This window comes from Clostridium sp. AM33-3 (assembly GCF_003480315.1).
In the GTDB taxonomy this organism is placed as follows: domain Bacteria; phylum Bacillota; class Clostridia; order Lachnospirales; family Lachnospiraceae; genus Brotaphodocola.
Genome location: NZ_QUIV01000029.1, coordinates 1 through 40,740, shown reverse-complemented (window position 1 = coordinate 40,740; position 40,740 = coordinate 1). Strand labels below are relative to the sequence as shown.

Here is a 40,740-nt window from a genome sequence, read left to right as displayed (position 1 = left end):
TTATTCTGTATGGTCTGACCGAACCTTCGGACTCTATTAGTTATTCTTTAAATTTTTATTTCCTGCATGGAAACAGCTTTTCTGTCGGTATCTGCACCAGCAGCACCGCTGCGAATACCAGTGCGCATCCAAAGAGCTCTCTTCCGGAAAGCTTCTGTCCCAGGATCACCCATCCGGCCAGAACAGAGAACACGGATTCCAGACTTAACAGAAGGGAGGCTATAGTCGGATCCACACCATTCTGGGCTACGACCTGCAGGGTATAGCCGACACCGCAGGACATCACGCCTGCATAAAGGATCGGTGCTGCTGCCGCAATGACTGCAGACATAGATGGATGCTCAAATAGCAGCATCAGCACGCAGGCAAGTACGCCTGCGGTGAAAAACTGCACACAGGAAATCACCACGCCATCTGCTTTTGGAGAAAAGTAATCGATCACCAGAATGTGCACGGAAAATACCACGGAACACATCAGCACCAGCCGGTCTCCCGCTCCGATGGAGAAGGATTCCGTAATGCACAGAAAATACATCCCCACAGCCGCGATCACTGCACTGATCCAGATATTAATGCCGGCCTTTTTCTTTAAAAACAGGCCCATAAACGGCACGATGATGATATACAGAGTCGTGATAAATCCGGCCTTTCCCACCGTAGTCTGCCCAATACCAAACTGCTGCAGACAGCTTGCCAGGCAAAGCACACAGCCACAGCAGATGCCGCCGATGATGCCCATACGGGTCTGCTCTTTCTTTTCTTTTTCAGACAATGTCTGCCATATACTGTCTTTTCTTCCATGCATGAAAAAAATACACGGGATCAGTACTGCTCCGCCAAGAAGAAACCGGCAGGTATTAAAGGTAAAGGTTTCTACATAATTCAGTCCCTCACTTTGGGCTACAAAGGCAATCCCCCAGACCAGGGCCGCAAGGAGCAGCATTGCGCTGTGTCCTGCTGTTTTTCTTGTTTTTGCTTCCATATTTTATTGTCCTCGACTTTTCATTCCCTCATGTATGTTTTCTGTATTTCCGAAGCATCACTGACTCACATAAGCACCAAAGCCACTGCTCTCCATCTCCGTTCCATCCGGAAACACCCACAGTGCCTCCACACCATCCTGCGCCTCGATAAATGCCCTTCCTTCCTCCGGGTCCATGTTAAAAACTGCCGTGGAAAGCGCATCTGCCAGTGCGCTGTCCCCGCAGAGAATACTCACAGAATCATACTTGTTCCATGGCATCAGCGTATCCGGATTGATGATGTGATGATACCGCACACCGTCTACCTCATAATAACGCTGATAAGTCCCGCTGGTCACCAGGCAGCTGTCATTCAGATTCACAACCTTCAGATATGACTGTGCTGCGCTGGTATCCGGATTCTGAACCCCAACGCGCCATGGCTTTCCATCCGCCTTGGTCCCGATGGTTTCCACATTGCCGCCAAGGCTTAACAGCGCAGACGTCACCCCTGCTTCCTCAAGTGTCTCTGCCAGTCGTTTTGTGGCATATCCCTTTGCGATGGCTCCCACATCCAGGCTCATTTCCTGATCCGGCAGATACACCGTTGAGGCCTGCGGATCAATCTGTACCTGTTCCAGATCTGTATGCTGTGCCGCCTGCTGAAGCTTCTGCATATCCGGGATCTGTGCCCGGGAAGGGTCTTTCAGGCCTGCTTCCCGGTATTCGTGCCAGATGGAAAGCACACTTCCCATTGCCACATTGACCCTTCCGCCGGTTTTCTCATACTCCTGTCTGGAAAATTCCAGCAGACTGATAAGCTCTGGATCTACCGTAACCGGCGCGATCCCCGCGTTGTCATTGATGGTTTTGATATTGCTGACACCATCATAATTATCATAAATATCAAACAGCTCATGATACTTTTTCATGGTGTCTTCTGCCAGGCTTTTATATTGTTCAAACTCTGCTTCATTCTTTGCGTAGATCGTGATGCTGGTTACCGTATCAAAATAATCCAGATACTGGGCATCGTACGCTGTCATCTGCTGGCCGCTGCCTGAACAGCCGGACAGAACAACTGCCGAAGCCAATGCAAGAAGAAACGTTTTTTTTCCGTGATTCATGTTTTCTGACCTTTCTTATTTTTTTGAACAGACCAGTTCATCATAGCACAAAAAAAGAATGTTGGAAACCCAGCATTCTTTTTTCAGTATCTATTTTATGTTGTTACAGCTTCTCCATCAGTTCTTTCAGGTGCGCTGTCAGCTTTGTGTTTTCCGCATAATCCACCGGGCAGTCAATGATAACCGGAACATTCTGCTCGAATGCCTTTTCAAGGGTTGGCACCAGCTCTTCTGCTTTTGTGATGCGGTAACCAATTGCCCCCATACTTTCCGCAAACTTCACAAAATCCGGATTCGTAAAATCTACACAGCAGCTCTTTCCGTACTGGTCCATCTGTTTCCATTTGATGAGGCCATAGCTGGAATCGTTGAAGATCAGGGTGACAAAGGGTGCCTTTACCCGCAAGGCCGTCTCAAATTCCTGGCAGTTCATCATGAATCCTCCGTCCCCGCACACAGCCAGAATTTTTTTCTCCGGATATACCAGCTTTGCCCCGATCGCGCCTGGCACGGAAATTCCCATAGTCGCGAAACCATTGGAAATAATACAGGTATTCGGCTCGTAGCAGTTGTAATGACGGGCAATCCACATCTTGTGGGCACCTACATCTGAGATTACGATATCCTCACGACCCATGACCCTGCGTACATCACTTAAGATCCTCTGCGGTTTCATCGGGAAAGAATCATCAGAAGCATAAGATTCATGCTCCTCTACCATCATCTGCTTGATTTCCAGGGCACGCTCCGGTTCCTGACGTCTGGAGGTTCTTCTTCCAATCTGTACCAGGGCATCTGCAATATCCCCTACCACTTCCACCTCCGGCTGATACAGCTTATTGATATGAGCCGGGCGCATATCAACGTGAACAATATCAATCTTTCCTTCCGGATTCCACTTGGCCGGCGCGTATTCTACGATATCATAGCCCACAGCGATAACCAGGTCTGCTTCTTCCATGATCTTGTTCTGATAATCCTTCTGGGGGATGCCTATGGTCCACATGGAATACGGATTGTCAAACGGGATCACGCCCTTTGCCATCATGGTATTGATGACTGGAATCTTCAGCTTTGTGGCAAACTCTGTCAGTTCCTTTGATGCATGTCCTCTTACTACGCCGCTTCCAGCCAGGATCACCGGATTCTTTGCCTGGAAGATCATACCTGCCGCATCCTGCACGGTATCCAGCTCCGCGTATTCCTTCGGTGCGGTCTTTTTGTGAAGTGGCTTTTCGCCTTCCGGAACCGGCATTTTCGCTACATTCACTGGCAAATCAATGTGGGTTGCTCCCGGCTTTTCACTCTCTGCGTATTTGAACGCCAGACGTACTATCTCGCCCACGGTATCCGGGCGTACCACCATCTTGGTACGCTTGGTGATCGGTTCAAACATCTTTGTCAGATCCAGGAACTGATGTCCGGTAATGTGCATGCGCTCCGTTCCCACCTGTCCGGTAATAGCCACTAATGGCGCTCCATCACCGTCTGCATCTGCCACACCGGTTACCAGGTTGGTTGCGCCAGGTCCCAGCGTAGCCAGACAAACCCCCGCCTTACCAGTCAGTCTTCCATATACATCTGCCATAAACGCAGCCCCCTGCTCATGGCGTGTGGTAATAAACCGGATCGGGGACTGATCGATCGCATTCATCACTGCCAGGTTCTCTTCGCCTGGGATTCCGAATATGTATTCCACACCTTCCTCCTGCAGACATTCCACAAGTAAATCTGCCGCATTTCTCTGATGTTTTTCTTTCTGCTGAAGCACATTTTCGCTCTGCTGTTTTTCCATGATGACATCCTCCCTTGTGCAGCTTTTATGATTTTGTAATATAGCGCGTGTTTTTCACAATTACAATCACCATTTTCATTGCCTGTTTCACAATCATTTTCTTGTGGTTACCGGTTTTCATTATTTTCGAAAGCATATTTTGAACAAAATAAAGTGACGGTTCTCTGTCAGACAAACATTCCGACAGAAGAACCGTCATATTGAAAGAATTATAAATACTTATATTTTTTCATTTTTTTGGAATCCGACCGTGGCCAGGAACCGTCCAAATGCCTCGCGGCCCTCCGGCGTGCACTTGTAGACACCGGCATCCTCCAGAACCCGGGCAAATATCTTTCCGACTTCTTCTTTTAAGATATCGTCCACATTTTCTCTCGTAATGGACGCGTAATGAGGCTTAAACTCGTCCACCCAGTCTGCATGCTTTGCCAGCATCTCATCGGCACGGATATCACTGCCCTCTATGATCGCATCGGCCAGCCTCGCCAGCTCATCCTTTAAGCGGGACGGAAGCACCGCAAGTCCCATCACCTCGATCAGACCAATATTTTCCTTCTTGATGTGATGCAGCTCCTGGTGCGGATGGTAGACGCCCAGCGGGAATTCTTCCGTTGTGATGTTATTGCGCAGCACCAGATCCAGCTCGTAGCAGTTTCCGTTTTTGCGCGCAATTGGAGTAATGGTGTTGTGCGGCTCTCCGTTTGTCTCTGCATAGACAAACGCTGCCTCATCAGTGTAACCGCGCCATGCTGTCAGCACCTTTTCGCCCAGATCGATCAGGCGGTCCGGATTCTCACCGCTAAGACGAAGAACAGACATCGGCCAGTGCACGATTCCTGCCTCCACATCCTCAAAGCCCGGCATGGTAAACTTCTGTTCCATGCCGGCCCGCGCCATGGCAAAGGTATAATGACCTCCCTGAAAATGATCATGACTCAGAATGGAGCCGCCAACGATCGGCAGGTCGGCATTGGATCCCAGGAAATAATGCGGGAATTGTTTTACAAAATCAAACAGCTTCACAAACGCAGAGCGGTCAATCTTCATCGGGGTATGCTGCCCGTTAAAGACAATACAATGCTCATTATAATATACATATGGGGAATACTGAAATCCCCAGCGGCTCTCATTCACCGTGATGCGGATAATACGGTGATTGTTTCTGGCCGGATGGTTCAGACGACCTGCGTAGCCCTCATTCTCCATGCAAAGCAGACATTTCGGGTAGCCGCTCTGCTTTGCCAGCTTGGCAGCCGCGATAGCCTTCGGATCTTTCTCCGGCTTTGATAAATTAATGGTGATATCCAGATCTCCATACGGTGTGCTGGTCACCCATTTCTGATCCTTGCAGACCCGGTATCTGCGGATATAGTCAGAATCCTGACTGAGTTTATAAAAATAATTGGTAGCCGCCTCCGGACCGCCCTCCTGATAGCGGTTCCAGAAAATCTGTTCCACCTCGGACGGACGCGGCATCAGACAGTTCATCAGCTTCGCGTCAAACAGATCACGATAGGCAATGCTGTCTTCGATCAGACCCTGCTCACAGGCATAGTCCAGAAGTTCTCTCAGGATTTCCTCCAGGCTTCCTGTTTCTACCGGATCTTCCGGTTCCTCATAGGCTTCCAGTTTTAATGCCTCCAAAAGCTGATTTGTTGCATAAATACGGTCTGTTTCTGTGATCAGACCGGTCTCCAGACCATACTGCACCAGTTTCTTGATTGCTGTGTAAACCATATATAACCTCCCCATTCCCCATGTTTTTATATATTTCTTTCAGTATAATCCGTTTTTGTCTGCAGTTCCATAGAATAATCTTTGTCCTGTCTACAATTTTTTATGCCGACGCTGCAGATTTACTGGCGCATGCGCTGAATGACCGGCGCAATACGTTCTGTCACCAGGCCGCCAAGCAGGCCAATGACTCCTCCCGTGATGACACCGGTCACCAGAAGCACCGGCAGATATGTAAATACCCCCGCTGTCCCTGTGATCCAGGCTGCCATGGAAAGCTGTCCAATATTATGAAACACACCGCCAAGAATGCTGACTCCGGTTTTCTCAAACCAATCCATTTTTTTTGCAAGCGCCATAACCGCAAGACTTAGGATGCCGCCCGCAAGTGCATACAGCATACTGCCCGGATTACTGAACGTAAAGCCCACCATCACAATACGAAGGAGCCCGACCACCAGGGTTCCTGCGGCCCCCACTGTATATAGCCCCACTACATTCACCAGGTTTGCAAGGCCCAGCTTGATACCGGGCACCGGAACCGGAAGCGGGATCAGCGCCTCCACATAGCTGAATATAAAAGCCAGGGCAATAAGCAGGCCATATAAGGCGGCTTTATCCGCATGGCCCCGTATTCTGCGCTTCTGACCAGGTTTTCTGTTTTCCAATTTGACATCTCCCTGCTTCTATGCTATAGTTCAAACACGAAAAAGCTCTGACTTCTGTCCGGATTATCCAGTTCAGAATCTTTAACCATTATATCATTATCCTATCATTTTAGAAAGAGAGATCCCATGACAAAAAAAAAGCGGGAAATCATTCTGGTCCTGATCCTTCTTGCGGCTGCCTCCGCCGGATTTCTGATTAATCAGGCCATGCACAGGCAGCCGGCCGCCCGGGTCGAAATCACCGTAGACGGCCACCTTGTCCAGACACTGGACTTAAATCAGGATGCTGATCTCATCATAGACGGCGCAAACGGCGGCACCAACCATCTGATCATCCAGAATGGTGCTGCATGGGTCAGTGAAGCTTCCTGTCCCGACAAGGTGTGCGTGCATCAGGGCAAAGTCTCCATGAACGGAGAACTGATCGTCTGTTTGCCAAATCGTATGATTGCCAAGATCGTAGCTCCGGAATCATAAAAAATCAAAAACAGGCAAGGACCGGAAAATCCGCCGCAGCGGACTTCCGGTCCTTTCTATTGTCGTATATTTTCTATTACAGATATGCCTTCAGAACATCCACCTTGTCCAGTTTCTCCCACGGAAGATCCAGATCCGTACGACCGAAGTGGCCATATGCTGCGGTCTGCTTGTAGATCGGACGGCGCAGATCAAGCATCTTGATGATACCGGCCGGTCTTAAATCAAAGTTTGCGCGGATGATCTCAACCAGCTTCTCATTTGAGAGCTTACCGGTTCCAAAGGTGTCTGCCATGATGGAAGTCGGATGGGCCACGCCGATTGCGTAGGAAAGCTGGATCTCACACTTATCAGCCAGTCCTGCCGCAACAATGTTCTTTGCAACATAACGTGCTGCATACGCTGCGGAACGGTCTACCTTGGTGCAGTCCTTACCGGAAAATGCGCCGCCGCCGTGACGTGCGTAGCCGCCATAGGTGTCTACGATGATCTTACGTCCGGTCAGGCCGCTGTCTCCGTGCGGTCCGCCGATCACGAAACGTCCGGTCGGATTGATGAAAAACTTGGTCTCAGCGTCTACCATCTCTGCCGGAAGGATCTCATCAAATACATATTTCTTAATGTCTGCATGAATCTGTTCCTGGGTTACTTCCTCATCATGCTGGGTAGAAAGAACTACTGCATCCAGACGCTTTGCCTTGCCGTTCTCATCGTACTCTACGGTAACCTGGGTCTTTCCATCCGGGCGAAGGTAACGGAGAGTTCCATCCTTGCGGACCTTGGTCAGCTGACGTGACAGCTTGTGTGCCAGGGCAATCGGATACGGCATGTACTCCTCGGTCTCATTGGTTGCGAAACCGAACATCATACCCTGGTCACCTGCACCGATGGCATCCAGTGCGTCATCGTCCATGGTGTTCTCTTTTTTCTCCAGTGCGGTATCCACACCCAGTGCAATATCCTTGGACTGCTCATCCAGCGCTACGATCACGCCGCAGGTATCGCAGTCAAATCCATATTTCGCGCGGTCATAACCAATTTCACGTACGGTCTCGCGCACGATCTTCTGAATGTCAACATACGCGTTGGTGGTAATCTCACCCATGACCATAACCAGGCCGGTGGTGGTGCAGGTCTCACATGCAACACGGCTCATCGGGTCTTTTTCCATCAGCGCATCCAGAATTGCATCAGAAATTGCATCGCACATTTTATCCGGATGTCCCTCGGTAACAGACTCGGAAGTAAACAGTAACTTTTCCATGAAAATCCTCCTTAGAATAATAATAAATAAACAAAAGAAAAGTCCGTAGCAACGCTGCGGACTTGATTTCTGATTCGATCAAATCCTCTTATTGCTCGATTTCTCGCTCAGGTTGGCACCTTCCGCACGCTCCTGCCAGTAGCATTTCGTATGGGGTTGCCGTGACTTCACAGATCCTTTGTATCTCCATCACTCTGAATAAGGGATTACGCACTTTTCAATTTATCAGCGGACGCGCCAGAGGCGCTTCCCCGATCTGAATGGTAACAAAAACACGCAGCTATAGATCACAGCTGCGTGTCATATCTTAACAGATTCCCTGTCCACTGTCAAGGACTTTCCTGCTTTTTGATCTTTTTTATCTGGTCTTGCCCTTTACCCATATACCAGAGGCATTGACATAGTAGCCATCCGGAGTCCAGGTATTGGTCAGCATGTTGCCGTTGGTCAGGTCGCAGTAGTAGTAATTTCCGTCTCCTGCCTGGATCCAGCCTGTACGCATATAGCCCACACTGTCAAAGCAGTACCACTGGCCGTTGATCTGCAGCCAGCCGTTTGTCGGGTAAGTGCCGTCAGCAAAGCGATACCACCAGCCTACGCTGTCCTTGACCCAGGCTGCCTGCTGGGTGCTTCCGCCCGGAGTATTGGCCGTACTGCCGGAAGAGGTATTGCCGGTTGTATAGTTGCCGGCCTTGATGTTTGCAAGCATCTCCTCATCCACATAGATGTAATCAGATTCGTACCAGTCTCCTTTTTTGCTGTTGCTGTTTACTGCGCGAACCTTGAAGTAATACTCACCCTCTCTGGTAATACTGGAAGCAAAGTTGTAATACTCGCTGCTGGTAGTGACTGCACTGCCTACCGAGCTGCTGCCGCGGTATAAACGCACCTGATAGCTGACTGCTCCTGAGGTAGTTTCCCAGGTTGCAATCGGAGAATTGTCATTTTCCCAGGATACATTATCAATCTCCATGGTTCCTTCCAGATCATCCAGCTTCACAGTGATGATCAGGGTAGAGCTGGAATCTTCTCTTCTGGAAGAAACATAGGTTGCCTTATCTCCCTTTAAAGAAACCTTGGATTTCGCCATGGAAGCAAAATAATAATCGCTGTCTGCTTCCAGAGTAATCTCAACTCTCGGAACATCTCCGTCGACCCACTCGCCATCGTCATTTACAATGTCAACATCGGTTACATCATAATTGCTGCCGTTTGCGGTAGCAGTAACACTTCCGCCGCTGTCTCCTACTGCGATGTCAGAATCAATGGTAATGCTGACACTGGTAATTTTGGTCCTGCTCTCTGCTGCCAGGGCAGTTCCTGCAGCAAGTGCTGTAAGCAGCGCTGCGCCGATCAGACCGGCTAAACTTTTTTTCCATAACTTCATACTGATATCATCCTCCTTTTGCATCCTTCGGATTTACTGATCCATATATCACGATTTCTTATCTGATTACTTACAGGTTACCAGAAAAACGTGTACAGTTTGTGTCCGGAACCTAACAATTTCCCTACAGAATTTAACGATTTGCTTACAATTCTTACCAAATTGCTCCAGATCGATCCGTATAGAGCAAAACAGGCTGTCCGTTCATCCTATCCTGATAAAACAGACAGCCTGCAGCAATTATCCAATCTTTAAGCGGAACTTCTGTGCTTCTTTCTCAGAATCCACCATCTCGATGGCTGCACCAAGTCCCTGAAGCTTCTCCTCAAATTTTTCATATCCGCGCTGGATGTAGCCAATCTCATCCACCACGGTATATCCTTCTGCCGAGAGACCTGCGAGTACCAGTGCCGCTCCGGCGCGAAGATCCGGAGACTCCACGCGTGCCCCGGTAAAGCCCCTTACGCCATCAATGACAGCTACATTGCCCTCTACCTTGATGTTTCCGCCCATACGTGCCAGTTCATCCACATATTTGAAGCGGTTCTCAAAAATGCTCTCAGTGATCATGCTGGTTCCCTCTGCCAAAGCCAGCGTCACAGCCATCTGAGGCTGCATATCGGTCGGGAAGCCCGGATATGGCAGTGTCTTGATATTGGTTGAGCACTGCTTCGGCCGTCCGACCACGCGTACCTCGTCATCTCCCTCGATCACCTCACAGCCGATCTCGATCAGCTTTGCGGAAATTGCTTCAAGATGCTTCGGAATCACGTTTTTTACGGTAATATCACCCCGGGTCACAGCTGCCGCACACATAAACGTGCCGGCCTCGATCTGATCCGGAATGATAGAATAATCGGTCCCGTGCAGAGTTCTGACACCGCGGATACGGATGACATCCGTACCGGCTCCCTTGATATTGGCTCCCATGCTGTTTAAGAAGTTCGCCACGTCTACGACATGAGGCTCTTTTGCCGCATTTTCAAGGATGGTCATGCCCTCTGCCATGGCTGCTGCCATCATGATGTTGATGGTCGCGCCCACAGAAACCATATCCAGATAAATATGGGCACCTACCAAATCAATCGCATGTGCATGAACAGCTCCACGTTCAATCTCGATTCTGGCTCCCAATGCCCGAAAGCCCTTCAAATGCTGGTCGATCGGTCTGCTGCCGATATCACAGCCTCCCGGAAGCGGTACCTGGGCACTCTTGTACTTGCCGAGAAGCGCACCGATAAAATAATAGGAAGCACGGATGCGGCGGATGTATTCGTCATCTACCGATACCTCATGGATGGTAGATCCGTTGATCTTTACGGTATGACGATCGATACGGTCAACCTGCGCTCCAATCTCCTGGATTGCCTCCAGAAGCACATTGATATCACGTACATCCGGAAGATTTTCGATGACAACCTCCTCATCTGTCATAATGGAAGCTGCCAGAATACCAAGCGCGGCATTCTTTGCTCCGCTGATCACAACATCTCCTACCAGCGGATTGCCGCCTTTCATAATATACTGATTCATTACACACCTCTATAGGAAAAGTAAAACTTTACATTTTTATTAAATCTTAATGATTATACCACAGATTCCCGTTTTGTAAAGGAAAAACGCATTACCGGAGGTTCACCGCGCAGATGAAATCATTTCCCCTCACGCGGAAGTACTCGGTACTGTCATTCAATCCTGCTTTGTAAAGTTCCCCGCTCTGCGGATCAAACACGGTTACATTGTACTGGTCAAAACCGCAGAGGATCAGATACTGTCCTTCCCCCATATAACCGGCCACCGGAATTCCCTGATCGATAAAATACAGCATCTGTGCCAGGCTGCTTCCGCGGGCATTCAGGACCACCAGGTTTTCATTCTCATAAACCTGACTCTCCGTGAAGGTATCCAGATGACGTGCCAGCGGAGCAAAGGCAGACTGCGGGTCACGGATATTCCGGATATTACCGCGCTTGACACGGTTCCACAGTATATTGCGGTCCTTATCTGTGACAACCCCCATCTGATCATATGCCAGCTGCAGTGCCTCGGAAAAATCGGATGTCACCTTTAACAGATGGCCGCTTCCGTATGCGTAAAACTCCATATCGGAAAGCTGGGCATTGGACTTTAACTCAAGACGGTCAGACTGCTCGAAGCTTACCCGTTTCGGAGCCTGGAAACGGATACTGCGCCCACCCTTCAGCTCCTGCGCCAGTTCCACAAAGTAAACACGTTCTTTTTCCGGTGATGCATACCATCCAATTCCTTCCAGTTTTCCATGTCCAAGGTCCACATTGCAGACGATGGTATCCTCCGGACTGTCTGCATAGGTGTGCGGTCCGGTTTTCGTGACACGTTTTAAATGAATACGGCTTTCATCTACCGTAACCTCAGAAATGTAGGTTCCGGATTTACCGTAGCTGGTTTCCTCCTCCATCTGGTCATTGATGATGCGGACACTGTACATAGGAAGGTTCTCAGTCCGGCCATTCACCAGCCAGATGTCATCCTCCCTGGATGTGCCATACACCAGATCCCGTCCTACAAAGCCAAGAGTACGGACATATTCTCCATCTGAAGCGCGAACCTCACGGTTTTCACCTGTCTCTAAATCCATCAGATGCAAAATACGGGACTCATAGAGCGTTCCCTCCTGCCATGCGATCCGCTTCTTATCCGTACTGACAGCAAAGGTTCCATCCGTGAGTGAATCTGCAACGACCATATTCTCCCGGCTGTTCATGTCGATCCCGTAAATGGCATGATCCACATACAGATACAGCATGCCGCCGGCGGTCTGAGTAGCCAGACAGTCAAGATCTGCCGCCAGCTGCTCATAGGATCCGGAATACGGAATAAAATATCGTTCTTCCAGTGCATTACCGGCTGCCGTATAATGGTATCCGGCAATCCCATTCTCACCCTCATGATTTCCACGGTTCATATAACCATATACCAGAAAATCTACATCGCCGTCATCTTCCACGGAAAGGATCCTGACATCATGATGGTCGTAGTTGCTCCGCACATCTGTGCTGTCATCATCGCGGAAGGAAAAAATCCTCACGGCACGACGGTCTTCCGGCTCAAAGCTCCAGAGATCCCGGTTCACCCGGTACGCCAGGGTCTTTCCGCCGGCGCTCTTTACCAGCTCTACGCGGTCATCCTGCGTGATGCCAAGAAGGATACGCTTTCCGGAATACTCACTGCGATCACCTGCAAAAATCTGATTTACTGTCCGGTCATACTGCATCATGTAAATGCGAAGCTCATTCCATTTCAGGGTAAAATCTTCCTCGACCTCATACGTTTCCTCTGCGCCATCTCCCTGCCGCTTTGCCTGATAGGAAAGCTGTACGCCGCACATCACGCCATCCAGTTCTTTTAAGCGGATCTCCACATTGCCTTCCGGCTGCATATTCAGCTTTCCCCAGGTCAGCTGGGAAAAGCTGGAATGAATGGAGGTATGTCCAAAGGTACTGTTATCCTCCGACGGACTGGTCTCAAGATATGTGGTCAGGCTTTTGGCCTGCTCATAATCAAAGGTCTTGATGGAAAAATCTGCTGCCAGATCAACCATATCCCTGGCATGCTGCGCAGAATCTGTCCAGAGGATCCTGGTGTAGTAATACACAGAGCCATAATTTTCTGTATCAAGCTGAATTATCAGCTGGTATTCCCGTTCCTTTGTGAGAAGATTCTGAATCGGCAGAGTAGCTGCAATTCCCTGCTGGGTCTGCTGCCAGTCCGACACCTCTGTGCGCTCCACCAGGCGTGCGCGGTCCATGCTGCGGACCTCGTAGCTGATCCCGGTAACTCCACCGCCGGTAATATCCACCGTCAGTGCACGATCCTCAGGAAGGATCGTCAGATTCTCTCCGGCAGCCGTTGTGTTCATCTCCTGACGGTATCCATACAGCCGGTTCATATCACGGCCAAGCATCTGCACGGTGATGCTGGGAAGCGATGCCGCTTCCATATCCATATATACGGCCTGGTCCTGGCCGCTGTTCCATCGGTTATTCGCCAAAAAAAAGACGCAGAGCGCCGCAGCAAATACACCGGTTAAAATTCCGATTCGTTTTACAATATGATTCATATTCTGATAATTCCTTACTTTTTTCATGGCCATGCACAATGGCCGGAACACTCTCTGACATTCCATCAAATATTGTACCCTGTTTTCCACTTCCCCACAAGGAAATGTTTTCTTAAATTTCGCTTGCTATCACGCAGGGTATCCCTTATAATGAAACTACCATTTCCATAATTTCATGATAAATTTCTGTTTTTCCAAACATTCTTTATCATCTGTTTTATTTCCATTTTTGTTACATATTATCTATATTTATATTTCTGCAGTTTTTTTGTGTACCCGTTCGGGAAACCTGCAGAAACAGTCAACGGAGGTATTCTATGGTATACGAAACTTTTCTTGAAACAGTGACCAGTCAGCTTCAGGAGGCTCTGGGTGATTCCTATCAGTTCATGCTCCGGCCTCTCCCTAAAAATAACGGTGTTACCCTGGACGGTCTGACGATCCAGAGTCCTGACTGTTCCGTTGCCCCCACGATCTATCTGAATCCCTATTATGAACAGTATCAGCGCGGCACGGATATTCACGAGATTGTCCACGACATTTTACGTCTCTACCGCGCTACTCCTACTCCATCGTTTCTCCAGACAGATGCTCTGGACCATTTCTCCAAGCTCCGCTCCCGGATCATGTTCCGGCTCATTCACACCGCATCCAATCAGGTGCTCTTAAAGGATCTGCCTCATCTTCCCTATCTTGACCTTTCCATCGTATTTTTTATTTCCCTGGAACGCAATGAGGCCGGTCAGATGACCGCCCTCATTCATCAGGAACATATGAAACGCTGGAATATTTCCGTAAACGATTTATGGGAAGCTGCAAGCCACAACACACCGTTGGAATACCCCGCCGAGATCCAGAGCATGTCAGATCTGCTGCGGGAGATCGCGCGCAAAAACATGGGAGAACATTATGATCCGGAGCTGATCAATAAACTCCTCGAATCTGAAGATGCTGCTCCACTGTATGTGCTCAGCAACAGCAACGGTCTGTACGGCGCCAGCTGTCTCGTCTACCAGAACGTACTGAAGGACTTCGCAGACCACCTTCAGGCAGACTTAATCCTGCTGCCATCCAGTGTCCACGAAGTCCTTCTGACTCCGAATCTTCCGGACACTTCTTATGAAGCGCTCAGTTCCATGGTCACTTCCATCAACCGGCAGGAGGTATCCCCGGAGGAACAGCTTTCCAACCAGGTCTATCTTTTTTCCCGCAAGGACGGAAGCCTGAAAATTGTATCCAACGCACCGGAGCTGGTGGGAACCGCTGTCCTCTCTTAAAGGATATGGCTTCCGATCTGAAAGATCAGAACGGCAAATCCCCAGGCCAGCGCAAGCTGGAACAGAACCATCTGCATCGTGAATCTTAATGACCCGGTTTCACGCCGGATCGTTCCCACTGCAGCCACACACGGGGAATACAGCAGGCAGAACACCAGCAGCGCATAGGCATTTGCCATTCCAAATCCGGCAATTCCCAGTACCCTGGAAAGCTCAGCCATTCCCATCGCAGAGTTGATGTTGCTGATGCCATAGAGCACGGAAAAGCTGGACACCACCACCTCTTTCGCAGACAGGCCGGAAATCAAAGCTACTGCGATCTGCCATGTACCAAGACCTGCAGGCCTCAGGATCGGAACCAGGAGTCGTCCCAGGGCCGCCGCAAAGCTCCTGGTCACATCCGTTTCATAACCATGAATGCCAAAGTTTAAGACAAACCAGAGCACAATGGATGCCACAAAAATGGTGGTTCCGGCTTTGGTCAGATAATCTTTCACCTTGTCCCATACATAGATGGTCACGGTTCTTGCATTCGGTGTCTTGTATTCCGGAAGCTCGATCAGCAGCGTGTCCTCGTCCTTATTCTTTTCTCGTTTATGCAGGATAAACGCAATGGTAATCGCTACAAAAAGTCCGATCACATACAAGGAATAAGCCGCCATCATAGCATGCTCTTTAAAAAACATCTCCGAAAAAAGTACATAAATCGGAAGTCTTGCCGAGCAGGACATGAACGGTGTAATGAGAATGGTGCGGCGGCGGTCCCGCTCGGTTGCCAGCGCACGGGATGCCATGACGGCCGGAACCGTACAGCCAAAGCCCAGAAGCATCGGCAGAAAAGCCTTTCCGGAGAGCCCCACACGGCCCATGATCTCATTCATAACATAGGCAACTCTGGCCATGTATCCGCTGTCTTCCAGGAACGCCAGAGCCAGAAACAGGATAAAGATGTTCGGCAGGAAGGTTAAAATGCCGCCTACACCTGCTACGATTCCGTCTACTACCAGGGAAATCAGCCAGTCAGATGCCTGCACATGCTGCATAGCCGCAAGCACCGCTCCGGAAAGCCATTCCAGGCCGGTTTCAAAGTATCCCTTCAGAAAATCTCCCACCGTGAACGTCAGGAAAAAGACCAGCGCCATAATTCCGAGAAAGATCGGTACACCAAACACCGGATGGGTAAGCCAGGAATCGATGCGGTCTGTGGATGCTGATTTTTCCTCGCGTCCCATCATGCATTCGTCCATGACTTCCTCTATATAATTATACTTCTCATTGATGATATCTTTTTCGTAGTTTTTTTCCGCAATATGACTGATATCCACCGGATGGTCTTTCATCACTTCCGGGTCCTGCTCCAGAAGCTTAACCGCATGCCAGCGCATATTTTCCATTTCGCCGTATTTTGCCCTCAGGATCACCTCGATCTGGCTGATCTTTTCTTCCAGTGCATCATCATAACGCACCACAACGCCCTGCGGTCCCTCCTCGTAATGATGGACCACCGCGTGCATCAGCACATCCAGTCCGGTACGCTTTCTTGCGGAAACCGGGACCACCGGAATACCTCCCAGCATTTCCGGCAGACGGTGCAGGTCAATCTCCATTCCCCGCTCTTCTACAATATCCATCATATTCAGTGCCAGGATGACCGGTTTTTTCAGCTCCAGCAGCTGCAGGGTCAGATACAGATTTCGTTCCAGGGAAGATGCATCAACTACGTTAATGATCACATCCACCTCACCGTCCTCAATGCAGCGCCTTGTCACGATTTCCTCGATGGTATAGGAAGTCAGGCTGTAGATGCCCGGAAGGTCAATCACCTTGATGGAACGGCCTTTATAGCTGGTATGCCCCTCCACACGTTCCACCGTAACCCCGGGCCAGTTTGCGACTTTTAAATTGGCTCCGGTAAATGCATTGAACAGGGTTGTTTTTCCGCAGTTCGGGTTACCGACAAAGCCAACCCGTATTTCACGAAGATTCTGTCCGGTCTGCTTCTTTTCCGTCTTCAGTCCGGCCGGTCTTTGCTTCTGCTCCGTCTGTATTCTGTCCTCAGCCATGGTTCTCCACCTCCATCTCTGAAATTTCAATGCCGTCACTGATGCGTTTGCCCACAGCCAGTCTGGTTCCGCGTACCTTAAAGATCACAGAACCGCTTCCTTTTTTATTTAAAAGAGTTACCGGAGTCATGCTGTTGACTCCAAGAGCCTCCAGACGTCTGGTAATAGTCTCGTTTACGGCCACGCCTTCCACACGATAGGTGTGACCTATGATGCCCTCATTTAATTTCATAAATATTCTCCTTCTGCTTAGCAGTTCGTAGCTTATGTAAAAAAAATATACCCTTATTGATAATTTTTGTCAATAAGGGTACATTTTTATCGGAATATTTTTCAAAAACTGCAGACATTGCCTGTAAACGGTAAACTCAGGCTTCCAGATCCAGCAATGCCTTCTTCACCTCCAGCATCCGGTCACGCAGCACGGCTGCCTCCTCGAAATTTAACTCCGCAGCTGCCTGATGCATCTTCTTCTGGATTTCCTTTACCAGCTTGTTCAGTTCCTTTGCGCTCATGGATTCCAGATCTTTTTCATCTGCGGAAGGTGCTTTCTCTGCCGCCCTGGAAATTGCGATCAGGTCACGCACGGCCTTTTTAATGGTAGTCGGCGTGATGCCATGTTCCTCATTGTAGGCCTGCTGGAGCTGGCGGCGTCGGCTAGTCTCATCAATGGCCGCCCGCATGGAATCGGTGACGGTGTCTGCATACATGATCACATGACCCTCAGCATTTCGTGCTGCACGGCCAATCGTCTGGATCAGGGAAGTTTCCGAACGAAGGAAACCTTCCTTATCTGCATCCAGAATGGCTACCAGCGTGATCTCCGGAATATCCAGACCTTCTCGCAGAAGGTTGATACCCACCAGAACATCAAATACATCCAGCCGCATGTCGCGAATAATTTCCGCCCGCTCCAGCGTATCAATATCAGAATGCAGGTACTTAACCCGGATGCCAAGCTCCTTCATATAGTCTGTCAGATCCTCAGCCATCCGCTTGGTCAGGGTAGTGATCAGCACTTTATGATGAGCTGCTGTTTCTTTATTGACCTCGCTCACCAGATCATCAATCTGACCCTCTACCGGCCGAACAAAAATCTCCGGATCCAGAAGTCCTGTCGGGCGGATGATCTGTTCTGTCCGCATAAGCTCATGCTCTGCCTCATAAGGGCCAGGCGTTGCGGATACAAACATCATCTGATCGATCTTACTCTCAAATTCCGTAAAGTTTAACGGCCGGTTATCCAGCGCAGAAGGAAGCCGGAAGCCGTAATCCACCAGCGTGGTCTTGCGGGAGCGGTCACCCGCATACATGCCGCGTACCTGCGGCAGCGTGATATGGGACTCATCCACGATGATCAGAAAATCATCCGGGAAATAGTCGATCAGCGTCCACGGCGGCTCTCCGGGCTTTCCGAAGTTTAAGTGGCGGGAATAGTTCTCAATGCCGGAACAAAAGCCAGTCTCCCGCATCATCTCCACATCAAAGTTGGTACGCTCGGAAATACGCTGCGCCTCCAGCAGCTTATCTTCACTCTTAAAAAAAGTCACCCGCTCCTTTAGCTCTTCCAGAATATTTTCTGTGGCAAGCTGCATCTTCTCCTTCGGCACGACATAATGAGAAGCCGGAAAAATAGCAATGTGATTCAACTGCAGCTTTGCCTCGCCGGTCAGCGTGTCAATCTCCATTATGCGGTCAATCTCGTCTCCGAAAAACTCCACCCGGTAGGCCACACTGTCAGAATAGGCCGGAAAGATCTCCAGGACATCTCCCCGCACCCGGAAGGTACCGCGGTGAAAGTCCATGTCATTGCGGGCATACTGAATATCGATCAGCTTGTGAATCACCTCATCCCGGTCTTTCTCCATGCCCGGACGAAGAGAAATGACCATCTCCTGATAGTCGATCGGAGAGCCCAGACCATAAATGCAGGAAACCGAAGCCACTATGATCACATCCTTCCGCTCGGAAAGAGCTGCCGTAGCGGAGTGGCGAAGCTTATCAATCTCGTCATTGATGGCGGAATCTTTCTCAATATAGGTGTCCGTGGAGGGCACATAGGCCTCCGGCTGGTAATAATCATAATAGCTGACAAAATATTCTACGGCATTTTCCGGAAAAAATTCCTTCATCTCCCCATAAAGCTGTGCCGCCAGCGTTTTGTTGTGGGCAATGATCAGAGTAGGCTTGTTCAATGCCTGAATGACATTGGCCATGGTAAAAGTCTTACCGGAACCGGTAACTCCAAGCAGCGTCTCAAACTGATTGCCCTCCCGGAAGCCCTCCACAAGTTCGGCAATGGCCTGGGGCTGGTCACCGGTTGGGGCGTATTCAGATACTAGTTTAAAATGGTCCATAATGATTCCTCCGAAATCATAGCTACAGGTAATAAATAGGACATTGACCGAAACGGCCTTCCTCAACCTACTATAGCACATGGGCAATAAAAAGTATAGCATTTGCGAACGCATGTTCTTCCTAATATTGTATATCTATTTTCAAAACACCATCTGTACCTCTTCATTTCTGTGACATTGTCTGGAAATACAAAACAATTTCCATTTTCCTTAATAATTTGATAAGATTTTTCATATTTTTTTATTTTTTAAACACAATTTGGTCACATTTTCCCTTTATAGTATGTGTTTGTTCGAGAGGAATCCCGGACAGAGGAGGAAAAAATTATGATGAAGAAAGTATTTAACAAATCCATGATCGCTGTTGTAGCTGCTGCTATGGTAGCTATGGGAATCACCGCTTGCGGCGGTACCAAAGAGGAGACCACTGCTGCAGAGACTACTGTAGCTGAGACCACTGCTGAAGAGACTACCGTTAAAGAGTCCACCGAGGCCGAGGAATCTTCCGAGGAGGCAAAAGACGAGTCTGTTGAGTCCGATGAAGCATCTGAGGCTGAGGAGTCTTCCGAGGAGGCTGAAGAGTCTTCTGACGAGGCTGAGTCCACTGAGGAAGCAGCTGAGGAGACTACTGCTGCAAACTAATCTGCAGACAGCATCATCTTTCACATAAGAAAATACCGAATGAACACAAAAACCGGCAGACCAGTTTTCGCGACTGACCTGCCGATTTTGTGTTTTATGCAGACATGACATTTTATCTGCTATATGCTGTTACTTCTTACCCCCACACTTCCTCTGCAATCTCTTTTACCAGTTTCAATTTTGCCCACTGCTCTTCCACGGTCAGCTTGTTGCCGATCTCGCAGGAAGCGAATCCGCACTGCGGGCTTAAGTACAGACGGTCTAACGGTACATACTTTGCCGCCTCATGGATGCGCGCGATCACAGCGTTCTTATCCTCCAGCTTCGGGGATTTTGTTGTGATCAGGCCCAGAACAACCTTTTTATCTTCGGAAGCATGCTTCAGGCACTCAAATCCGCCGGAACGCGCATCGTCAAACTCCAGATACAGGGCATTGACGTTTTCCTTTCCAAATACCAGCTCCGCAATCTTGTCATAAGCACCAGTGCAGGCCCAGGTAGAATGGAAGTTTCCGCGGCAGATGTGGGTGTTGATGACCAGATTCTCCGGCTGTCCCTCGATCACCAGATTGTTGATTTCCAGGAATTCCTTCTGCAGTTTTTCCAGTCCTGCATCATCGGTTCCAAAGAACATTCTTGCCTTCGGGTCCACAAAGCAGCCCCAGGTACAGTCATCCAGCTGGATGTTTCTGCAGCCTGCCGCATAGAGATCCGCGATGACTTTTCTATATCCGGCTACCAGATCTGCAATAAGTTCCTCATCATTCGGATAAATCTTTCTGGTATCCTCAATGTTCATCGGCATTACCAGCTGCTCGAAAAACTGGGCCGGTGCCGGGATGGTCTGCTTTGCTACGGTATTCTCATCCTCCAGTGCCTTCACAAATTTGTAATGCTCCACAAATGGATGATGTCCCACAGAAATCTTTCCGGTCAGAAAGGTATCATCAATCTTGGCTGCCTCATCGTGAAACGGCAGTCCTTCTTCAGTGGCGCTGTGACCCACACCGTTGAATCCCCACATGAAATCCAGGTGCCAGGTAGCGCGGCGGAACTCACCGTCGGTGATCACATGGTAACCAGCTTTCTTCTGCTTCTCCACCAGGTCGGTGATGGCTGCGTCTTCTGCCTTCTTTAATTCTTCTGCGGTGATGGTTCCTGTCTCATACTCAGCGCGTGCCTTCTTTAACTGCTCCGGTCTTAAAAAGCTTCCTACATAATCATAACGAAACGGGGTATTTTTGCTCATGTTGTTGTCTCCTTATCTGATGTTGTGCGCAGCCATTCCATGCTTCTCTGGCCGCCCCTGTCATATCTGCTATTCATGGCTCTTATGATACCCGCATTTTCATTCCCTGTAAAATATCGAAAAAAAGCGGTTTGCCATAGTTTTAGTCTATCGCGAACCGCTTCAGTGCTTCTATATAATGAGCAGCAAATTTCCCCGGCACCACCTGTTTATGCGTGATATATCCGATTTCCATATAATCATCTGCCTCCAGCGGCACCGCTACAATGTCCCTGCCATTCAGGGTTTCATTGATCACACCACTGCAGATGGTATAGCCATTCAGGCCGATCAGCAAGTTAAACAATGTTGCCCGGTCACAGACCCGGATGTCTTTCCGGCTCTCCAGCGTACTTAAAATCTCCTCGGAAAAATAGAACGCATTGTGATCTCCCTGCTCGTAGGAAAGCCTCGGATATGGCTCCAGATCCTGCAGGGTGATTTTTTCCCGCTTGGCCAGCGGATTTCCCGATCCGACAAACACATGAGGCTTTGCCCGAAACAGCCGTTCAAATTTCAGATTATGTTCCTTGAAGGTTTTTCGCAGAACATTCTCGTTGAACTGGTTTAAATAGAGCACCCCAATCTCACTTTTCAGCTTTGCCACATCCTCAATGATTTCATAGGTCTGGGTCTCCCGGATCCGGAAATCGTAAGTCTCACCTCCGTAAGTCTTCAGCAGCTCCACAAAGGCCTCCACCGCAAAGGAATAATGCTGGGTAGAGACACAAAACTGATGACGCACCGGGGCCACACCGGAATAACGTTCCTCCATAAGGCTTGTCTGGGTGATGACCTGTCTGGCATAACCGAGAAATTCCTCCCCCTCGGAAGTCAGCAGAATTCCCTTGTTGGTCCTCTGGAAGATGGTAATGCCAAACTCATGCTCCAGTTCCCGAATGGCCGCCGTCAGACTGGGCTGAGAAATATACAGCTTCTCCGCCGCCCTGCTGATGGTCCCGGCCTCTGCAGTCTCTACAATGTATTTTAATTGTGTCAGTGTCATATGTGCTTTCTCTTTCGTACGCTGTATGGTTTCATTACTTCGTCATCTTATCATGTCTGCGGATCAAAATCCATATGGATGGCCACCGCCCCGATCGGACAGATCTCATAACAGATCCCGCAGCCATCGCAAAAACGTAAATCGATCCGATAATGTCCCTGACGCGGCACCAGCGCATGAAGCGGGCATTTCTGAGCGCATCGCCCGCAGCGGGTACAGCTGTCCAGGATATAATATACTGCTTTTTCCTTGTGGGATTCCATTTCGTTTGTCATTTCTCCGCTCCTTCCTGCAATTTCTTTTCCGTATCCATCCATTCCTGCGCGGTATATTCTTCCACCGCTGTCGCTGTCACCCGTTTTATATGTTTTTCCTTCAGCCGCAGATACACAACTTCCCTGAAAACAGTATAACAAACGGATGCAAGCGGAATAAAGATGAGCATCCCCGCAATTCCCATAAGATTTCCGCCGATGGTAACTGCAGCAAGGACCCAGATGGACGGAAGTCCGACGGAACCTCCGACCACATGCGGATAGATCAGATTCCCTTCAATCTGCTGAAGCAGCAGAAATACAAGGATAAACAGCATTGCCTGTTTCGGACTTACCATAAAAATCAGGAAACAGCCCAATGCGCATCCGATAAACGCGCCAAAGATTGGGATCAATGCAGTAAAGGCGATCAGGGTTCCGATCAGCAGTGCATAGGGCATTTTCAAAATGCTTAACGTGACGGCAAACATGCTTCCGAGGATCACAGCCTCTAAGCACTGTCCTGTAAGGAAATTGGCAAATGTCCGATAAATCAGGGAACAGATTTTAAGGAGTGCATTTGCTTTCTGTTTGGAAAGAAACGCAAAACATACCTTTCTTATCTGTATGTGCAATTGTTCTTTCTGAAAAAGAATATAGCAGGCAAAGGAAAACGCAATGAAAAAGGTGGCAAGTCCGCTGACGATCGAGCTCACTGCTGACATGGTCGTACTCATCATATTTCCCGCTCCGCTGCCAAGAATGCTGATCCCCCACTGAATGGCCTGATCTGGCTGAAACTGGATCTGATTTACATAATTCATAATATCCTGGTTATTATGTGAAAAATCCCGAATCCAGCTTTGCATCTGCGGAATAAAATCAGCAATGCTCATCATCAGAGTTCCCATAGTACGAGTGAGCTGCGGGATCACGCCAAACATCACCAGTACCATGACACCGACAGCCAGTATCATAGTCAGAAGAAGGCTTACCGGTCTGGCAAGCTTTTTACTTTTTTTCTTTCCGGCTTTGATCTTCCCAAAGATCATCTTTTCCAGAAAGCTCATCGGCACGTTGATGACAAAAGCAATTGCGCCTCCCAGTGCAAAGGGGAATATGATTCCCCATATTGTTTTCAGCACATCGATCACAACTTCAAATTTCCACAACGCAGCTGCCAGCAGTGCTGTGAAAATGATCAGTTCCCGAATTTTTTTCATAGATAGCTTACTGAAATCCATTATCTTTCTCCACTTTTTCCTAATTTCGTACGAATCCACTTCAGCAATTGAATGATCGGAAGACTGGCAAAGGCATACAGATATACGCAGCCGAGCTGTCCCGGATTGAGAGTCTCCACCTGAAATATACGATGAAGGCCGGGAACGGTCAATACTGCGGTGATCAGTACTGCGCCGAGCATAAAGGCTCCCTGCAGCCATGGATTGTTAAAGAACCGTTTTGTAAAGATAACCGGATGATCCGACTTACAGTTAAATCCATGGAACAGGCGTGCTAGGCAAAGTGTTCCGAAAGCATACGTACTGCCAAGCAGTGCGCCATCCTGGTGATATCCTGTCAAAAATGCGATCATTGTCATCGCACCGATCACAAAGCCCTCCAGACCGATTTTGCCGAGGAAATCTTTTGTCAGTATTGATTCGTCCGCAGATCTTGGTTTCTCATTCATCACATCACTGTCAGAAGGCTCCACGCCAAGTGCGATGGCCGGAAGGCTATCCGTCAGAAGATTAATAAACAACAGGTGTACCGGTGCGAACGGAACCGGAAGTCCTGCGACTGATGCATACAGAACCGCTAAAATTGCTCCAAAATTTCCCGACAAAAGGAACTGGATCGCATACTGAATGTTTCGATATAAATTTCGTCCATTTTCTACTGCTTTTACAATGGTGGCAAAATTGTCATCGGTAAGCACCATGGCGGCAGCATCCTTTGCCACCTCGGTCCCGGTGATTCCCATTGCAACACCGATGTCCGCCTGCTTCAACGCCGGAGCATCATTCACACCGTCTCCGGTCATTGCAACGATCATTCCTTTTTCCTGCCATGCACGGACGATACGGATTTTATGCTCCGGGGAAACCCTTGCATACACAGATATATCCGGGACAAAATCCTTCAGCTCCTCATCACTCATTTTCTCGATATCCGCACCCTCGCAGGCTTCCGATAAATCATGCAGGATTCCAATTCTTTTTGCTATGGCCGCTGCCGTAATTTTATGATCTCCTGTGATCATGACCGGCCGGATTCCTGCTTTGATGCATTCTGCGACGGCGGCCTTTGATTCTTCTCTCGGCGGATCCATCATGGCAATGAGGCCAAGAAATACGAGATGAGCCTCATCCTTTGCTGTTAATACATGCTCCTTTGGAATTTCGCGATAGGTAAATGCCAGTACACGCAGGCCTTCCATTGAAAAATCACGGTTCTGCTGCTGTATGGTTTCTTTATCTGCTTCTGTGATTTCGCGGATTCCGTCTTTTGTCCAAATCCGTTCCGTCAGCTCCAGCAGACGGTCGACTGCTCCTTTTACGATCATCCGGTTTTCACCGTTTATCCTGTGAAGTGTTGACATCATCTTGCGGTCACTGTCAAACGGAAGCTCTCCTTCCCTCGGATAGCGGTTCCGTACGCTTGCGGCCTCGATTCCGCACCGGCTTCCCAAATTGATCAATGCGGTTTCTGTCGGATCCCCGATCTCCACTCCGTTTTCATTCGTCGAATCATTACATAAAATACTGCACTCCAGAAGATAATTCTGTGCCGGATCTGCTATGTCAATCTCTGCTGCCGGGATTCGTTTTCCTTCTACATAGTAATCCTCAACCGTCATTTTATTCTGTGTCAGTGTTCCTGTTTTATCCGAGCAGATAACGGAAACACTTCCAAGACCTTCCACTGCCTGCAGTTTTCGGATGATCGCATGCTCCTTTGCCATCTTCTGTGTTCCGAAAGAAAGGACAATGGTTACGATCGAGCTTAACGCTTCCGGAATTGCCGCAACCGCCAGTGCTACGGCAAACATGAATGCACTGCTGATCTTTTCACCGCGAAATACGTTGATCGCAAATAACATCCCGCAGAATACCAGGATCAAAACGGATAATTTCTTTCCAAACTCTTCCAGGCTCACCTGTAACGGAGTCTGCTTTTCGGAAGTTGACTTCAAAAGTCCTGCAATCTTTCCAACCTCCGTCTGCATTCCTATGTCCGTTACTACCGCCTTTCCGCGTCCATATGTCACAAAGCTGCCGGAAAAGAGCATATTGGTCCGATCTCCCAGCGGAGCCTCTGCCAAAATAGCCTCTAAGCTCTTTTCGACCGCAAGGCTCTCTCCGGTAAGAGCACTCTCATCAACCTTAAGACTTGCATTTTCAATCAGCCTTGCGTCCGCCGGGATCATGTCGCCTGCTTCCACCAGGATCACGTCTCCAACCACCAGCTCTCTTGCCGGAAGCTGGATCGTGGAACCATCACGCAGTACCTTGGCCTGCGGTCCTGCAAGCTTCTTTAAGCTCTGCAGAGACTGCTCCGCTTTTATGGTCTGCACAGTGCCCAGGATCGCATTGATCGTGATCACGATCAAGATCACGGCCGCGCTTTCCTCATCGCCAAGCATACCGGATATAATGGCCGATGCAATTAAGATCAGTACCAGAAAATCCTTATACTGTTCCAGGAAAATCTGCGGGATACTTTTCTTTTTCCCCTCTGCAAGTTCATTCCAGCCACACCTTTCCCGGGATTTTCCGGCCTGCTCACTGGTGAGGCCTGTCTCTCTGCTTTCCACACGGTCCAGAACCTCTTTCACCGTTTGCTGATAAAATTCTTTCATCACTTCTGCCTCCTCTGTCTAAGCATTTATCAACTGTATTTCTTATGCAATGAAGGTTTTTCAATAAAAAAGAGACCTTTATTGCACAATAATAATGCAATAAAAGTCTCACCGTTTCTTTGTGACACCGGATGCTTCCATCGTACTGACGACATCACAAACGCAGATTACCAGCGTAGGTTACTCCCCTTTATTAAATTCATCATATACCAAAAACCGTGCGGATGTCAAGATGCTTTTTCATAGGTTCCATCCGCCAGCAGCTTCTGATATGCATTGTAGGCATCTTCCAGACTGTCATATTTTTTGCCGGATGTATAAGGGGAAAAGTCTGCAATATGATCCGCAATTGCAACGTACGTCTTTCCGTCCTTCTTTCTTGCAGCTGTTGTCGTTTCAGAAATATAAAAACCACCATCTACTTTGCTGACTATGACCGGAATTTTTTTTCCTGCACCAACCTGATTGGTATCCATAGATGTCCAGAACAAATACCGACTGGATGCATTTTTCGGACTTCCCATATAGGCCCATGTTCCGGTTCCCAGCAGACTGCTGCTGCCTTCCTTCCGGATTTCCTCATTAACTCTTGTCAGCATATCAGACTTTGGACACTTAGAATCTATTTCAAAATAAGTCTTATTCTGGTTTTTCAGCTCATCCAGTATACCGGTTCTGTCGAGTGCTCCATGCAGATCATCGTTATACGGAAAAGGAAGCGGTGTATCATTTCCGCCTGCTCCGCTCCATATTACCTTCATTCCGAAATCCGGAATATATGACAGCGTACATTTTCCATTCTCAACAGGGATCCCGATCCAGTGCTCCGTATTACCCTCATCCCTGGAATGCGTGATCCCAGCAACCGTAACGGGATCATAGGCATTCCAGTTATCCCGTTTCTGTTTCAATTTTACTGTCCTGGAGTAATTTGCTGTATCCTCAGTCATCACAGCCGTCATCACTTCCGAGTAAGCGGAGCGCACATTGGCAAGATCAACCGTCTCACGGCTTTTCTCCAGATGTCCTGCAAAAACAGGCATGGATATCGCCACAAGAACTCCGATGACCGCAACGACGATCAAAAGCTCCGCAAGCGTAAAGCCGTTGTTCCCAGTCTTTTGTTTTTTCATGATTTTACGCTCTCCTTATGCCATTCTTTCGTACCGTTTTATTGTACTGCATTCTTTTTCGTTTGGCAATGATTGAGAGCTTTCCTGATTGTTCAGATTACGGAACATATTTTTCCATACATCTCAGGACGTCTGTCCCGGAACAGTCCCCAGGAAAGACGGTCTTCCATCAGCCGGTCCAGATCAAAGTCTGCTGTGATAAAGCCCTCTTCCTCGCTTCCCATGGCTTCCTGTATTTCCCCGCAGCCGTCCCTGAAATTGGTATAAAAAAACAGGTGACGGCATATTCCATCACCTGCTGTAGCTGTTTTTGTCTTTAAATGTCTCTGTCCCTTTGACAGGCAGAAAAACGGTGACCTTAATCCCCAGTTTTCTGCTCTGCTTTTGCCAGAAGCTCTTATTGACCGTTTCACAAGTGACGTGCCTTTTGCACTGATAACATACGCATGTAGCGTATCGACTTATAAAATTTGGGCTCCTAACCCAATCAATAATGTGGTTTCCCACTTTCAGCTTCTGACCCGCCTGTCCGTCTGGGCTTAACTCAATATCTGAGTGGTCACGTATTTTAAATTAGCATAATCTTTATGACCTATCAAGAAATTTTCTCAATTCTATTTTACACCTCGTCTGCTTCCTTATCCTTTCCAAGCCGTCTCAGCATGGTCTTCTTCACTGCGCGGAAGATATTCTCGTATCCGGTGCAGCGGCACAAGTGGCCGGACAGGAGTTTGCGGATCTCGTCATCGGAATATTCCTTTCCGGACTGTAAAAGCTCCGTTGCGCTCATGATAAAGCCCGGGGTACAGAATCCGCACTGGACAGCGGCCTCATCAATGAAGGTCTGCTGGATGTCGGACATCTCGCCGTTCGGGCCTGCCAGGCCCTCCAGGGTCAGGATTTCCTTGCCCTCGGCCCACACAGCCAGGTAAATGCAGGAATTGAAACACTCGCCGTCGATCAGGACGTTGCAGGCTCCGCACTCTCCTACCTCACAGCCCTTCTTGACGCTGGTAAGGCGGAAATCATCCCGCAGCACATCGGTTAGGGACGCGCGCACATCGATCATTTTTTCTACTTTCTTTCCGTTAATGGTGCAGGAAAGCAGCTTATACTGTTTACTCATGGACTTCACCTCCAGCCAGACGGATGGATTCGCACAGGGCGCGCTCTGCCAGTACCGTCGCGATATGTTCACGGAAATCTTTCGCAGCTCGCCAGCTGTCCCGCGGATTGATATCCTCAAGAACTGCCTGGGCAAACTCTTTGACTGCCGCTCTGCCCGTCTCTTTTCCACGGATCTTTGCTTCCGCGGAAGGGGCACGCATCGGTACCGGACCGGCTACGCCGTAAGCAATCCGGGCATCCAGAATTGTTTTTTTATCTTCGGAAAGCTTTACATTCACCGAGCATCCTGTAGTGGCGATATCCATGGCGTTGCGCATTGCATACTTGATATAATGTCCGAAATAGCCCTCGTAAGCTTTCTTCGGAATGATGATCGCAGTCTGCAGCTCGCCCGGTCTCAAATCCACCTTGCCTGCCTTGATGTAAAAATCGTGGATCGGAAGCCGGCGTACTCCTTCCGGTCCGGTGATCTCCACGATCGCGTCCCATGCATAGAGGGTTGAGGCAGAGTCAGCGGAAGTCACGCCGTTGCAGGTGTTTCCTCCGATGGTACCGATGTTGCGGATCTGGGGGCCGCCCACCATGTCTACTGCCTCGCCGAGTACGTTGATATATTTCTGGATGATCGGATCCTTGGTAATATGGGAAAAGCTGGTCAGGGAGCCGATGCGGATGGCACCGTCCTCCTCAAAGGATACGCCTCGCATGGCGTCGATCCCGTAAATGCTGACAAGCTCTTTTCCTGCGCGTTTTCCCTCGCGCATCTGCACCAGCACATCACTGCCTCCGGCAATGATCTGCGCTTCCGGATGTTCCATCAGGAGCGCTACTGCGTGCTCTACACTCTCCGCTTCGTAAAGCGCCTTTAAATCATACATAATGTAACCTCCTTAGAACAAACCTTCTTCTTTAAACCGTTTAAACAGAATGTGCGGGTTCACCGGCGCGTCATTGACTGCCACTCCGGTGGCCTGATAAACCGCGTTGCGGATGGCCGGAGCAACCGGACAGGTCGGCGGCTCACCCAGGGATTTTGTTCCGAAGGCACTGGTCGGCTCCGGATTTTCCACGAAGTAAGCACGCAGTCTCGGATGGTCCATAAAGGTGGACAGCTTGTAGTCCAGCAGGTTATTATTTAACGCGCGCCCGGTCTTCGGATCAAACAGCAGCTTCTCGGACAGGCCAAAGCCGATGCCCATGCTCATGCCGCCGTGTACCTGTGCCTCGGCCAGTGCCGGATTGATCAGGGTTCCGACATCATGCACGTTTACAATGTCAAGCAGCTTCACCTTGCACATCGGGATGTCTACCTCTACCTCCGCAAAACAGCATCCAAACGAGTAGGCGTTGGACTTGATCTGGGCGGTACTCTCTGCGGTAATGTGCTGGCTGTGCGTTACGCTGTACAGAGCCTCAGTAGCCAGCTCACCCACGCTCATCAGCACGCGTCCGTCGGTCACGCGGACAACGTTGCCCTCCACAAGATCCAGATTGTACGGAGGCATACGGGTCAGCTCATGGGCATAGTTCAAAATGCGCTCTTTCAGCAGCAGTCCGGTCTGGCGGATGGAGAAGCCTGCGGTGTAAATCTGACGGGACGCGTAAGCGCCGGTGCCAAACGGGGTCACATCGGTATCCTGGCAGGAAACCACATGCACCTGATCCAGGCGGACGCCTACAACATCCGCTGCCATCTGGGTATAGGCAGTGTCAGCACCCTGACCGATCTCTGTCTCACCCAGCTGTACCTGCAGGGAACCATCCTGATTCAATACCATACGGCAGGAAGAGGTTTCCAGGGAGATCGGCCATACTGCCGTGTTGTACCAGAATACGGACATGCCGATACCGCGGCGGATATCGCCGGTCTGATTCTGGTATTCCTTATATTTACGCTCGTAATCCATAGCTGCCATGCCCTTGTCCATACACTGGTTAAAGGTATCGCTGTACAGCTCATTCTTGGAAAATTCATCCTTAAAGCCAACCGGCATCAGGTTCTTTCTGCGAAACGCGATCGGGTCCATGCCGATCTTTGCCGCAACATCATCGGTGTGGCATTCAACAGCCCACATAGCCTGCGGAATACCGTATCCGCGCATGGCTCCGGCAGCCGGCTTATTGGTAAATACCGTATAGCCATCTGCCTCAATATTGTCACACGGGTAAAGCTGCGGGAATGCACCAACACCCTTTGCACAGATGCTGTGTCCGTGGGATGCGTACGCTCCCTGGTCGGAGAATGCCTCAAGCTTTCTTGCCGCAAAGGTTCCGTCCGGACGAACCCAGGATACGATATGGCTGCGGATCGCATGGCGTACACGGTTGGAAACGAAGGTTTCCTCCCGCGGCACATCCAGCTTAACCAGATGACCGCCCAGGTTCATGCAGACCCATGCGCAAAGCGGCTCATACAGAACGTCCTGCTTGTTGCCGAAGCCGCCGCCGATGTAAGGCTTGATAATCTGCACACGGCCCCAGTCAATTCCCAGTGCCTGTCCCACCACGCGGCGGACAATGTGCGGGATCTGGGTGGAGCTGAGCATACGGATGCGCTCGCCCTCCATCTGTGCAGTACAGATAAAGTTCTCGATATGGCAGTGCTGCACGGTCGGCGTGCTGTACCAGCCCTCTACCTTGATAAGGCCCGGCTCCCTGATGGCTTCCTCATAATTACCCTTGCGGATCGTGGTGTGCTTTAACACATTGCCCGGGTAATTTTCATGGATCTGCGGAGCATCCTCCTTCATGGCATCCTGTACATCCATAACGAACGGATACTCCTCATACTCTACTTTGATGGCCCGCAGTGCCTGGGCTGCTGCCACCTCATCCTCTGCTACGACTGCACCGATGTCATCGCCGTAGAAGCGGACACGGTCTGTCATGATCAGACGGTCTGCCACGTCCTGATGAGACGGGTCCGTAGACCACGGATGGCCTGCAGTCGGAAAATAGTGCTTTTCCTTCAGATCGAAGCAGGTGAAGATTTTTACGACTCCCGGAATCTTCTCCGCCTCAGATGTATCAATTGAAATAACCCGCCCATTCGCGATCGTGGAATGCAATACACGAATGATGTATGCGCTCTTGTCGCACAGATCATCGGTATAACGGGTTCTGCCCATTGCTTTATCATGAGCATCTACACGTGTTACCTTCTTTCCTACATACATTTGCTTACCCCTCCATTTGAAATCAGCGCCTGTAAAAATCCAATGCGCGATTTTTACCTTCTTTTGTTCAGGCGCGCCTTACGATCTGCCTTCGATACACTGTTCTATTGCCATCTGGCTGCGGGTCTGTTTCAGGCTGCAAGTGTTGTCAGCGCGACCACGCTGACCCGATACTGCCGCATTCCGGCAAAGCTCTCCTGCCTGAATAAAAGTTTGTCCCGCCGCCACTTCCATAGTGAACATGTAATTTTTAACTTTTTCTGTACAATTCTGAAACAACAGTTCCATCGCACTGCGTTTTGCCATTGGCAATTTCTGAAAAATATCCACGGGCACATCCTCCTATAGCATCATTGTAACCGCATTGTCTGCCGGAAAGAAAGGTCACATGACTTCTTTCTCAATAAAAATTATAAAATTTTCCGGCCTGCCACATATTTTCCGGCCACCTCCCGCTCATCACCGAGATAAATGACACGCTCCAGTCGCTGCTTTACCTCAAGTGACTGCGGATGCTCCAGCCTTGTGTCATCCAGAATTACCGCATCAAACTCATACCCCGGCTCAAAGCTTCCAACCTTACCAAAGAAGGCTCCGCCTCCCTTAGAAGCCAGATAAAAAACCTCCTCAACCGTAAGCGCCTTTAACCCCTGGTCACTCAGGCGCCAGCGGAGCTTGCTTGCCTGAATGGCATGGCGCATGGCCGCAAACAGGTTCTCCGTCGTACCTCCTGCCACATCACTTCCGAGTCCCACCGGAATCTGCTCATCTAAATACCGGCGTACCGGCGCGATACCGGAAGAAAGGTTGGTATTGGACTCCGGACAATGGGCAATAAAAACTCCATTCTCCTTCATCCTGCGGATTTCCGCTTCACCGGAGTAAACACAATGAGCCATGATGGTGCGGCATTTCCCGCCAAACATGCCGAAATGGTCGTAGGCATCTCCGTAAAATTCTGCCCACGGACAGAGCTCCTGCACCCAGGCAATCTCTCCCAGATTCTCCGATAAATGAGACTGCACCGGAAGCCCGGTTTCTTTCTGGATATCATGCAAAAGCTCCATTAATTCGTCACTGCAGCTTGGCGTAAACCGCGGAGTCAGGATTGGCTGCACACGCTCATAATGCCGTTCTGCCACGGCCCGGATCCATTCCCTGGTTGCCTTTGCAGATGCCTCTGCCGAAGCCTCCCGCAGATAGTCCGGACTGTTGCGGTCCATATTCACCTTGCCCACCATCGCCGCAATTCCTGCCTCTTCCAGCCGGTCCATCAGAAGAAGGGTTGCTTCGTTGTGAATGGTGGCAAACACACAGGCTCTTGTAGTAGCGCCGTGTGTTAAATTCTTTACAAAAATATCATATGCCTTCCTTGCGTATTCCGGATCCCGGTACTTGCTCTCCTCCGGAAAGGTGTTGGTATTCAGCCAGTCCAGAAGCTCCAGATCCATGCCTAGTCCCCGGAACGAATACTGCGGTGCATGAACGTGAAGATCCGTAAGCCCGGGGATGATGATCCGGTCTCCCATATCTTCTACCGGAATGCCGCAAAACTGTTGGGGAAGTTCTGGATAGATTCCCTGCACCCTTCCGTCCGCACAGACCAGATACTGATGCTCAAGGATTTCCATTGTTCCGATTTTTTTTGTGTATACAAGATTGCCTCTCAGGGCAAAGGTCTGTTTCATATTTATTCATCCTTTCCTATATGTTCCTTATCCCCATACATTGTACTGAAAACAAAAAAGAGAATTCCGCGCTCATGCGAAATTCTCTGCTGGTTTTTTCTTTCCGGAGTAGCACACAGTCGCATGAAACTCCCGGGGTTCCCCGGTTCATGTAACTATGTAGTCAACTCTTTACGGCAGTTGGTAGAAACTCTGGACCCATCTCCAGAATATACATATCGTCACCTGTTTTATGAAGTTGTTGTTATTATAGACTTTGGAATATGGAAAGTATACGGACAAAGCTTCTCAAAAAGCCGGCATATTTTCGGCACTATTACCGATTTTTACATGTCATATGTCCTTTTTCCATACAATTTTAACATCTTGTTTCAAAAAAGTCAAATGTCCTTTTCTATTTTATTCTGGATTTTCAGTTCCATCTGACATGCACATCAAGCGCAGCTTTCAGCTGCTCCATTGCCTTCACGACCGTGGTTCGCGGACAGGCGAGATTGAAACGCTCAAACTGTGCTGTTTCCGGTCCGAATACCTTGCCAGAGTCCAGCCACAGCTTTGCCTCCTCTACCATCAGATGCTCGAGCTCTTCATCGGTGAAGCCATAGCCGGAAAAATCTACCCAGGTCAGATAGGTACCCTCCGGCTCCACAAAATGCGCCTTCGGGAAGTTCTCCTTCACAAATGTGCGCATATATTCCATGTTTCCGGTCAGATACTCCAAAAGCTCATCCACCCACCGCGCGCCTTTGGTATACACGGTTTTCACGGCAACCTGCCCCATAATGTTTCCCTGACTGTAGCCCGCTGCCGCATTTGCTTTCCGGTAAGCTTTCCGGAGCTTCTGGTTCTGGATGATGATGTTTGCCGGCTGAAATCCTGCCACGTTAAAGGTTTTGCTTGGTGAAGTATACAGCACCAGGCTGTCCTGGTATTTCGCGTCCAGAGTCTGGAAGCTGGTAAAATGACTTCCCGGAACGGATAATATACCGGCTGCTGGATGAGGATCGCATCGCCCTCCTTTGTAAATGCCTTTACGCCGGTGGCAAGGCCGTATACCACGCCGCAGCCCACTGTCACCGTTTCCCGATCTACATGGTAGCCATGACGCGTGAAGAACCAGTGATCCAGCGCATCAAAGTATTCCTGGTCCGGATCCGTGTAGCCAAAAATCCCATGATCGATCCGCGACCGGAAGTCCGCGAGGATCTCCTCCTAAAGCTGAAAATCCATATCTGCCACTCACAGCGGTAAGAGATCATCACGTCCTTTGCGCTCTGCCTTATGCTTTTCCATTCCATTCACTGAGCCTGTTTAAAGCCTCCTTGCTTCCGGAAATATAGGCAATATCACCTTTCTTAAACGCATAATCCGGTGTAATGGTCTCGATCAGCTTTCCATCATTCTCCACCGCAATGATGTTGACACCAAACCGTCCGCGCAGATTGGCCTCCACCACGGTTTTTCCTACGCTGCGCTCCGGCATGATCATCTTGGAGATATTCAGTTTTTCACTCAGCTGGATAAAGTCCAGCATGCGGACTGCCTCCAGCCGGTGTGCCAGACGCACTGCCATGTCGCGCTCCGGGTAAACCACCTGGGCCCCGATCTTTTCCAGAATTTCCCCATGCTCCATACTGGAGGCCTTGGAGATGACAGTCGGTATCCCAAGGCTCACCAAATTCAGTGTAGTCAGGATGGAGATATCCAGCTGTTCACCGATACAGACCACCGCCACATCGCAGTTCTGCACACCGGTCTCCGACAGTGTCTTTTTATCCAGCGCATGCACTACGTAAGCATTTTCCGTATACTCCCGCAGTTCCCGCACCTTTTCTTCTTCTTTATCCAGTACCACAAGCTCTGCTCCCGCCGCTGCCAGCTCCAGAGCCAGCGCATGTCCGAAACGGCCAAGACCAACGATTCCGTAAGTGTTTTTTTCATTACTCTTCTTTTTGAACATTGCTTTCCTCCATGCCCTTTTCCAATTTTTATCCAATCGCGATATTTCCTTCCGGATAGCTTACCCGCTCACCCTTGGTAAAATACCAGAGGGAGGCGATCGTCAGCGGTCCCAGCCTTCCAATAAACATGATCAGAATGGTCAGGATTTTTGCCGCATCGCAAAGTCCCGCAGAAATTCCGGTCGAAAGTCCGGCAGTACCAAAGGCACTGCTCATTTCAAACAGCGCATCCAGAAACGGTACGCCCGGCTCTAAAATCACCAGAATATAAGTTCCGGACAGCACAATACCGATGGCCAGCAGTGTGATCACTGCCGCCTTGCGGAACGCGTCAGCCGGGACCGCATAGCGGAATGCCTTCTCCGATGTATTTGTTGCTGAAGAACGTATTCCCTCAAGCAGCACATAACAGGTCGTAGTCTTGATACCACCTCCGGTAGAACCCGGAGAAGCGCCGATCACCATCAGCACAATGACCGTCAGAAGTCCTGCGCCGGAAAAAGATCCCAGCGGAAATGTAGAAAATCCGGCGGTTCTTGCGGATACACTGGTAAAGAAAGCTCCCATCCAGGTAATATCCTCTGTCAGCTTTAAAAGCACTGTGCCGGCTGCCGTCAGCACCAGGCTCATAAACAGCACCACCTTGGCGTGCATGGAAAGCTTTTTCCATCGGAACCGTTTTGCAATGACCTCACGGATCACCAAAAAGCCGATGCCGCCAAAAATAACCAGGGCGCAGGTCACCACATTCAAAAGTACATCATCCTGGTACGGAATCAGGTTCTGACCGCCGCCCAGAATGTCAAATCCGGAGTTATTGAAGGAAGCCACCGAATGAAACAGGCTGACTCCGGCCGCCTTTAACGGTGGAAAGTTTTTTCGAAATACCAGAAAGCTCAATGCTGCTCCGGCCAGTTCGAATGTAACCGTAGTCAGAAATACCAGCCGGATAAAACGGATCACGCCCTTTCCGGAATCCAGATTGCCAGCCTCCCGGATCAGGTTTCTGGCCTTCAGGTTGATCTTCTTTCCCATGGCCAGGATCACACCGGTTCCCACCGCTGTCACCCCAAGACCGCCGACCTGGATCAGCATACCCAGAAAGAACTGGCCAAGCGGCGTAAACGTATCCCCTGCATCTACAGTGAGAAGTCCTGTTACACACACCGCACTGGTAGACATATAAAGGGCATCAATGTAACGCAGCGTAACTCCGTCCCGTATGCTGCAGGGCAGACTTAAAAGCACCGATCCGATCAGGATCACCAGCGCAAAGCCCAGCGAAATAATCCGCACCGGGGACTGTTTCTTTAGAAAATTCATAGCTTCGCCTTTCTGTCAGATAAATTTACAAATTAACATTGATTATACCATAACCGTTTTGTTTATGGGATTAATTTTTCATCAATGGTTTTCTTCCTCGGACGCAAAGATGATGAACTGCTCCATTTCCCGCGTTCTGAACTTATTTTTGTGGTAAAAGATCTGACGGTACATGGATATTTCCACGTCATCCACCTCCACAGCAGCAAGTGTTCCCTCCCAGATCTGCTTCTGCACCGCAAACAGCGGGAGAAACGAAAGACCGCGGCTCTGCTCCAGCATCTGGATGATAAAGGCTGTATCACTGATTTCCAGAACCGGGGACAGGCAGCAGTGGCAGGAGGCAAGGTGCTGGTCCAGTGCCTGGCGGTAATTTGCATTTTTCTCTGTTAAAAAAAATGGTTCCTGTAAAATCTGGTCCAATGTTATCTGCCGAACCGATATTTCTTCCTGCCCAACTGTTTTTGTGCTCCATTTCACTGTGCCGTTCTTCTCGCATTCTGCGTATTTTTGTGCCCAGAATGCCGGGGATGCCACAAATACGACCGGCTCTGCCACTTCCATGGCCTTCACCCAGCTTTCACTCCACCGGGGCGCATCCAAAATATAAATGATATCCAGCTGATCGTGCTCCATCATGCGAATCAGCTCTTCCGGGGTTCCCACCGTGATCTGAAGCTTTACCTGTGGATGATGTTCCCGGAACCGGCTCACAATAGCCGGAAATTTGGCCGCACACAGCGATTCGATCGTGCCGATGTGAAGCGGATTTTTCAGTTCCTCATCCTCATGCATGGACAGGCGTGTACGGTTTACCTCGTAGAGGATCGTGTTCGCGTGCATCAAAAATTTCTGTCCCTGCGGTGTCAATACCACCTGCTTTCCCATCCGGTCAAACAGGCGCGTTCCAAGCTCCTTTTCCAGCATGCGGATCTGGACCGTCACTGCCGACTGCGAATAACCAAGCTGAACTGCCGCCCTGGAAAAGCTCTGAAGCTGTGCAGCCTGAATAAAGGTCTGAAGCTGGCGAAATTCCATAAAACGCCTCCCTATGATTGAATTATTTTCAACATACTCATGAAAACTATGAATTTGATTCATTTATGTTACCATGATATAATGCTCCTGCGAAGACGTCAACCGCTATTTTTTATGGAATCTGTATATAATTGCTGCAGATTTCAGCAAGTGATTCACATTTTTGTTATTGGAGGGAATTTACAAATGGAAAAAAAGAAATTCAAAATGGGGCTTGTACCAAAGCTGATCCTGGCGATCATCCTCGGTATCTTATTCGGTCAGTTTCTGCCGGAGGGCTTTTGCCGTCTTGTTGTCACACTGTCCGGATTTTTCAGTAACTTTTTAAAATTCGTCATCCCGCTCATGATCCTGGCTTACGTTACCATGGGTATCGCAGACCTGTCCCAAGGCGCAGGAAAACTCCTGCTCATCACCGTGGCCCTGGCTTACGGCTCAACCCTGATCGCAGGTTCCGCATCTTTCCTGGTTGCGGAAAGCCTGTTTCCGAGCTTTATGAGTGCTGACGCGCTGGACCAGATTGCTGCTACCGCAGAGGTTTCTCTGTCCCCGTACTTCACCATCGCCATCCAGCCGGTCATGGACACCTTGTCCGCAGTGGTCCTGGCTTTCGTCCTGGGCCTGTGCCTCTCTTCCATGCGTGGAAAAGAGATCGGTGATACCCTGTACAATGCAATGAAGGATTTCTCCTCCATCATTGACAAAGTACTCCACAATGTTATCATCCCGCTGCTGCCGCTTTACATCTGCGGCACCTTCACGGATATGACCATTTCCGGCAAGACCTTTGCAATTCTTGGCATCCTCTGGAAGGTATTCCTGGTTGTCATTGCCATGCACCTGATCTGCATCACCATTCAATTCATCGTTGCCGGAACCATCAGCAAGAAGAACCCGTTAACCCTGATCAAAAATCAGCTTCCGGGATACGCAACCGCACTGGGAACCCAGTCCTCCGCTGCCACCATCCCGGTTAACTTACAGTGCGCAGCCAACGACGGTGTCTGCGAGCAGATCCGTAACTTCGTGGTTCCGCTGTGCGCCAATATCCATATGGCAGGTTCCATGATCACCATCACAGCCTGCGCTACCGCAGTCTGCCTGATGAACCAGCTGCCCATCAGCCTGGCTACCGTTGTTCCGTTCATCATGACCCTCGGTGTTGCCATGGTTGCTTCCCCGGGTGCTCCGGGCGGATCCATTATGACCGCGCTTCCGTTCCTCTATATGGTATTCGGCACCACTGCCGGAGATCCGAACGGTCCGATCTGCGCGATCATGGTTGCCCTTTACATCACCCAGGATTCCTTTGGAACTGCCTGCAACATTTCCGGCGATAACGCCATCGGCGTCATTGTAGATACCATTTATCACAAATTCATCATCAAAGAAACTCAGGAGGCTTAACATGTCATTTATCAGTGTTTTCGATGTGCTCGGACCAAACATGATCGGCCCGTCCAGTTCCCACACAGCAGGTGCGGCCCGCATCGGTTTTCTGGCTCAGAAAATGATCGGCGGAAACGTTGTCCGGGCTGATTTTACGCTTTATGGTTCCTTCGCCAAAACCTATCACGGTCACGGAACCGACCGGGCGCTCCTCGGCGGCATCATGGGATTTTCCACCGACGATATGCGCATCCGTAATTCCTTCGAGATTGCGCAGGAAACCGGCCTGGCTTATACCTTCACCCCGAATGAGATCGAAACCGAGATCCATCCGAACACTGTGGATATCTCCATGACCAATAAAAACGGCCAGACCATGACCATCCGCGGCGAATCCTTAGGCGGCGGCAAGGTCCGCATCGTTCGCATCAATGGCGTAAAGGTAGACTTTACCGGAGAGTACAGTGCCATTATCGTGGTACAGCAGGACAAACCTGGCGTTGTTGCCCACATCACCAAAGTTTTAAGCGACCGCGGCGTCAACATCGCGTTCATGCGACTGTTCCGCGAAGCAAAAGGACACACCGCTTACACGATCGTAGAATCCGATGGAAAGCTTCCGGAGGATGTAACAGAGAACCTGAAAGACAATGTCAACGTACGCGATGTCATGGTCGTACAGATCTAAAGAAAGGGAGGACAACAGACAATGGATTTTAAAAACGCGAAAGAACTTTTAGAATTATGTCAGAATCAAAATCTCCCGATTTCTGAGATCATGCTCCGAAGAGAAATGACCGAGGGCGAGATGCCGGAAGAGGAAGCCAGCAGACGCATGGCGCGTGCTCTTGCAATTATGAAGGAATCCGCGCATACTCCGATTCAGACTCCGGTTCGCTCCATGGGCGGCCTCATCGGCGGCGAAGCTGAAAAGCTGGCTTCCCACCAGGCAGCCGGTCGCGGTATCTGCGGCGATGTGCTGGAAAAGGCCATCACCTACGCGGTAGCTGTTCTGGAAACCAACGCTTCCATGGGCCTCATCGTGGCTGCTCCGACCGCCGGTTCCGCCGGTGTGGTCCCGGGTATGCTGCTGGCACTGCAGGAATGTCACAGTTTTTCTGATAATGACCTCACCAAAGCCCTGTTCAATGCCGGCGCTATCGGTTACCTGGCTATGAGAAACGCGACCGTAGCCGGTGCCGTGGGCGGCTGTCAGGCCGAGGTCGGTATTGCATCTGCCATGGCGGCTTCCGCCGCCGTAGAGCTCTTCGGCGGAAGTCCGAAGCAGTGCCTCGATGCAGCCACCATCGTACTCATGAATATGCTGGGTCTTGTCTGCGATCCGGTCGGCGGCCTGGTCGAGTACCCATGCCAGAACCGTAACGCCGCAGGCGTAGCCAACGCCCTGATCGCAGCGGAGATGGCTCTTGCAGGTCTCTCCCAGCTCATCCCGTTTGATGAAATGTTAGAGACCATGTACACCGTAGGCAAACGCCTTCCGGCGGAACTGCGCGAAACCGCCATGGGCGGATGTGCCACCGCACCATCTGCCTGCGCCGCATGCCATATGTGCAGCTAGAAAATAGCAATTTAAGGGAATAGCACGAAAGGGTCCGAAGTTCCGGGGAGGGCCTACAGA

35 protein-coding genes and 2 riboswitches are annotated in these 40,740 nt (G+C 49.8%); of the genes, 7 read left to right on the top strand and 28 right to left on the bottom strand.

Annotation, left to right across the window (positions count from 1 at the left end; all coding sequences use genetic code 11):
• Positions 1-55 precede the first annotated feature (55 nt).
• The 5 genes from DW819_RS13725 to DW819_RS13705 all read right to left on the bottom strand — a co-directional run bounded on the left by DW819_RS13725 (position 56) and on the right by DW819_RS13705 (position 6,286).
• Positions 56-982: a DMT family transporter gene (locus DW819_RS13725; protein WP_118733711.1), complete on the bottom strand. Its 927-nt coding sequence runs from the start codon at positions 980-982 to the stop codon at positions 56-58.
• A gap of 57 nt (positions 983-1,039) precedes the next feature.
• Complete coding sequence (locus DW819_RS13720; RefSeq protein WP_118733710.1) at positions 1,040-2,089, bottom strand: FAD:protein FMN transferase; 1,050 nt, start codon at positions 2,087-2,089, stop codon at positions 1,040-1,042.
• Between the two features lie 103 nt (positions 2,090-2,192).
• The gene (locus tag DW819_RS13715) at positions 2,193-3,884 is read right to left on the bottom strand and encodes an acetolactate synthase large subunit (RefSeq protein ID WP_118733709.1); all 1,692 of its coding nucleotides are present in this window, start codon (positions 3,882-3,884) and stop codon (positions 2,193-2,195) included.
• Positions 3,885-4,103: 219 nt separating this feature from the next.
• On the bottom strand, positions 4,104-5,621 hold the full coding sequence (gene galT / locus DW819_RS13710; RefSeq protein ID WP_118733708.1) for a UDP-glucose--hexose-1-phosphate uridylyltransferase: 1,518 nt from the start codon (positions 5,619-5,621) through the stop codon (positions 4,104-4,106).
• A gap of 119 nt (positions 5,622-5,740) precedes the next feature.
• Complete coding sequence (locus tag DW819_RS13705) at positions 5,741-6,286, bottom strand: Gx transporter family protein (protein WP_118733707.1); 546 nt, start codon at positions 6,284-6,286, stop codon at positions 5,741-5,743.
• Between the two features lie 126 nt (positions 6,287-6,412).
• Between DW819_RS13705 and DW819_RS13700 the strand changes: the two genes are divergently transcribed.
• Positions 6,413-6,763, top strand: a complete 351-nt coding sequence (locus DW819_RS13700; RefSeq protein WP_118733706.1) for a NusG domain II-containing protein — start codon at positions 6,413-6,415, stop codon at positions 6,761-6,763.
• 76 nt (positions 6,764-6,839) lie between these two features.
• Here the strand turns inward: DW819_RS13700 and metK are convergent, their stop codons facing one another.
• From metK to DW819_RS13680, 4 genes are all read right to left on the bottom strand, one after another.
• Positions 6,840-8,027, bottom strand: coding sequence for a methionine adenosyltransferase (gene metK / locus DW819_RS13695; protein WP_118733705.1), 1,188 nt, complete (start codon positions 8,025-8,027; stop codon positions 6,840-6,842).
• Between the two features lie 85 nt (positions 8,028-8,112).
• A riboswitch (SAM riboswitch) is annotated at positions 8,113-8,232 on the bottom strand.
• A gap of 153 nt (positions 8,233-8,385) precedes the next feature.
• Positions 8,386-9,414, bottom strand: a complete 1,029-nt coding sequence (locus DW819_RS13690; RefSeq protein ID WP_118733704.1) for a hypothetical protein — start codon at positions 9,412-9,414, stop codon at positions 8,386-8,388.
• A 240-nt stretch (positions 9,415-9,654) separates the two neighbouring features.
• Positions 9,655-10,947 (bottom strand): UDP-N-acetylglucosamine 1-carboxyvinyltransferase, encoded by a 1,293-nt coding sequence (locus tag DW819_RS13685; protein ID WP_118733703.1) that lies wholly within the window; start codon positions 10,945-10,947, stop codon positions 9,655-9,657.
• Positions 10,948-11,038: 91 nt separating this feature from the next.
• On the bottom strand, positions 11,039-13,513 hold the full coding sequence (locus DW819_RS13680) for a hypothetical protein (protein WP_118733702.1): 2,475 nt from the start codon (positions 13,511-13,513) through the stop codon (positions 11,039-11,041).
• A 317-nt stretch (positions 13,514-13,830) separates the two neighbouring features.
• Here DW819_RS13680 and DW819_RS13675 point away from each other — a divergent pair, with 317 nt between their 5' ends.
• On the top strand, positions 13,831-14,790 hold the full coding sequence (locus DW819_RS13675; RefSeq protein WP_118733701.1) for a DUF5688 family protein: 960 nt from the start codon (positions 13,831-13,833) through the stop codon (positions 14,788-14,790).
• Here DW819_RS13675 and feoB read toward each other — a convergent pair.
• From feoB to uvrB, 3 genes are all read right to left on the bottom strand, one after another.
• Positions 14,787-16,853, bottom strand: coding sequence for a ferrous iron transport protein B (gene feoB / locus DW819_RS13670; RefSeq protein WP_118733700.1), 2,067 nt, complete (start codon positions 16,851-16,853; stop codon positions 14,787-14,789). The genes DW819_RS13675 and feoB overlap by 4 nt on opposite strands.
• Entirely contained in the window at positions 16,846-17,085 is a 240-nt protein-coding gene (locus DW819_RS13665) for a FeoA domain-containing protein (protein WP_118733699.1), read from the bottom strand. The genes feoB and DW819_RS13665 overlap by 8 nt, the downstream gene beginning before the upstream one ends.
• A gap of 136 nt (positions 17,086-17,221) precedes the next feature.
• Positions 17,222-19,210, bottom strand: a complete 1,989-nt coding sequence (gene uvrB, locus DW819_RS13660) for an excinuclease ABC subunit UvrB (protein WP_118733698.1) — start codon at positions 19,208-19,210, stop codon at positions 17,222-17,224.
• A 327-nt stretch (positions 19,211-19,537) separates the two neighbouring features.
• Here uvrB and DW819_RS13655 point away from each other — a divergent pair, with 327 nt between their 5' ends.
• On the top strand, positions 19,538-19,852 hold the full coding sequence (locus DW819_RS13655) for a hypothetical protein (RefSeq protein ID WP_243025873.1): 315 nt from the start codon (positions 19,538-19,540) through the stop codon (positions 19,850-19,852).
• 136 nt (positions 19,853-19,988) lie between these two features.
• Here DW819_RS13655 and DW819_RS13650 read toward each other — a convergent pair whose 3' ends face one another.
• From DW819_RS13650 to DW819_RS15995, 13 genes are all read right to left on the bottom strand, one after another.
• Positions 19,989-21,101 carry a 5-methyltetrahydropteroyltriglutamate--homocysteine S-methyltransferase gene (locus DW819_RS13650; RefSeq protein WP_118733697.1) on the bottom strand — a complete coding sequence of 371 codons (1,113 nt, stop codon included), beginning with the start codon at positions 21,099-21,101 and terminating at the stop codon, positions 19,989-19,991.
• A 142-nt stretch (positions 21,102-21,243) separates the two neighbouring features.
• A complete protein-coding gene (locus tag DW819_RS13645) occupies positions 21,244-22,146 on the bottom strand; it encodes a LysR family transcriptional regulator (RefSeq protein ID WP_118733696.1) in 903 nt (300 codons plus the stop codon).
• Between the two features lie 50 nt (positions 22,147-22,196).
• Entirely contained in the window at positions 22,197-22,421 is a 225-nt protein-coding gene (locus DW819_RS13640; RefSeq protein ID WP_182432653.1) for a 4Fe-4S binding protein, read from the bottom strand.
• Positions 22,418-23,644, bottom strand: a complete 1,227-nt coding sequence (locus DW819_RS13635) for an AI-2E family transporter (protein WP_243025872.1) — start codon at positions 23,642-23,644, stop codon at positions 22,418-22,420. The genes DW819_RS13640 and DW819_RS13635 overlap by 4 nt, the downstream gene beginning before the upstream one ends.
• Positions 23,644-26,265, bottom strand: coding sequence for a cation-translocating P-type ATPase (locus DW819_RS13630; protein WP_118733694.1), 2,622 nt, complete (start codon positions 26,263-26,265; stop codon positions 23,644-23,646). The genes DW819_RS13635 and DW819_RS13630 overlap by 1 nt, the downstream gene beginning before the upstream one ends.
• A gap of 227 nt (positions 26,266-26,492) precedes the next feature.
• Positions 26,493-27,398 (bottom strand): type II secretion system protein, encoded by a 906-nt coding sequence (locus tag DW819_RS13625; protein ID WP_118733693.1) that lies wholly within the window; start codon positions 27,396-27,398, stop codon positions 26,493-26,495.
• Positions 27,399-27,490: 92 nt separating this feature from the next.
• A complete protein-coding gene (locus tag DW819_RS16085) occupies positions 27,491-27,622 on the bottom strand; it encodes a hypothetical protein (protein WP_279220961.1) in 132 nt (43 codons plus the stop codon).
• A gap of 395 nt (positions 27,623-28,017) precedes the next feature.
• Positions 28,018-28,524 carry a xanthine dehydrogenase subunit XdhC gene (xdhC, locus tag DW819_RS13615; RefSeq protein ID WP_118733692.1) on the bottom strand — a complete coding sequence of 169 codons (507 nt, stop codon included), beginning with the start codon at positions 28,522-28,524 and terminating at the stop codon, positions 28,018-28,020.
• On the bottom strand, positions 28,517-29,404 hold the full coding sequence (xdhB, locus tag DW819_RS13610; RefSeq protein WP_118733691.1) for a xanthine dehydrogenase subunit XdhB: 888 nt from the start codon (positions 29,402-29,404) through the stop codon (positions 28,517-28,519). The genes xdhC and xdhB overlap by 8 nt, the downstream gene beginning before the upstream one ends.
• Positions 29,405-29,416: 12 nt before the next feature.
• Positions 29,417-31,702, bottom strand: a complete 2,286-nt coding sequence (gene xdhA / locus DW819_RS13605; RefSeq protein WP_118733690.1) for a xanthine dehydrogenase subunit XdhA — start codon at positions 31,700-31,702, stop codon at positions 29,417-29,419.
• Between the two features lie 78 nt (positions 31,703-31,780).
• A complete protein-coding gene (locus DW819_RS13600) occupies positions 31,781-32,032 on the bottom strand; it encodes a hypothetical protein (RefSeq protein ID WP_118733689.1) in 252 nt (83 codons plus the stop codon).
• An 80-nt stretch (positions 32,033-32,112) separates the two neighbouring features.
• On the bottom strand, positions 32,113-33,390 hold the full coding sequence (locus DW819_RS13595) for an amidohydrolase family protein (protein WP_118733688.1): 1,278 nt from the start codon (positions 33,388-33,390) through the stop codon (positions 32,113-32,115).
• Positions 33,391-33,530: 140 nt separating this feature from the next.
• Positions 33,531-33,627: riboswitch (purine riboswitch) on the bottom strand.
• Between the two features lie 175 nt (positions 33,628-33,802).
• Entirely contained in the window at positions 33,803-34,273 is a 471-nt protein-coding gene (locus DW819_RS15995; protein WP_243025870.1) for a hypothetical protein, read from the bottom strand.
• A 218-nt stretch (positions 34,274-34,491) separates the two neighbouring features.
• Between DW819_RS15995 and DW819_RS15990 the strand changes: the two genes are divergently transcribed.
• Positions 34,492-34,641, top strand: coding sequence for a hypothetical protein (locus DW819_RS15990; protein ID WP_243025868.1), 150 nt, complete (start codon positions 34,492-34,494; stop codon positions 34,639-34,641).
• Positions 34,642-34,669: 28 nt separating this feature from the next.
• Here the strand turns inward: DW819_RS15990 and DW819_RS13585 are convergent, their stop codons facing one another.
• From DW819_RS13585 to DW819_RS13575, 3 genes are all read right to left on the bottom strand, one after another.
• Positions 34,670-35,350, bottom strand: coding sequence for a TrkA family potassium uptake protein (locus DW819_RS13585; RefSeq protein ID WP_118733687.1), 681 nt, complete (start codon positions 35,348-35,350; stop codon positions 34,670-34,672).
• Positions 35,351-35,378: 28 nt separating this feature from the next.
• Positions 35,379-36,674, bottom strand: a complete 1,296-nt coding sequence (locus DW819_RS13580; protein WP_118733686.1) for a potassium transporter TrkG — start codon at positions 36,672-36,674, stop codon at positions 35,379-35,381.
• 81 nt (positions 36,675-36,755) lie between these two features.
• Positions 36,756-37,712: a LysR family transcriptional regulator gene (locus DW819_RS13575; protein WP_118733685.1), complete on the bottom strand. Its 957-nt coding sequence runs from the start codon at positions 37,710-37,712 to the stop codon at positions 36,756-36,758.
• Between the two features lie 186 nt (positions 37,713-37,898).
• Between DW819_RS13575 and DW819_RS13570 the strand changes: the two genes are divergently transcribed.
• From DW819_RS13570 to sdaAA, 3 genes are read left to right on the top strand one after another with little or no spacing between them, the layout of a single operon-like run.
• A complete protein-coding gene (locus DW819_RS13570) occupies positions 37,899-39,119 on the top strand; it encodes a dicarboxylate/amino acid:cation symporter (protein ID WP_118534323.1) in 1,221 nt (406 codons plus the stop codon).
• A 1-nt stretch (position 39,120) separates the two neighbouring features.
• Positions 39,121-39,789, top strand: a complete 669-nt coding sequence (sdaAB, locus tag DW819_RS13565; protein WP_118733684.1) for an L-serine ammonia-lyase, iron-sulfur-dependent subunit beta — start codon at positions 39,121-39,123, stop codon at positions 39,787-39,789.
• Positions 39,790-39,810: 21 nt separating this feature from the next.
• Complete coding sequence (sdaAA, locus tag DW819_RS13560; RefSeq protein ID WP_118733683.1) at positions 39,811-40,680, top strand: L-serine ammonia-lyase, iron-sulfur-dependent, subunit alpha; 870 nt, start codon at positions 39,811-39,813, stop codon at positions 40,678-40,680.
• The last annotated feature ends 60 nt before the right edge of the window (positions 40,681-40,740 follow it).

Coding starts and splice junctions, on each gene's coding strand:
- DW819_RS13575 (WP_118733685.1), bottom strand. CDS start 37,712: ATGGAATTTCGCCAGCTTCAGACCTTTATTCAGGCTGCACAGCTTCAG.
- DW819_RS13635 (WP_243025872.1), bottom strand. CDS start 23,644: ATGGATTTCAGTAAGCTATCTATGAAAAAAATTCGGGAACTGATCATT.
- feoB (WP_118733700.1), bottom strand. CDS start 16,853: ATGGCTGAGGACAGAATACAGACGGAGCAGAAGCAAAGACCGGCCGGA.
- DW819_RS13675 (WP_118733701.1), top strand. CDS start 13,831: ATGGTATACGAAACTTTTCTTGAAACAGTGACCAGTCAGCTTCAGGAG.
- DW819_RS15990 (WP_243025868.1), top strand. CDS start 34,492: ATGACGCGTGAAGAACCAGTGATCCAGCGCATCAAAGTATTCCTGGTC.
- DW819_RS13715 (WP_118733709.1), bottom strand. CDS start 3,884: ATGGAAAAACAGCAGAGCGAAAATGTGCTTCAGCAGAAAGAAAAACAT.
- xdhA (WP_118733690.1), bottom strand. CDS start 31,702: ATGTATGTAGGAAAGAAGGTAACACGTGTAGATGCTCATGATAAAGCA.
- DW819_RS13720 (WP_118733710.1), bottom strand. CDS start 2,089: ATGAATCACGGAAAAAAAACGTTTCTTCTTGCATTGGCTTCGGCAGTT.
- DW819_RS13640 (WP_182432653.1), bottom strand. CDS start 22,421: ATGACAAACGAAATGGAATCCCACAAGGAAAAAGCAGTATATTATATC.
- xdhC (WP_118733692.1), bottom strand. CDS start 28,524: ATGAGTAAACAGTATAAGCTGCTTTCCTGCACCATTAACGGAAAGAAA.
- DW819_RS13595 (WP_118733688.1), bottom strand. CDS start 33,390: ATGAAACAGACCTTTGCCCTGAGAGGCAATCTTGTATACACAAAAAAA.
- DW819_RS13665 (WP_118733699.1), bottom strand. CDS start 17,085: ATGAAATTAAATGAGGGCATCATAGGTCACACCTATCGTGTGGAAGGC.
- DW819_RS13650 (WP_118733697.1), bottom strand. CDS start 21,101: ATGAGCAAAAATACCCCGTTTCGTTATGATTATGTAGGAAGCTTTTTA.
- xdhB (WP_118733691.1), bottom strand. CDS start 29,404: ATGTATGATTTAAAGGCGCTTTACGAAGCGGAGAGTGTAGAGCACGCA.
- metK (WP_118733705.1), bottom strand. CDS start 8,027: ATGGAAAAGTTACTGTTTACTTCCGAGTCTGTTACCGAGGGACATCCG.
- DW819_RS13655 (WP_243025873.1), top strand. CDS start 19,538: ATGATGAAGAAAGTATTTAACAAATCCATGATCGCTGTTGTAGCTGCT.
- sdaAB (WP_118733684.1), top strand. CDS start 39,121: ATGTCATTTATCAGTGTTTTCGATGTGCTCGGACCAAACATGATCGGC.
- DW819_RS13580 (WP_118733686.1), bottom strand. CDS start 36,674: ATGAATTTTCTAAAGAAACAGTCCCCGGTGCGGATTATTTCGCTGGGC.
- DW819_RS13625 (WP_118733693.1), bottom strand. CDS start 27,398: ATGAAAAAACAAAAGACTGGGAACAACGGCTTTACGCTTGCGGAGCTT.
- sdaAA (WP_118733683.1), top strand. CDS start 39,811: ATGGATTTTAAAAACGCGAAAGAACTTTTAGAATTATGTCAGAATCAA.
- DW819_RS13630 (WP_118733694.1), bottom strand. CDS start 26,265: ATGAAAGAATTTTATCAGCAAACGGTGAAAGAGGTTCTGGACCGTGTG.
- DW819_RS13570 (WP_118534323.1), top strand. CDS start 37,899: ATGGAAAAAAAGAAATTCAAAATGGGGCTTGTACCAAAGCTGATCCTG.
- uvrB (WP_118733698.1), bottom strand. CDS start 19,210: ATGGACCATTTTAAACTAGTATCTGAATACGCCCCAACCGGTGACCAG.
- DW819_RS13680 (WP_118733702.1), bottom strand. CDS start 13,513: ATGAATCATATTGTAAAACGAATCGGAATTTTAACCGGTGTATTTGCT.
- galT (WP_118733708.1), bottom strand. CDS start 5,621: ATGGTTTACACAGCAATCAAGAAACTGGTGCAGTATGGTCTGGAGACC.
- DW819_RS13645 (WP_118733696.1), bottom strand. CDS start 22,146: ATGACACTGACACAATTAAAATACATTGTAGAGACTGCAGAGGCCGGG.
- DW819_RS16085 (WP_279220961.1), bottom strand. CDS start 27,622: ATGGGAAGCGAGGAAGAGGGCTTTATCACAGCAGACTTTGATCTGGAC.
- DW819_RS13700 (WP_118733706.1), top strand. CDS start 6,413: ATGACAAAAAAAAAGCGGGAAATCATTCTGGTCCTGATCCTTCTTGCG.
- DW819_RS13690 (WP_118733704.1), bottom strand. CDS start 9,414: ATGAAGTTATGGAAAAAAAGTTTAGCCGGTCTGATCGGCGCAGCGCTG.
- DW819_RS13585 (WP_118733687.1), bottom strand. CDS start 35,350: ATGTTCAAAAAGAAGAGTAATGAAAAAAACACTTACGGAATCGTTGGT.
- DW819_RS13725 (WP_118733711.1), bottom strand. CDS start 982: ATGGAAGCAAAAACAAGAAAAACAGCAGGACACAGCGCAATGCTGCTC.
- DW819_RS13685 (WP_118733703.1), bottom strand. CDS start 10,947: ATGAATCAGTATATTATGAAAGGCGGCAATCCGCTGGTAGGAGATGTT.